Here is a 57498-nt window from a genome sequence, read left to right on the forward strand (position 1 = left end):
ACCAAACTGCAGAGCAGACAGTGGACGCTGCAGCACCATCAGCAACAGTGTCGGCACCGCAATTAGTGGCGCAAGAAGCTTAGCGCTGCTCCAGTCATTTTGATTAAGGGCGCCTGCTCCCCAAACAAAAATGCTGGTTAGCTTTTGTTCGTGCAGCATCAGTAACATGGTGTTCAACGAGCCGAAAAAAAGGCTCACCACCATACCGGCCAGAATCATATGTAAAGGCGCAAATCCGCGTTTTGCACTAAGCAGAAAAACCAGTGCCGTCGCCAAGCAGCCGCCCAAAAACGCAGGCACAAAACTCGGCATTGATAATCCGGCAGGCAGCAGCAATAAGCCAAGCACCATGCCCAATTCAGCGCCAGCGGCAACACCGAGAGTGGTGGGTGACGCGATGGGATTTCGCAGCACAAACTGCATCACGCAACCGGCTATGGCTAATGCAAAACCACTTAGCAGAGCAACAGTGAGTCTAGGTAAATAGGTCAGGTAGGTAATCAAATGTTGGTAATTACCTTGGTCGAAGTGCCATAAGGTGTCCCAAATTAGCGTGATACCTTGTGAGTATGGGGCGGTGATGTGCAAAAGGGTGCCAACAAGACACGCCATGGCTACCAACAACAAAGCGGTAGTGGGAAACTTAATTGGGTGTGAGCGAAGGAGGTTAGTGCTACTCATGGTTGTGCGGTTAATGGCTGGGCTGTCGTTAGTAGCTGAGTAATATGATCGCTAAATCGCTGCGCGGCAATCAAACCGCCGAATGTCCAGATAGGCGGAAGTTCATAGACGGACTCACTGCGCGTAAATTGCATCGCTTGCCATAGCGCCGAGCTTTGCAGAGATTGGCGCAACTGTGGTTGAACTGGGCCAAAAATAATCACACTGCTTTGCTGATGTTCAGCGAGTTTTTCCACTGCCGTGGTGGTAAATCCCCATAAATTGGTTGTCTCTTGCCAATCATTACTCAAGCCCATTGCTGAGGCAGTGGCGTCAGCTAACGAACCTTGACTGTGAATACGCAGTGTTTTGTCATTGATAAAGCGTGCAAAGAGCAAGTTTTTCTGTGCCTTATCATGAGCGCGAATTTTTTCACCGTTGGCGCCGAGCAAGGCATAGGTTTGCTTGATCACTTGCTCAGCTTGTGGGGTTTTATCGAGTAATACTGCCAAAGAGCGTGTCACTGACTCGGCAGCATTAAGTGGCTGCTTTTGTTCACTGTACAGGGTAAAAACCACCACTGGGGCAATGTTGCTGAGTTGTTGATACGCCGCCGCCATGTGTTTACTGATCAAAATAACATCGGGCTTTAGCTCGCTCAGCAGCTCTATATTAGGTTCACGTCGCGAACCCACGTTGATCACACTCGAATTGATCTTGGGTTCGACGACCCACTGATTATAGCCTTGTACGTCGGCTACGCCTTGAAGTTCGACACCTAAACTGAGTACCGTTTCGGTTAATGCCCAGTCGAGAGCAACGACTTTTTTCGGTGGACTATCAAATGAAGCAATGCCCATTTCATGTTCAATATCAAAAGCGTACGCCTTAAATGCCATGACTGAGACCAGTATGATAACAATGGTTTTCACAACAGATTCCTTCTACTTGTTGTTAAGGGATATAACTAATAGGTTGACCAGTATGTGGATGGGGAAAGAGCGCCAGTTCCATGCCGTAGATTTGCATTAAGGTATCGCGATTCATTAATTGGGCGGGTGAACCATTGGCAATGACGCGGCCTGAATGCAAGGCAACTAAGTAATCGCTGAACTTTGCCGCCATATTGACGTCATGCAGTACCATAATCACGGTCAGATTTAAGCTCAAATTCAGCTCGCGTATGAGACTCAGTAGTTCATGTTGGTGGGCCACATCAAGCGCGGAGGTTGGCTCATCGAGTAACAACGTTTTGCTTTGCTGAGCGAGCAACATCGCAACCCAAGCTCGCTGTCTTTCCCCTCCTGAAAGGGTCGCAACAAAGCGCTCGGCAAACGCACTTAAACCGACTTTAGCAATCGCGTCGTCAACAATGGCGTAGTCTTGCTTATCATAGCGGCCAAATGCCCCTTTCCACGGGTAACGGCCAAAACAGACTAATTCTCGCACGGTAACGCCATCAGTCAGCGGTGGATGCTGTGGTAAATAGGCGACTTGGTGAGCAAACTCAATATTGCTTAACGCGGCAACTGGTTGATGGTTATACAGAACGTGACCATTTGTCGGTGTGTTTTGCCGGCTCAGTAGCTTGATTAAGGTTGATTTACCACAACCATTGTGACCGAGCAGTGTCGTGACTTTACCCGGCTCAAAAGTCAGATTGGTGGCAGAGAGAATCGTTTTATTTTCAATGCTAAATGAGGCGTCGACCAGTCGAAACATAATGCAATAGACAGTTGAGTTATTGGTTACAAGTCGTTAATGTTACCACAATAGAATAGCAATGATAATTGTTTTCATTATCAATAATTGTGTTAATAAAACCATCAGCAATGATGGCCTTTTCAGCTTAATAGCGGCGACTCTCATTATGTCTCTTATAAAAAACCACTCCTTTCAGCTTGGCATTATTGGCTCGGCGGCAGCGTTAATGGGTATTGGACAAAACGGTCTGTTAGTCTCGTTACCTTTTTTGGTCGAGCAATCAGCGTTTGATCTTCCGACTTGGTCTATCCTCATCGCGTTAGGCAGTTTTATCTTCTTACCTTCGGCGCCATTTTGGGGCAGAGTGAGTGACCGACATGGTCCGAAACGTGTTGTCGTGCAGGCGCTGTGTGGTATGGCATTCAGTTTCGCATTGTTGGCGCTATTTGCGATGATGAGCCAAGGTGCTTCGGCATGGCTAGTCTGGTGTTTAGTTGGCCTAGTGGTCGCGCGTATCATTTATGGCGCAACGGTTTCGGGCATGGTGCCAGCCAGTCAACACTGGGCGATTTTACTCTGTGGTGAGCAACATCGCCTGCAAGCCATCACTTGCGTTAGCATTGGATTAAGCACTGGGCGTTTGGTTGGTCCGGTTCTCGCCATTGTCGCGCTTAAAGTCTCGCCGTTCGCCCCTTTGGTGGTCATGATTTTGCTACCCGTGATCGTTTTGTGCGCTGCGCTTTTCTTACCTTCCCCAACGCTGTTAAATCAACACTCTGGTGCGCCATCATCACTGCCCTGGTTACCAAGCAGAAAAATATGGCGTTTTTTATCGAGTGGGTTGTTGTTGTGTTGCGCAATCGCCTTGCTGCAATACAGCTTCTCACCTTTGATTGGGTCGTTGACCGCTTGGTCGACGAGTCAAATTAGTGATGCGATTGGTTTGTTACTCACTCTTAGCGCGGCTTGTACGTTCGCCACTCAAGTGGCCGTGATTAAGAAAAAGAAAATGAGTCCAGAGCAGATGTATCGTTTGGGATCTGCGCTATTTGTAAGCGGTTTAGCCCTGTTTCTTGTCCCTTACATTTGGCTATTTGCTGCGGCGATGATATTGACCGCGTGTGGTGCGGCTTTGTTGGTCCCGGCGTATACGTCTGCCGCGACCGCCCAACATGCCAATGCGCCCGGAGCCGTTGCGGGCTATATCTCGATGTCGCATACGCTAGGTTACGGATTTGCCTCACTGTTGGCTTTTACGGCGACACTTTCACCGAATTATCCAATTTATTTGTGTGTGTTATTTGCTGCGATGATCAGTTGGAGTGCCTTTTCATCTCCCGGTAAAACCACAACCAATATTCAAGTCACGCGTTAAACTTTATTTTCCGGATGCCTTGGGCAGTTGCGACACAGCGCCCGACCTTGGCATTTGTATACTAAACAACAGCTGGTTCTCACTAAGGTTAGGCTGTGGTTGTCTGCATTGTAGCTCAACGAGTTAATCAGTTTGGCTGGCAGACCGCATGCGTCAAGCCACCGCTGGCCTTGTTCAACAAGATATTGTTCAGAAAGGTGAGGATAGTAGTGGCTTAGTTTAACTAAGCAGCCAAGAATGCCGTCGGCAAACAGGTGGTTGGTAAAGCCGGGACGAATTCGAGTCCACTGACTCATTTCATCACGGAAATAGTCAAATAGCTCAACCAATTGCTTGCCAGCTTGTGTGATCAGCGTTTGCTCAGGGCCTTGTAGACGCGCTAGTGAAGTAAAATGAAACCCGCTCACAAAGTCCGTTTTTATGTTTTGCGTCATGCTTGATAGCGGCGGTAATCCTCGACAGGAGTATATGGCGACAAACGCCACATAGATCGGCTGCCAACACAATAAGGTCCAAGTGCGGGTTAACCAATAGGCTGATCCCGCTTCAGGATGGGCCGATTGCAAATTGTTATATAAGGTTTGAATACACGCTGAGCTCGGTTGGCCGAGGCCAATCAACGACGCTGTTTGCAACTCGTTTGGCTCGATTTGACCCTCTAGATAAGGAGTCACCCGTCGTGAATGTTCAAATAGCGTTTCAAAAAATGCGTGCTCTGTCATGGCGAGAAGCTCTTAACATCTATTCGTGCCAGCAGCTTAATAAAATATCAGTATTGTTGCAATTGGTTATCATTACCATTTTGACGGGGTAATAAAAAAGCGACCCCAAATAGGTCGCTTGATCAAACTAACCAGTGATTAGACCTCGTGACGCTCAGCATACTTTTCGAGCCCAAGAACTAAGCCTATCGCACACAACATACACACAATCGCTAAACCTAATTGTGAAGGCTGAGAGGTGATAGTTTCGAAATCAAATGGGGTTAAATTGTGTTCCACTAGAGGCACTTGTTCCCCTTTCGAGTTGATACGCCAACTGATGGTTTCTTTCCACGGCCAAATTTTCGGTAATGTGCCTAACATCAAGCCAGTTAGAAATACTAATGTCAGATCGCGAAAGCGTTTCAGTAACCAAGAGAGTACATGAGAAAAGCTCAGCAGGCCGATCACACAACCGCAGAGAAACAGTGCCAAAATGCTTATATCAAGCGACTTCACTGCGCCGAGCACAGGCGTATACATGCCGATTAGCAGTAAGATAAAACTGCCCGAGATACCGGGTAAAATCATGGCGCAAATAGCAATGCCTCCGGCTAATAGAACATTGAGACTGGTTGGTTCAAGTTGGAGCGGATTGAGAATCGTAATGCTATAAGCGAACGCGATACCCAGCAGCAGCATCACCGCGCGGTTAAAGCTTCTTTGTTCAATCTGCTTGAGCATGTGAAACACAGAGACAAGGATCAAACCAAAAAAGAATGACCACAACGGGATAGGGTGGGTCACGAGTAACCAAGAAATCAGCTTGGCCAGTGTCGCAATGCTGGTAAACACCCCACCAAAGAGCGCCAGTAAGAATCTACCGTTGATGTGATTGAATGCGGCTTTAAATCCTTCGCGCTTCCAGATGCCAATGACATTGGGGTTAATGCGACGAATACTTTCCAGCAAAGTATCATAAATACCGGTAATAAAGGCGATAGTACCGCCAGAAACACCAGGGACGACATCCGCCGCTCCCATGGCCATACCTTTAAGAAACGTAGAAAAATAGTTCATGATGACTGAGTCGTTAAAATAAGTGGGTTGAGTATATCGACTCTGAGTTTGAAAATGTATGAAAAATCAACGTTGATAAAACTGTTTATAAGAGTCTGGTTTAATATAATTTTGCGAAAATTTGCAAAATGCAATTTTCATATTGCATTTTGATACGGTTTTTTGACCTAATAATGCGGCACAAGACTAAGAAACCCTACTTTTTATAGTTGGCACGCAACCTGCATTAATTAGTTCGACCCTTCTTAAGCCGAGGGTCACCTAGCCAACTGACGTTGTTAGTGAATGTTATTTGTTCACACTATATATAAGCCAATCGCAATTTTGCGGCTGGCTATTTTTTTGTCTCTACAATGTAACGTCGTTGTAGCCTGAGTGTGTGAAAAACGCTAACGACACCTCTATTTCTCGACAATTTCGCGACTTTTTAATTCTATACTCGACATTTTGTCGTATTTTTATTAATAATGTCCGCTTTATTCTTCGCATCCTGCCTGATTGAGGGCGCGGAGCACCTGTTGAAACGAACATCTCAAGGTTGTTTGTATAAGGACACATTTCAATAGAAAAACCAGTTTATGAGCAATGCTCAGTGGAGCTTTTGAGCTCTCAACTCATTAAGGACGATGAGTGCGTAACTAATAAGAGGTTATATGAATCAGATAATTTCAGTGGGACCGCTAGAATCGTTCTTAATTGCTATCAGCGTGTTGTTCTTAGGTCACTTCGTTAACTCAAAACTCCCGATTCTTAAAAAGTTCAATATTCCTGAACCGATCGTCGGCGGCCTTATTGTCGCGTTTATTATCACTCTTGTGCACTTCAATGGCATCGATCTCGAGTTTTCATTACCACTGCAAAAAATCTTTATGTTGATGTTTTTTGCTACGGTCGGTTTGGCAGCCAACTATACCCAGTTGGTGAAGGGTGGCGCCAAGGTTTTTATCTTCTTAGCGATTGCTTCCTTCTATATCATTATTCAAAACGGAGTCGGGGTGACGCTTGCCACTGCTCTCGGGCTCGATCCTCTGATGGGATTGATTGCGGGATCGATTACGCTGTCAGGTGGCCATGGTACAGGCGCGGCTTGGGCACAAACGTTTAATGAGAGTTTTGGCTTATCGAATACGCTCGAAATTGCGATGGCATCGGCCACCTTTGGCTTGATCATTGGTGGTATCATCGGTAGCCCTGTCGCGCAAAAATTGATCAACAATAATGGTTTCGAGTCTGAATACGGCACCGGGGTTAATACTCACCAACGTTTTCCTGAGCTTGTCACATATAACGAGTATGAGGAAGATAAGGTCACCGCGAAAAAGGTGATCGAAATACTGTTCATTCTTCTACTCTGTGTTACCGGCGCTAAGTATCTTGAAATGTGGGTGAATGGCTTCGAGATCAGCTGGTTAATGATCCCAGATTTTGTTTATGCGCTGTTTATCGGTGTGTTTATCACCAATATTCTTGAAGTGACCAAGGTGCACAAAGTGGACGCTGAGACGGTTGATATTCTTGGTACTGTATCTCTTGCGTTATTTCTTGCGATGGCGCTGATGAGTTTGAAACTATGGAATATCTTCGATTTGGCGATTCCGTTCTTGGTCATTCTAGCCGTGCAATCAGTGGTGTTAGGCATATTTGCTTATTTCGTGACTTTTAAAGTGATGGGAGCAAATTATGATGCAGCGGTTATTGCCGGGGGCCATTGTGGTTTCGGTTTAGGAGCCACACCCACAGCGGTGATGAATATGGGCTCATTGGTCAATAAATTTGGCCCTTCTCCACAAGCCTTTATGGTGGTGCCGATTGTGGGGGCGTTCTTCATTGATATCGTTAACCTGATTATTCTTCAGGGGTATATCTCGTTTATCGGTTAACTCAAGCAAAACGCCCTACATTAGAGGGCGTTTGTTTTATCGATTCGATTATTTGCCAGTGAGGCTACCTGAGGGTAAGTTTGGTGCCGTTAAATTTAAGATGTCCTAACAAGACTTTGGCGTTGTTTTTGCCTAGATCGGTAAATGCGACGCCGTAGCGGGCATAATGCATCGAACGTTGTAAGTTACATACTTTGCCAAATAAAGGTTCGAACTGTGTGCCTTTTAATGTATTTAGCTGAACTTGCAACGCTATCTCCTCACCCACTTGGAACGGTCGGCTAAGTGGCGCTGTGATGAAACGACAGCCTCCTTTTGAGAGATCACGAATCTCACATTCAAGTCGATGACTCTCTGCTGTTACTTTTGCCGATAAGTTAATATCAAACCGAGGCTCTTTACGCAGTTGGGTGACTTGCATCGTCTGGGGAACCGACAGTGCGACCATCGCAATCGGAGCCCTTAGAACGTGTTGTAATTGGCTGCGAAAGTGGATCACAGCGCCTTCACCGCGAGGAGAAATGGCTCGTATAGTTGCCCAAAAACCTTCTTGGAAAAAGAACTCAAGATCGTCTTCGGAAATTTTTGGTAACTCGGCTAAAACAACATTTTGCGAGTGAGTGCCAATAAATGAGGTTTTGCAGCGGAATGTCGTGCCAACAGGCGTCGAAATACCAATCGTGAGCTCTCCACCATGCTCAACCATTGCCAGTGCATCTGTGCTGTTGAGAACCGAGACACTGCGTTCACTTTGCTGTTGATCGTTTTTTGCTACCGCTCGGGTATTCATCTAGCCTCCGTTGCTCCCATCATGTTATTGTTTTGTCGATGGGTAAATAAGTGTGTCCGCATGGGATTATAAAAAACACCTCGGAGCTCTCCAATTTTATGTTTGGATTCGTTATTGTTCAAACATCAATTTACCTAATAAGTTTGACCTATCTATCATTTCTGGGAGTCAATATGTCTCATATGGTAATTCTTGACCAAGAAAATCATCAATTTCGTGTTCACTTACAAGATGAGCATTATGCGACTGTGACTTTTGTCGAGAAAGACAACGTCTATATAATTACCGCCACTAAGGTCCCAGAAGCACTCCAAGGCCGTGGGTTTGGCAAGGTGATGATGGAAGCAATTTTGCCTGAAATCGAGCAACTTGGTATGAAAGTACAGCCTATTTGCAGTTATGTGGTGCACTATATGTCTCGTAACCCGCAGTGGTCACATCTACAAGTGTAAATGACATTGAAGCGATATCAGCCCATTATTGAAGCACTCGGATTTACCACGCTTCACTCTAGTCAGCGGTTACAGGTATTGTGGGGCGGCTACGGTGAGCTAGTTCGGCTTTATGTCGACAGCACCAGTATTGTAGTAAAACATGTCCAGCTGCCCCAGCAACATACTCACCCTCGAGGTTGGAATACTCAACGTTCTCACCAACGTAAACTGAAATCCTATCAAGTAGAGCTGAGCTGGTATAACCATCAGGCCGAGCACACAAACGCGCGAGTGCCGAAAAAACTGCTCGTTCAGACGGATGGGCAAGATTATCTACTCGTGATGGAAGACCTAAAGTCGGTGGGTTATAGCGAGGTGGTGAGCACTGCCAAACGACAACACATTACCGCTTGTTTGCGTTGGCTCGCTCAATTTCATGCACAATACATTGGTGATCAAGGTAAAGATTTATGGCCTGTAGGGTGTTATTGGCACCTTGCGACCCGGCCAGATGAATTTGATGCCCTGCAAGATATGCAGTTAAAGCAGCACGCACACACGATCGATCGTGTATTAACGCAAGCGCCATACCCAACCTTAGTTCATGGTGATGCTAAGCTGGCGAATTTCTGTTTTACGCCAGATGGAAACCAAGCGGCGGCGGTCGATTTTCAATATGTCGGGCGCGGATGTGCGATGAAAGATGTTGCGCTGTTTATCAGTAGTGCCGTTGATCCTGAGCTGTGCGCACAGATGGAAAGTGAGTTGCTCGACGAATATTTTGTGCATTTGCAACTTGCGCTCAGTGACACTCAGCCTCAACTCTGTGCACAAAGGGTTGAGCAGGCTTGGCGGCCATTATTTGCTATCGCTTGGGCCGATTTTCAACGCTTCGTTAAAGGGTGGAGTCCGGACCATTGGAAGATCAATGCTTACACCGAAGCACTCACTGCTCAAGCGCTAGAAACACTTAAGGCGTACCGCTAAGTACGCCTTATCGTAACGAAATAGGTTGACTAAGCACTAGGCCTGAATCCTCGCCATGTAATAGGTGTTAATCAATTGACCATCACGAAATGATCCCCACTTGGCTTCGCCTTCGATTTCAAAACCAAACTTTTTGTAGCAGGCTATCGCTTTTTCGTTGTCGCTGTTCACTTCGATTTGGACTCGTTTAATTTGCAGCCAGTTATCGGCCAAATCGAGCACGGTCTCAATCAGTTTACTGGCCACTCCTCGACCATGAAAGTCATCATGGACTCCCAAACCAAAGCTACCACAATGGGCGGTGCGAGGTCGTTGAGAATGTTCAAAGCCAATATTTCCCACTACTCGTCCATCTATCTCTGCAACATAGCTATAAACGCCTTGAGGCATGCTTTCCAGTCGTTTCGTCCACATGGCTACTGAAGGCTTCGGCAGTTGCAGAGTTTCTCGTTGTGCTTGCGGTTGTGAGTAGATATCACACAATGCTGCAGCATCACTAACTTGAGTCGGACGGACTATTATTTCCATATTATTGCCTTAACTTAACGACTGATTGAACATTGATACACCATAACGACATTCGATTTTTTGTTAAAGCACTGTTTTAGATAATTATTATGTGATGAATATTAGGCAGGCGATCATTGCCTATCCATCAATAGCTCATGAGTAAATAGCGCATCGGTAAAATGATTTGTGTGTTACGTCGCGGCGATTTACTCTAGTTATCTCACCAGATAAGGACATCGGTATGAATCATGCTGCGAGCTGGAAAACTCCGCAAAACTTTCTGTTAATTATTTCGATTGTGGTTCCGATAGCTTTTTCAAGTTGGATGGCCTTGTTGAATAACTTTGTGATCGAAAAAGCCAACTTTGATGGTTCTGATATTGGTTTGCTCCAGAGCGTACGCGAGATCCCTGGTTTTCTGGCTTTTAGCGCGGTGTTTTTGTTGTTGTTTATCCGTGAACAGCGATTTATGTTGCTGTCACTGGCGGCTTTGACACTCGGTACCGCAATCACCGGATTCTTTCCCAGTCTATTGGGCTTATTACTCACAACCTTGTTGATGTCGACCGGTTTTCATTACTTCGAAACGCTTAAACAGTCGCTTTCACTTCAATGGCTGTCAAAAGACGAAGCACCAGAAATGTTAGGTAAGATGATATCCGTGGGGGCGCTCGCATCGTTAGTGACCTACGCCGCGTTATGGTTTTGCCTTGAAGTACTCAGCTTAGAGTTTAAATGGGTCTATCTGATTTTTGGTGGCATTGGTTTGGTGCTCGTAAGTTGGATGATGCTCGCCTTTCCGCAGTTTCAAACTGATGTGCAGCAAAACAAAAAGCTCGTCCTACGCAAGCGTTATTGGCTCTACTATGCGCTGACATTTATGAGTGGTGCACGGCGCCAAATCTTCACCGTCTTCGCCGGTTTTTTGATGGTGGAGAAGTTTGGTTACTCGGCGGCGGACGTTACTGTGCTGTTCTTAATCAACTACCTATTCAATTTTCTGTTTGCCAAACGGATCGGGCGATTTATCGGTCAGGTCGGTGAGCGCAAAGCTTTGATGTTTGAATACACAGGTTTGATTATTGTGTTTGCAGGCTATGCGGTGGTAGAAACGGCGCAATGGGCCGCGCTACTCTATGTGATTGACCATCTGTTTTTTGCTCTCGCACTGGCAATAAAGACCTATTTCCAAAAAATAGCCGATCCGGCAGATATGGCCTCGACGGCTGGGGTGGCATTTACTATCAACCACATCGCTGCAGTATTTATTCCCGTGACTTTCGGGTTGATTTGGCTGGTATCGCCTGCGGCAGTGTTTTACATTGGCGCAGGGATGGCATTGATTTCATTTCTATTGTCACTCAACATTCCCAAGTTGCCACAACAAGGTAACGAAGTTCGCATTCTCAATTGGAGTTAATCTGACGTGAAAATCGCAATTATTGGCTTAGGTGACATTGCACAAAAGGCCTACCTTCCGGTGATAACTCAACTGCCAGGGGTCGAACTGATTTTATCGACTCGCAATGCCCAAACTTTGACGCAGTTAGCGGAGAAATATCGTATTGCCAATACTTGCCAAGATTATCGACAGGTTATTGATTTTAAACCGGATGCTGTGATGATCCATGCGGCAACCTCTGTGCATTATCAGGTCGCGAGTTTTTTCCTAGCCCATGGAATTGCGACCTTTGTTGATAAGCCGCTGGCTGATAGTGCACAACAAGTGGAACGCTTGTATGAGCTTGCTCAACTGCACCATCAACCTCTTTATGTCGGCTTTAATCGTCGTCATATCCCACTCTATAACCAATATATTCCTGAACTAGCGCAAGGCCAGATTGGGCAACTGACCTCTCTTCGTTGGGAAAAGCATCGTCATAATCTTGCTGGTGAGATTCGTACATTTGTTTTTGATGATTTCATTCATCCGCTCGATAGTATTAATTTAGACGCGCGCGCCAGTCTTGATCAAGCTTACGTCACGCATCAGTTCGACGCTGGCAAATTGGCACGCCTCGATATTCAATGGCAGTCTGGTCAGACGTTGCTTCATGCCTCGATGAATCGCCAGTTTGGTATTACCACTGAGCGTGTCAGTGCGACGTATAGCAATGCTGCGTATCAATTTGATTCTTTCCATCAGGGGGAAAGGTGGCAAGCGGGTGAACATTGCTCATTGGCACTGAAAGACTGGACGCCAATGCTGACTAGTAAAGGCTTTGAGCACATGATTCTTGATTGGTTAAAGGTGGTCGAGCGTGGCCAATTAGCGTCAGATGTTATTGCGCGTAATATCGCGACGCATCAACTAGCGGACCGTTTAGTTAAGCAACTTGAGGCGCAATCGGCGAGCTAAATGCTCTCGCTTAGCGCGTTTGGTCTATTGGCTAAATCGCTGTTGTAAATATTCGACAAAGGTTTTGATCTGTCCCGGAATGAACTTAGACTGGGCATATTGCGCGACAATATTGCCCTGATAGTTCCCACCCACATGCCAGTCTGGCAATATTTCAATCACTTGACCTGACTCGATATACGACTGAATAGCAAATTCGGGGAAAACCGATATGCCAGTATGACGAATCACGGCTTCACGGCGGATTTCGCTATGGTTAACGGTAAAAGAACCTTTGACATTGATTGAGACTTTTTTCAGGTTATTGGTGAAGTCCCATACTCGATCGCGTGGGTTCTCCCCCAAGCACAAACAGTTATGGCTGGCGATATCTTCTGGATGAATTGGCGTACCGTGTTGTTCGAGATATTCAGGGGTTGCGCACATAACCAAACGGCAATTGGCTAACGGTTTGGCAATCAATCCCTCGGTGGGTTTATCAGTGATATGGATAATAACATCGACTTCGTCACCAATGGGGTCAATGTAATGGTCAGCGACTTTTAATTGGAGGGCGACATGAGGGTAAAGCTCAATAAAGTCGAGCACCATTGGCATCAGGACTTGACGAGAGAGTGCTTTGGGCGCCGCGACCCTGAGCGCACCTGAGACCTCACTTTTATCAACTTGGGCGGCTGATACCGCAAGTTTTGCCGAATTCATCATATCGCTACATAAGGCGTAAACTTCTTGCCCTGTTGAGCTTAAACGCATCTTGCGTGTCGTCCGTTCAAGTAATTTTTCTTGCAAAGCATTTTCTAAGCGCGTCACTGAACGACTAACGGAAGAGGGTGAGACACCAAGCTTTTGCGCCGTTCTAGAAAAACTCCCCGATTCAACCACATTAACGAAGATCGCCATCTCAGACAGTAATGGAATAAGCTTATTTGTGTCCATGGTGCAAAAATCCTTTGCGAAATGGCTATATTGTTTCACTTAAGTTACTTATGGATACTAAATAAGTCAATGAATGACAAGATGAGTGGAAAGGACGTCGTGAAAAAAATAAGAAGTATCGAAGATATTCAAGCGATCTCACCTGCAGTGAACCATGTATTGACACTTTTTAGTGGGGGATTAGACAGCAGTTACCTACTTGAAGTACTAAAAGAGATCGATGCGAAGGTTACCGCGTTAGTGGTTGATCTCGGCGATGGCATTGATCGCGAAAACCTAGAACTGATCACCAACCATTATGGCGTCGATTTGCAGATCGTTGATGCACAGCAAGAATTTGTTGAGCACAGCATCGTTTCTGCGATTCAGGCCCAAGCGCTCTATTTGGGCGATTATCCGGTCAGTTCTTCATTATCTCGGCCAATTATCATCAGTAAAGCGATCGAAGTGGCGCAGCAACTCCAGTGCGATGCCATTATTCACACCGCTAATCAATCGCAAAACAGCCTTCGACGCCTTAATGGTGCGATTGAGGCAAGTGGCTATCAAGGTTACTACGGCTCACCATATGAGTATTCCGCATTGAGCCGAGAAGATAAAGCAAACGCGTTGTTTCACTCTGGCCTGGTGGGATTTAAATCTCGTTCGGTCAGTGGCGATGCGAATCTTTGGTGCCGCGAGTTTGAGTCAGGTGTTCTTGATGACCCTGAAGGTTTTACACTTTCTGAGTCGCTGTTCTCGTGGTCGCAGTGGCAGCCACAGCAGCAACTCGATAAACATCAAATTAAAATAGGATTTCGTAAGGGGTATCCGGTAACGATTAATGATTTGCCGATAAACCTTAGGGAAATGATTGCTTTCATTAACAACCACGTTGGCGCGTATGAAATAGGTCGTTACATCGGTTTCGACCATTTAGATGACGATGAGAAAGTATTAGAGGTGCGCGAAGCACCCGCTGCTCTTATCCTCATGAAAGCATATAAGTTGCTGGAAACAGCAACGTTACCCACAGATGTACTCAAAGCTAAAGCTATGCAAAACGAAATGTGGACTCAAGAGGCCGTAGAAGGTCGTTGGGGAAGCACTCTACAGTGTGCAAGCTATGCGTTCATCGCTCACACTGCCGAGTCTATCTCTGGCAGTGTTCTCTTCAAACTATCGCGCGGAAACGCGTTGGCGACCGCTATTGTCGCTGATAAGGCTAAGTACTTGCGTGATAGAGACCGCTGGGAAGTGGACACGGCTAAGTTACGCAGTCAGCGCACCTTAGTGATCCCTTCACCTGCTGTCGACCGCAGTTGCAACTCGGAGGTAACGTCGAATGGATATCGTTAAGAGGCCCAGAGAACGACACGCCTCGGTGATTGCTAACTTGCTCAATCAAAATAGCTATGTGTTTGTCAGTGGCAAACAGATGACCAGCATGCTCGCGACCAATGTTGATGAAGTGGTGCGGTTTAAAAGCTGTTGGCATAACCTTGAGCGTGACCAGTATATGGCCGATGGAGGCACTTATCGCTATCGACGTTACGGCCAGTTTAATAAGGGCAAACATAGCCAGCAGTTGGTGATGCTACCTCATCAAGCTTACGTTCAGCCCGCGGCGGTTAATCCACTAAATGGCGATGTGGAACGCCATTTTGAACCTTTGACTGACCGATTCATCATGTCACCAATTTTGGAAAAACTATTGCTGATGATGAGTGATGTTTACGATGGGGCGCAAGGACAAGCAACCAACTGGAATATCCGTTTACATCCATATCGAATTATTACTGATGGGCATAGTGTCGGCAAACCTACTCCAGAAGGGTTGCACCGCGATGGCGTTACTTATATTGCTTCATTGATGATTAACCGCACCAATATCATGGGTGGAGAAACGGTGATTACTGATGACAACAAAAACGTATTGGAGCGTCTGACCTTAGATAAGAGCTTCGATATTGTGATGGCCGATGACCTTGCCACTATGCATGAAGTGTCGCCGATCACGCCAGTTTGCTTAGATAAGTGCGCGTACAGGGATGTACTCGTGATCGCTTTTACAAAAATGGAGGAATAGGATGACAACGGCTGCGGGTCAATTAAAAAAAGGAAGTTTTAGGTTTCCGTTAACCGAATCACTATTGTTGTTAGTGGCGATATTCTGGGGTACCAGTTATGGTCTAACCAAAAGTGCACTGGTTTATACTAGCGTGCTGGTATTCATTTCGATTCGTTTCTCAATCACTTTTTTATGTATGCTACCTGTAGTGATTCGAGACTTTCGCCGAGGACTCAACAAAGACTGGAAGATTGCCATACCGACCGGCTTTATTCTATCGGCGATTTTTTTCTGCGAAGTGTTTGGGGTCTCGCAGACCTCTGCATCCAATGCGGCGTTTTTAATCAGCTTATCGGTTATCTTAACCGCTTTTGCCGAGTTGATTATTAACAAAAAGCGCGTCAGTAATACCTTGTGGTTACTGACCGTATGCAGTGTGGTTGGTGTTCTGCTGCTGACCAGTAATCAAAACATTGAATTATCTTTGAACAGCGGTGACTACTTTATTCTCGCCGCCGCCTTATTGCGCGCTTTAATGGTGACATTAACCAAGCGTTTTACTGAAGGGAAGGCGATCACCACGACCACACTGACCTCATTGCAATCTTTGGTGGTCGCGGTTGTTGCGATCAGCTGTGCTTTGATTTATTTGCCCGCGTCACAGATAGTGATTCCAACCAGTAGTGAGTTTTGGATGACGCTGGCCTATTTGGTGGTATTTTGCACACTGTTTGCGTTTTATGTTCAAAACTACGCCGTACGACGTACCTCACCCACGCGCGTGTCGTTGTTGATGGGCAGTGAACCACTGTTTGGCGCTTTGTTTGCCATGATCTGGTTACAAGAGTCGCTCGGTGTTATGCAGTTGATTGGTGGAGGACTGATTCTATTTAGTGTTGTTGTGACATCAACCAAAGAAAGCTAAGTGGTCAGCATTTTCAACCTCTCAAGGCTACTCAAGCTGGGCGTTCCATATTAGAGTAGCAAGCAGAGTAACCTAAGGCGGGTGATGGATACCCGCCTTTTTGCTGTGAGGATGAAAATGACCAAGCCGTTAAATCAATCAATTGTTCCCATGTACCCGACCTTGCAAGCGCTGGACGTCAACGCGCTGGAGCCAGGTGAGCATAAGTTTTGGTTTGCCGTTGCGACCGATGCGATAGGCCATCCACAAGCCTTGCCTGTTCGAGTGTTTAAAGGCGTAACACCTGGTAAGCGGATTGTAATTACGGCGGGTGTCCATGGTGATGAGCAAAACGGTATTCTCACCGCGCAGCAAGTTGCGCGTGAGCTCGAAGGACAAACCATAAGTGGTTGTATCACTATCGTGCCAGCGGTTAACTTATCGGGTATCGCGCGCCATAGTCGCGACTTTCACTCTGCAGCGCCTGATAGCTCTTCGTCTAACCTAAATCGTTTGTTTCCTGGTAACCCCAATGGTGATGATGCCAGTCGCTACGCGCATAGCTTATGGGAGAACTTACTCAAGCCTAATGCCGATTTGGCGATTGATCTTCACTCACAGACCAGTGGCAGTGCGTACCCGCTTTACGCGTTTGCTGATTATCGACTTGCAGATGCCTTGCGTATGGCGAGGCTAATTAACCCAGATGTCATTCTTAACGATCCTGGCGATCCGGGCATTTTGGAAACCGTCTACAACCGAGCAGAGATTCCATCGATCACGATTGAAGTCGGAGTAGGGCGCTACACTGACCTGACCATGGTCGAGCGTGCCACACAAGGGGTACTCAATGTATTGCGCGCGTATGAATTGCTTGAAGGTCAGGTCACTGAGAATAACAATGCTTGCATTGAAGGAAGCCAGATTACCAGCGTTCGGGCCCAGCAAGGGGGCTTTGTTCTGTGTCATGTTGCGTTGCTAGAGCGAGTTGAGCAGGGGCAGAAACTTGCAACGCAATACAATAGTTTTGGTGATGAAATCTATAGCTACTTTGCGCCATCCAATGGCACGGTTATCAGTCACAACGTCGAATCGGTGCGCGCTCCAGGCTCTTTAGTGGTTAGATTGATCGCGTAATGTCAGCTGACGGTCAGTTCTGTTGCTATGGTGTTACTCTTGCTTATTGACAACTTTGTTATGACATGGTTCTGACGAGGTACGCCTAAAATCGTTGTTTTTGAACATTGAATAAATAGTCGCAATGAAAACAAAAATAATGATTTTAAGTGCCTTAGCAGTGGCATTAACGGGTTGTAATGGCTCTGAGTCTGATCAACCTGCCATGACAAAAGTCTCTTTTAGCGTCTCTGACGCGCCGGTTGATAGCGCAAGTAATGTTGTTGTTGCATTCGATGCACTTGAATTGGTGCACGAAAATGGCACGCGCTACTATCTTGATGTCGTTGATAGTGAGCAAAATGAAGGCTATCAACAAGTTGATTTACTCGCCTTTCAAGGTTCTGACGCTAAGATGATTCTTTCTGACCAAGAAATTGCGGTTGGCAAGTATAAAGAGCTGATCATGCATACTCGTTCAGGCTTACCTCTGAGTTGGGTTAGTGATGTCAATAGTGGAGACTTTGAGCTGAAAGTGCCAAGCAACAAGTTGAAACTAGGAGGCTTTGAGACCAGTGAGCAAGCAGTGCAAGCTTTCACTATTGAGTTTGACTTAAGACGTGCGCTGGTTGAACGCAGTATTGGTTCAAATAAGGGCTATAACCTTAAGCCGCATGGGGTGACTATTGTTGATAACAGTGCCGCGGCTTCGCTAAAAGGTCAGGTTGACGTCGCACTATTTAGTGCTGGTGATTCTTGTGATGCTAATAGCGGAAACTTTGTCTACCTGTACCGCGGTCATGGTCACTCGAACGATAGTTTGATTGATAATGTTGATGTGGAATACAACGAGGTTCAGTTACCTGAGAACTACGTCGAGCCTTATGCGTCAACCGATGTCGATGACAATGGTCAATATGCGTTTAGCTATCTGCCTGCTGGCGACTATACAGCGGCATTCACCTGTAACGCGGTGGCTGATGACCCTGAGCAGTACAATCCTGAAATCATCATCGCCAATCCAGCCGATCAAGCCATCGAAGTGACTCTGCCAGCCACTCAAGAAGTGACTCTCGACTTTAAAGAGACGGTTTTGTAAGCTTTTTTATCTTAAAGTTAACTGTTTTAAGGCTGCATCTTGCAGCCTTTTTTACCGGTGAACTTAATAGGTCAATGAAGTAAAGTGCTGATAGTAAGACAAAACTATTTTTTGTTGTCGCTAACGCTATGGCTATCGAACCGTTACATCTCGCGCTTTTTTGGTCTATCCTGCTAAGAGTTGAGTTGGTTTAAGGTCAAAAAAGAATGATGCCTCAAGATGTCCAAGCGGAATTTCCCGCTAAATGCGAACAATGTGAATGTCACAAATCAAAAATGAGCGATTTTACCATGGCTTTTCAGCCGATTTGGGATTTAAAGCATGAGAAGTTATTTGGCTACGAGGCATTGGTTAGAGGGGTGAACAACGAGTCTGCTTATGATGTCCTTTCGCAAGTTAATGATGAGAATAAGTATTACTTTGATCAGCAATGTCGCGCTAAAGCGATCAAACTGGCTGCAGAGTTAGGCTTAGACTCAATTTTAAGTATTAACTTTTTGCCTAACGCCGTCTACGAACCCAAACGTTGCCTCGCGACGACTTTAAGGTTAGCTAAAAAGTACGATTTTCCTACTCAACGAATTATGTTTGAGTTTACTGAAGTCGAGAGAATGCGTGATACCGAGCATCTTAAAAACATTATTCAGTGTTACCGTGATTTAGGCTTTCTAACCGCAGTAGATGATTTTGGTGCGGGCTATTCCGGTCTGAGCTTATTGGCCGACTTTCAGCCCAACATTGCCAAACTAGACATGGCATTGATCCGTAATATCGATTCATCCAATAGCCGACAAGTGATCGTTAAAAACTGTGTTTCGATGTTCAAACAATTGGGTATTACCGTGTTAGCGGAAGGGATCGAAACAGTTGAAGAACTGGCGTTTTTAAAATCCCTTGATGTGGATTTAATTCAAGGCTATTTGGTGGCAAGACCTGGCTTTGAAACACTACCTCAACCCGATCTCGATAAACTGCTCTAGTCCAGATCCATTCAACCTTACTCATTTGATCGGTCGTCTCTCGTCACCAACGAGAGCTTAACGATACTCGCTCGATGAAGTTATTTGTTTTGCTTGGAAATTTATTGCACCGAGTCGATTTTTCATTCATATATAAGCTGACTCAACTATTCGCCATGCCAAGGACGCGTTATGAATGACTTTATTATTTCTCGATGGGATTTTTCATCGGGTACTGCACAACTTGAAGCCAATCAAGCACAGCGTATCACTGCAAAAAACTGGTACCACTGTCAGCGTGATCAACCGGGATTGCGCGAATGGCTCATGGAAAATCAAATCCCTGAGGGTATCGTTGATTCATTGTTGGCGGATGATACTCGCCCGCGCTTTGAAAGTTATGACGATGATAACTTTTTAATTATCTTGCGTGGTATTAACCTCAATCAGGGGTCAGAGCCTGACGATATGCTGAGTCTGCGTATACTCTGGTACAAGGGCGCACTGATTTCGACTCGTAAAGTGCCGTCGCGCGCGGTTTCAACGCTTATTAATCGATTGGAACAGGGCAAGGGGCCCAACAGCCTTGATGCGGTGTTAATGTCGATGATCAATGGTATTAACCGCCTTATTGCTGATTTTCTGACCCCGATAGAAGACAAGATCAACGAACTTGAAGGCGAGGAGCAGGCCAGCCTTAATACGCTCAATCAGCTCCACTTTCGTTTGCTTAAATTACGCCGTTACCTCAAGCCGCAGCGTTATGTGTTTGAAGATTTGATCAGTGCCGATCTCGTGATGTTAACCAATCAGAAAACCCAAGTGAAAAATGGTTTGGACCTGATTTTGCGTATAAATGAATCCATCGAGTTCTATATGGATCAGATCAATCACCAATTGGCGAACTTGGCTCAAAAGCAAAGTGAAATCATGAATCGAAATACCTACCTTTTTTCGATTATTGCTGGCATCTTCCTTCCCGCCAGTTTCTTTACTGGATTGCTTGGGGTTAATATCGGTGGGATGCCGGGTGTTGATAGCCCGATGGCATTTACCCTATTTTGTATTGCTTTAGTTATCGTCAGTGTAATTGAAGTGGTGATACTGAGAAAGTTGAGGTTTATTTAGTGGATGAGTTTTTCCCGCTGACTTTGGTAAGCAAGCAAGCGTTGTTAGCTTGCTTATTAATTGTCGGCTATCTGGTGCTGCGACGTATAGGGCAGCGTGGGATTACTAGGTTAGCCAGTAATAAGCGCGTATCGCTTGAAAGGACAAAGTTTGTCACTAAGGCCTTCAACTTGATGGCGTTTATTTTATTTGTTTCGTTTTTTACCATTATTCTTGACCTAGGCTTTGGCGATATTTCTCTATTTCTGTCGTCGATATTCGCTGTGCTCGGTGTGGCGCTGTTTGCCCAATGGTCTATTTTAAGTAACCTGACCGCCAGCATATTGATCTTTTTTGTCTTTCCTTATCGTATTGGCGATACGGTTAAGGTGGCCGAAAAGGATGAAGATATCAGTGGCGTGATCATCGATATCACCATGTTCCATGTGATTTTGCGTCATGCCAATGGCAACATCATTACATACCCGAATAGTCTGATTTTGCAAAAAGGCGTGACTAAAGTTGTGCCGAAAAACTTACCAAACTCGGCCGCCGAAGAGTAGCCACTTGGCTGGTTAAACTACTGAGTAAAGAGATCGTCATGAAATTGAGCTTTAATTTTGAAGATGCTGGGCAAATTTTTGTCGGCGCTTTTGCGCTGGCGGTACCGATCTCTTTTTCGGAAGAAGCGTGGCGACTGGGAGAGACGCTGCCAACCAGTAACTTATTAATGTTAATGACCTTGTCACTGACATTTTTGACTTTGTTTACTTATGAGAGTGTCTTTCAACGCGATATTCAACACCGCAAAGGCGTGTTTGTTCTGCGGATTGTCTCGGCTTATGTCATGGCGGCGTTTGTGGTGGCGTTGGTATTAGTGTGTATCGACAAACTTCCCTTGGTTGATGATCCCGTGACATCGTTAAAGCGAGTGATTGTCATCGCCATGCCCGCGTCTATGGGCGCGATAGTGGTTGATAGCTTCGATAAAGAGTAATCCTCTAGTCAAGGTTAATTCATCTCACCAAATTGTTTGCGATATTGCTGCGGCGATACTCCGACCAAACGGCGAAAGTGATGGCGAAGTGTCGTTGCGTTGTCAAAACCTGATATGGCGGCTAATTGCTCGATTGAGTGCGCTTGTTGTTCCAATAATCCTTTCGCCCTTTCTATGCGCTGCTGAATCAACCACTCTTTCGGCGAGAGGTTAAAGCTGGCGCGAAATTTACGATCAAAGGTGCGTCGTGACATATTGGCCTCCCGGGCCAATTCATCGACATTCATGTTTCTATCGAGATGACTATTTGCCCAATCTATCGCTTGAGCAAATTGGTTTGGCACGGCGAGTAATGGTGTATCAACAAATTGTGCTTGCCCCCCAAGGCGGTGCGATGACACAACCAGTCTTTTGGCGACCTGATTGGCAACATGATAACCAAAGTCTTGCCTGATCACGGCCAAACCAAGGTCAAGGGCGGCGGCGCTACCTGCCGAGCAGCCAATATTGCCATCAAACACGTACAACACATCAGGTTGGTAATCAACTTGCGGAAACTGTTGGCAAAAGCGTTGCTGATACATCCAGTGGGTAGTGGCTTTTCTACCGTTTAGTAACCCAAGCGTACCAAGCAAAAAAGAACCTGAACACAAAGTGAGCACTCGCTTACCCGAATCCACAAATTGCCTAACCTGCTGGCTAATTGCGGCTGGGGTCGGGTAGTCCCATGTCGGCCAACCTGGAATCACTAACGTGTCATACGCTTCAAGGCTAGAGATACTCGTTACGTTGAGCGAGATATTCCCTGTCGTGTTGATTGCACCTTGTTCTAGGCTAACGACGTCGGTTTGATACCAGGTGGTAAATTCCGGGCGTGGCAGCGCAAACAGTTCAATCGCGCACGACATTTCAAATAAGGTCAGGTGAGAGTGAGCGAGAATCGCAACGTTATGCATCTTAAGATCCTAAGATAAAGTGATGTTGGCTTAAAATTAACGATAACTGTCTTTTAAGCCAATGTCACCTCGTCTGATTTGCGTGCATGATAATGATTCATTACCACTCAGGGAGAGGAGCATTATTATGACAAGCGCAGTATCACGAATCACAGCAGCCCCCAGCCAGCAGGCGTTGGCGCACTTTGAATCATTATTGAAGTTTGAGACCGACTGCTGGGATGTGCACCACGCGTTAACCAACCACAGCCAAGACTTTATTCTGGTTGATGTCCGAGGCGCTGCGTTGTACGACGCTGGGCACATTCAGGGCGCTATCAATATTCCTCATGCGCGACTTAACCACAAGCAGCTCGAGTCTTACCCGAGTGACACGCTATTTGTTGTTTATTGTGCCGGGCCGCATTGTAACGCGACCGAGAAAGCGGCGATTCGCTTAGCTAAGTTAGGCCGTCCAGTTAAGAAGATGATCGGTGGTGTGACTGGGTGGCAAGATGAAGGATTTGTACTGATCTCGTAAGGGTATCAACAGCACTATGCGTCTTATACATAGCACTATTGTAAAAATGTCATTTGAGTCATCGAGTGCCAGTCTCTACACTTCGCGCTCTTTAAAAACCGCTGAGAGGATCCATCATGTTTTCTCAATCACTTTTCGCTCAGCTAAGCAGAATGACGCTATTGCTGGTTCTGTCATTAATTGTTGTGCATCACTCGCCAAGATTGCTGACGTTGTTAGCACAGCAAGCCATAGACAGTGGTTGTCACCAGACCACCCACAGTGAAGCCAATCATTCTCACCATCATCATTAGGGTAAAGCGATGAGTATTTTTCGATTTCCACCGATCGTTTGGCTCGGTATTGCCATTCTGATTGTCTGTCTTGGTATCAGACAATCATTTGGTATTTTTATGATGCCAATCTCGGACTATTTTCACACAGGACGTGAATTCTTTAGCTTCGCGATTGCGCTGCAAAACCTATTGTTTGGCGTTTTTCAACCCTTTGTTGGTATGGCGGCCGATCGTTTTGGGTCAAAGCGAATTATTATCCTTGGCGCCATCAGTTATGGTTTAGGTCTATATTTGACCTCACTTGCCATGGCGCCGAGTGTTCTTTATCTCACTCTGGGGGTTCTCGTTGGCCTTGGTTTGAGTGCAACCAGTTACGTTATTGTGCTCGGAGCGGTCGCTAAAGTCGTGCCTGCAGAGCATGCTGCTAAAGCATTTGGTCTTACCACGGCGGCGGGCTCGTTTGGTATGTTTGCCATGATCCCGGGCGCGCACACCTTGCTCAGTGAGTTTGGTTGGCAAGCGGCGCTGCAAGTGTTTGCGCTGTTGTGCACGACTATGATTGTGTTTGCGCTGTTTATGCGTACCAGTCAATCGTCTCACAATGCAACCATGCAAAGTCATGCAGAGCAGCAACAAACACTACGACAAGCGCTGACACAAGCGTTTGCCCACAAAGGTTACTGGTTAATTCACTTAGGTTTCTTTGTCTGCGGCTTTCACGTGATGTTTATAGCGACGCATTTGCCAAGCTATTTGGCTGATAAGCAGTTACCCGCCTCGACAGCAGCAATGGCGTTGGCGTACGTGGGCATTTTTAATATCTTTGGCTCGTATTTTTGGGGAGTAATGGGCGATAAATTTAATAAGCGCCATACGATGTCCGCGCTCTATTTGATGCGCACTTTGGTTATAGCAGCGTTTGTGACCCTGCCTGTGACAGAACATACTGCAGCGATATTTGGCGCCGCGATTGGGTTTTGTTGGTTAGGCACGGTGCCGCTAACGTCGGGCTTAGTACGTCAGATCTTCGGTGCGAAATATCTATCGACTTTATACGGCTTGGTGTTTTTTACCCACCAGGTGGGCAGTTTCTTAGGCGCTTGGGCGGGTGGCCGAATCTATGACTACTACGGTTCCTATGAGCCAATTTGGTGGTCAACTGTGGTGTTGGCGTTTGCCGCGGCCTTGATTCATTTACCGATCAATGACCAACCTGTGCGTCAATTAGAAACGGCGTAATTAACCTTGCTCAACTAAACTCTATACGCTTGTCGTTACGTATAAACTCAGCGAGGCAACCTAGGCCTCGCTGATTGTTTTACAGGAGAAAAAATGTTGCAGCAAACGATCGGGCTTTATTGGTTCAGTCATGACCTAAGAGTTGAAGACAACAATTTGCTAGCGCTCGCCGCAAAAGAAGTGGATGCGTTGATTTGCGTCTATTGCCCTGCTGCGATTAGCCCTTTTTTGGCGCAATTTTCACAGCAAACTCAGTTTGGCACTGAGAAACAACGATTTATTGATCAGTCATTACACGATCTTGCTTTCCAGCTATCTCAATTCGACCAACAGCTAATGATCTTAAACGAGGACCCTTTTGATGCTCTGCATGAGCTTGTCAGCTCCGCGAAGGTCACTCATCTCTATTGCAATCGACATAGTGGTTACAATGAGCAGCGTTGCGTACAAGCTTTGCAGCAAACTTTCCCGTTACTCAAAGTCAGGCAAGAAAATGTCAGCAGCCTATTCCACGCAGAGCAACTGCCTTTTGACCTCGACCAATTACCGAATACATTCACGCAGTTTCGCAAGCGCGTTGAGTCGCTTGAGTTACCTGCTTGTGCCAGCGTGAGTTCACTGCCGCAAGCGATTGAGCTTCCTTTTGCAAGCCTAGCTCCAGTTAAATACCCGACCAACGAGCAATGGTTGATTGGCGGGTCAACAGCGGGACTTGAGCATTGCCGAGATTATTTTGCAACTCACAATGCAAGTCAGTACAAACTAACTCGCAACGGTTTGGAGGGCAAAGATTACTCGACCAAATTCTCTGCTTGGCTTGCGCTCGGGTGTGTATCACCAAGGCAGATAATGCGTCAGCTCTTAAGTTATCAAGCTCAGCATGGCGCTAATGACTCGACCTATTGGATCTATTTTGAGCTGCTGTGGCGAGAGTTTTTTTATTGGTACGCGATAAAACAGGGGCAACGACTGTTTGTTCACTCGGGTTTAAAAACAGCGGCAGTAAGCAAGCATTTTAATCAGGCACGCTTTGACGCTTGGGTTCAAGGCCGAACTGGGTATGCCATTGTTGATGCCTGTATGCGCCAGCTTAGCCAAACCGGATATATGTCAAACCGTGGCCGCCAATTGGTCGCCAGCTGCTTTATTCATGAGCTCGGATTAGACTGGCGTTATGGTGCGGCTTACTTTGAAACTCAGTTGATTGATTACGATGTCGCGTCCAATTGGGGCAATTGGCAATATTTGGCGGGAGTCGGTGCCGATACTAATCCAAATCGTCAATTTAATCTCGAAAAACAAACCGCGATGTATGATCCACACGGGGTATTTATTGCCCGCTGGCTTGAGACCAACAATCATGGAGTGACACCATAGTGCAATTTAATACCATTCGACTGATTTTGGGCGATCAGCTTAATAGTAACCATTCATGGTTTGCTCAGGTCGATGATTCAGTGCTTTATCTTATTGCAGAGCTTGATCAAGAGGCGCACTACACTCGCCATCATATCCAGAAAATATGCGCTTTCTTTGCCGCGATGGAGACGTTTTCCTATCAGTTGCAAGAGCAAGGCCATCAGGTGCTGCATTTGACCTTAGATGAAACTAAGCCGTTCGACTCGCTCAGTGACTTGATTGGTCATTATGTCGCGACAACGGGCGCGAGTAAGTTTGAGTATCAAAGACCCGATGAATACCGCCTCTCTATACAGTTAGAGGCGCTCAAGCTAGAACAATGTGCATCACAACGTGTTGAAACGGAGCATTTCTTATTGCCTTACCCAGAGATTTGCGAGCATTTCAATAAAGGCAAACATGTGATGATGGAGCATTTTTATCGCAAGATGCGTAAGCGCTTTGATATTTTAATGGATCAGGGAAAGCCGGTGGGCGGAAAGTGGAATTATGATGCCAACAATCGAAATAAGCTCAAACCAACCGATATTGAGCAACTTCCTGAACCGCTGATGTTTTCTGTGCCTATCGACGCAATACTTGAGCGCATCGAACGCCACAAAATTAGTACCTTAGGCAAAATAGGACCGACGTTATTTTGGCCCGTTAACCGCAATCAAAGTTTGTCACTGTTGGCGCATTTTTGTCAGGTTTGCTTGCCTCTGTTTGGTCGTTTTCAAGATGCGATGACCACGCAGCATTCGGCGAAGTGGAGCTTATACCACAGTCGACTGTCATTCTCGCTCAACAGTAAAATGTTAAGCCCGCTTGAGGTGGTTGAGGCGGCGTTGTCGGCTTATGGAAAAAACCCTGACATTGATATCGCTCAGGTAGAAGGTTTTATCCGACAAATCATCGGTTGGCGTGAATATGTTCGTGGTGTCTATTGGATCAACATGCCAGAGTATGCGCATAAAAATCATCTTAAGGCACAAAACCACCTCCCTGACTACTTCTGGAATGGCAAAACCAAAATGGCCTGTCTGAGTCAAGCGATAGGTCAATCGTTGGATTATGCGTACGCGCATCATATACAGCGCTTAATGGTAACGGGGAATTTCTGTTTAATCAGCGAAATTGAACCGAGTCAGGTCGATGCTTGGTATCTAGGTATCTATATTGATGCGATTGAGTGGGTGGAAATGCCCAACACTCGTGGAATGGCGCTATTTGCCGATGGCGGTGTGGTCGGTACCAAGCCTTATGCGGCCAGTGGTGCGTATATCAATCGTATGAGTGACTACTGCAAGAGCTGTCATTATCAGATTAAGAGTAAAAGTGGTGAACGTTCTTGTCCGATGAACAGCTTGTATTGGCGATTTATGGTCAAACATCGTGATACGTTAGCCTCCAACCCTCGTATCGGTGTGATTTATCGTTCTTGGGATAACATGGACTCTGACGCACAACAAGCGGTGTTAGAGACGGCGCAAGGCTATCTGAATAACTTAAATCACTTATAGATAAATTGGTTATATGGTGGATAATCGCGGTTGATTAGATGTTCAATTGGACTATGATAGGTGTTCATTTTCCTTTGAATTAAAGGGTTTATATGCTCGCCGAGTGGATAACACCAGAGGCAATGATTGCCGCGTTGCTGATTTTTTTGGGCTCTTTTGTTCAAACCGCGATTGGTTTTGGTTTGGCCATTGTTGCCGCGCCGCTGTTGTTTTTGATCTCGCCGGACTATGTGCCTGCGCCTATCTGTTTAGTGGCGTTATTTATTTCAATACTTAACGCGTTGAAGCATCGTGATAGTGTTGAAATCGGTGGCTTGAAGATGGCATTGATTGGCCGAGTGCCAGGCTCGATAGCTGGTGGCGTGCTATTGGTGATGGTATCGACCGATTTACTTGCCCTATGGCTTGGATTTCTCGTGCTGCTTGCCGTGGTAGTGAGTTTATTGCCGTTTCGTATTGAGCCTACACCAACAAGAATGGGCATAGCTGGCTTTTTCTCGGGCTTTTTTGGTACCAGTTCGGCGATTGGAGGCCCACCAATGGCACTGTTGCTGCAACATCAAGAAGCCAACCAGCTGCGAGGTAATCTGTCGGCTTTTTTTGTTTTTAGTTCGATTATCTCGCTTATTATCCAAGTTCCTGCCGGTTTTCTGACCTTGCACCACTTATGGATCTCTGTACCACTCATCCCGGCTGCATGGCTTGGTTATAAGTTAGCGCGAGCAACGACACAAACCTTGCCCAAACAACAAATTCGTATCGGTGCTCTGTTGCTATGTTCAATCAGTGGCGGTACTGCGGTATGGCAAGGAATGAGCTAGGCGTTTGGCAATCGCCCCAATATCAATCGGTTTATAGTTAATTAGCGAGGAAAAACGCAGTGCTAAGAGTATTAGGTAATATTATTTGGTTCCTATGTGGCGGCATTATTATGGGGCTGATGTGGTGGTTTTTCGGGCTGTTGGCCTTTATTAGTATCATTGGTATTCCATGGGGACGTGCGTGTTTTGTGATGGGAAACTTTTCGTTTTTCCCATTCGGTCAAGAAGCGGTCAGTCGCAGCGAATTAACCAATGAATTAGATATAGGGACCAGTCCACTCGGAACGATTGGTAACATTATTTGGTTTTTACTCGCAGGAATTTGGCTTGCGATTGGTCATATTATGTCGGCGGTGGCGTGTTTTATCACCATTATCGGTATTCCTTTCGCGTTGCAGCACCTGAAACTTGCGCTGATTTCATTAGCACCAATTGGTAAAACGGTGGTGCCGAAAGAGCAAGCGGCGATGGCGCGTTACGGTAAACGTTAATCGATGCCACAGAGAAAAGGCCTATCGGGATAACCGATAGGCCTTTTTTGTTAGAGCTCTTCACCATAAATATCGAATGAGAAGTACTTGGCGGCGATTTTGTCGTAGGTTCCATTGGCGCGAATGGTCTTGATTGCCTGATTAAACTTTTCGGCCAGTTCTTGGTCTTTTTGACGCAGAGCCAGCGCGGTTCCCTCGCCAATATAGGCTTTGTCCGTTACCGCTTTGCCCACAAACTCAAAACCTTGGCCGATTGGCTTGTCTAAAAACGCCAGTGCTAGCTGATCGGAGTTACCAAAAGTGGCATCCAAACGTCCGTTTGCCATATCGATGAAGACTTCATCTTGGCCTGAGTAGCGTTTGATGGTGGCCACTGAGCCAAATTTGTCGCTGACATAACGATCGTGAATTGTCCCGCTTTGTACGCCGATCACTTTGTCTTTCAGCCCCGCGACACTGACTTCGATTGCGTTGTCTGCATTGGCGACAAAACGCGCAGGGGTTTGATAATATTTATCCGTAAAGAGAACGCGTTTTTTGCGCTCTTCAGTAATTCGCATCGATGCCATTATCACATCTGATTTACGGGCTAACAGGCTTGGAATTAGCGAGTCCCAACCTTGCGAAACCCAAGTACATTCCAATTTTGCTTGTTGGCACAAAGCATCGGCAATTTCGATATCGAAGCCGACTGGATTACCGCTTGAGTCCATATAGTTGAACGGTGGATAGGTAAAATCAGACGCTAAACGTACTTCTTTGGCCAGTAACGGGGTAGAGAATAGTGCAGCGGCGCAAGCGAAAGCGCTAAGCATTTTGTTCATGTTTAATTTCCTTATTATTTTCAATCGATATTGTCCGTTGATGAGGGTAGTTGCAAATGGTTTCCGCAACGTCTCGCATACTGTTTTTTGAGCCAATCGTGATTCTGACGCAATGTTTGAGGCTAGGCTCATGCGCTTGGTTGCGCGTCACTATGCCCTGCTCTAATAGGAATTCAAATAGGTCGACCTCGCACTGAGTTCGAATCAGAACAAAGTTGGTTGCCGATGGATAGATGGTTTCAATCCAGTCGAGGTGTTGAATCTGTTCGATGAACTGCTGTCTGGTGGCAACGAGTTCGTGGGTATGTTGGGTGACTTTATCTATTCCCTGAGGGCTTAATGCTTGTAATACGATCTCGGCGGAGCTGTCTGGCATTGGGTATGGCGGGATAAGCTTAGCAACAAAATCCATGACAGAGGACTGGGCGATGACAAAACCACATCGTACGGCCGCGAGGCCAAAGGCTTTTGATAAGGTACGAATGACGACGAGGTTGGGGTAATGTGCGACTAAGTCGACCACGCTTTGCTCAAGTTCAAACTCAATATAGGCTTCATCGACAACCACAAGGGCGCTGTTTTGTGTTTGCTCCAAGACAGAAATAATCTTATCTCGATTGAGCAATTGTCCGGTGGGATTGTTCGGCGAGCAAAGAAAAATGAGATTAGCTTGTTGTGCCGCTGCAACCACCTGATCAACATCAAGTTCAAAATCGGGAGCGAGCAGTGGGCAGTCAATCACATCGATAGCCAGCGATTCGGCGCAGAATTCATACATCGCATAAGTAGGGCTGCAAATGGCAATGGAGTCTTTACCTGGCTGACAAAAGGTTCGGACTAGTAAGTCAATAGCCTCATCGGCGCCACGCACTGCCAGCGTTGGTTGTTCACAATGGCAGTATGCTTGATAAGCTTTAGCGATCTCATAAGGTAAAAAATCGGGGTAGCGATGGAGTGGGGTTTGACGAGCTTGATACTGTATTGGCGTTTCAAGTTCATTGGCATTTAACCATAACCTTCCTGAGCCACCGATACGCCGCGCCGATTGGTATGGTATTAACTTTTTTATGTTCTCTGGAGCGAGTTTTTCAGCAAGTGACATCGTGTAAGTTATCCTATAGTGAATATTTAGTCGCACAAAAGTTGTTAAAGTAACTAAATTCCCTTTCTAGATAACAATCTAGTCAATAATTGTTTTCGGTTGAATCGAAATAAAGGCATACTAGCCATGCAAAAAAATCATGGATGATAAAAATGAACAGCCGACTCCCTTCAACAAAAAATTTGCAAGCCTTTCTCGCGACAGCTCAGTATCTCAATTTTACTCATGCCGCTGAGACGCTCAATATGACGCAAGGAGCGATCAGTCGTCAGATACAAGCATTAGAAAGTTTAATCGGCGTCGCCTTATTTTATCGACAGGCTCGTGGATTAGCGTTGACGCCGGAGGGCGCGAAGTTTGTACCGTTTGCTGAGGACATTATTCATCGTTTACAGACGGCCATCAGAGAAGTTGCAGACAGTGCTAACCGGATTAAGCTCAATGCACCAAGCTGTATTACGTCATGGCTGTTGACACGTATCGCCAACTTTCAACAAGCCTACCCTGATGTCAATGTGGAGTTAACGTCGACGACTAAACACCAAGCGGTGCCAAACTTTGACAGCTTCGACCTTATCATTACGTATGGTAAGCCGATACGCAGCAAAGCCGTTGAACAGCTGGTTCTATTTGACGAAGTGCTGGCGCCAGTATGCTCTCCCGAACTATGGCAAAGCATCGCTCTACATAGCGATCATGGTGAGCTTGATGAGTTAGCAACGTTAAAGCGCTGTACTTGGCTGCATGCCAATACAGAACAATCGGATTGGTCGTTGTGGTTAGCATCGTGTGGCTACAAAAACGTGCTCGGTAAGGGTAACCAAACCTTTGCAACCCTAGATCAAGCGATGAATGCTGCTCAACAAGGTTTTGGTCTCGCCATCGGTGATATCACGCTGGCCGCGCAAGACATACAATCAAAGCGATTAGTCCGTCCATTTGCCTTTAGTGTCCGATCTGGTCATAGTTATCATCTGCTAAACCCCAAGCATGAAGAGACGCCAAGAGTGAGCGAGTTGATCCACTGGTTGGTGAAAGAGAGTGATAAGGCACAAGCGTTGGGTTAATAAGCCTTAATACCAAAGGCTTTTAAACGCCCGGGCAGAATGTCATCGAGTTTGTCGATTTCATGAGGAAAAACCTCAATGAGATCAAAATTGTGTTGTGCGTATATCGCACGGACAGTCGCTTGTTCCTGTTGGCTCATTTCACCGTTATCTTTACCCCAATATTGCAAATAGACTTTGCCTGTCGGGAGATAAAAATCACTCAACACATCTGCTTCAATCGGTAGCTGCCTATCGTAAGCATGAATCACTCCGTTCATATACAACCAATTATCTATCTTGAGTTCACCTAGTGAGCGGACGTAGTGTCCATCGAGAGTACGGTGTTTGGCTTCAAACTTCTGCCTAAAGCTTGAAAGGGATTTGTCGGTCGCATGGGCCTGTGCATCTTGACCGGAAAACTCAATGACAGACTGTTTAAGGCGTTTGTTACGGATAATGGAGTCGTGCCAGACCACAAAGTGTTGACCGCTTTCTTTGTCTTGGCGCTGAGAACCGCCAACGGCCAATCCAGATGAAGTGATATGCCAGCCATTGTCTTTTTTGGCGATCCAACCGAGTTCTTGTAGTAACTGGTTAATCTTTTTAGCGTTTAACGTGAATCGCTGGCCGATTTGAGTCGCGCTGAACGTTTTGCCGCTGGTGGCGGTCAGATCGATCAATAAATTTTGTGGCCAGACAATAAACGGACCAAATTTTTTATGCTCTAAGTACTCGCCACCAAACTTGCGGCCAAGTTCGGTTAGCACCCAAGTCTCGTCAGCGCGGTTGATATAACCGGCGGTTTTAAGGTCGTGAAACAGCTGCTTTGCCTCAATATTGCGCAGTTTGGCTAGCGCAGAGGTTGAGATCTTGTCAGACATGCCTTTCTCCTAAGGGATTTTTCAATTGTTGGTGCTAAACCACAAAAATCATGTAGATAGTGCCAATTATTGGCAACGAGAGCCAGTGGTAATGGCTCAGCTTAGGCATGAAAAGTGACGCTGACCAAGGTATTTGGTCAGCGTTGTCAACGGTCATGTGTTTATGGGTGAGTTTTAGCGCCTTGGGTAAAGAAAATGGCCATTGAGGTGGGTGCAATTAAGACTTGCTTGTGATCAATACTCTGGTGCAGATCATGCGAGTCGGTGTTGCAGATCATGATCCAGTTGTCAGCGGTTTCTGGTAGGGTAAAACGCGCTGGAGCATTGGTTTGGTTGATGCAATAAAACAGCTCATTACCAGCCTCGCCAATGCCTAAGTGTAACGCGACTGAGCTAAGTTGGTTCCAATCATCATGCTCCATAAAGCTGCCATCGATCCGACGCCAATAGATACGATTGTGATTGCGCTGCTTGCCGCTGAACGCGCGAATAAAGGGCAACATATACTCTTGACGCGCCTTGACCAATTCCGCAAGCCAGGCTCTAAAGCGCAGTTTGTTGTCACTAAGTTGCCAATTTAGCCAACTGATCTCGTTGTCTTGGCAATAGGCATTGTTGTTGCCTTTTTGAGTGTGAGAAAGCACATCCGCGGTCAAAATATGAGGGATACCAAAGGCGAAGAGTAGACTCGCCATAAAGTTGCGCTTCTGCTTTTCGCGTTTTTCAACAATCAAAGGGTTTTCGCTATGGCCTTCGACGCCATAGTTATCTGAGCGATTATCGCCGTGGCCGTCACGGTTTTGCTCTCCGTTCGCTTCATTATGTTTATGCTTGTATGACACAAGGTCTTGCATGCAGAAGCCATCATGATAGGTAATGTAATTGACGGTCAGTTTGTATGGCCAGTTAGCTGCGCTGTAGAGATCGCGTGAGCCCATAATACGTGTAGCGAACTCTTTCAGGTAGCCGTGATCACCTCGCCAAAAACTGCGGGTAATATCGCGCAGGCGATCGTTGCATTCATTCCAACCCAGTGGGAAGTTACCTACTTGGTAGCCATTAGGACCAATATCCCAAGGTTCGGCAATCAATTTAACTTGCTTGAGGATCGGGTCTTGACCGACGGCTTTAAAGAACCCAGCATCTGGGCTGAAGTGCTCACCTTGACGGCCCAGTGTCGCCGCCAAGTCGAAACGAAAACCATCGATTTGATATTCGCTTACCCAATAACGTAGAGTGTCCATCACAAGGTTAAGCGCAGGTTGATACGTAACATCAACGGTGTTGCCACACCCTGTGTAGTTAGCGAAATGCTCTCCTTGCTTAATGTAGTAATGCTTGTCTAACGCTTTTAAATTGAACACAGGTCCATCAGCGCCGCCTTCAGCAGTATGGTTATAGACCACGTCCAAAATCACCTCAATGCCGTTGCGATGCAGCTCGCGAATCGCTGTCTTGAGTTCAAGTACGGCGTCTTTTTCAGCATAACGTGGGTCGGGAACCATAAATAAATAGGGATTGTAGCCCCAGTAGTTGACCTTATTCATCTTGAGTAAGTGTGGTTCGTGCATACAGGCAGCAATAGGCAGAAGTTGCAGGGTATTGATGTTCTGCTGTTTATAGAATGCCAACATGTCAGAGCTGATAAGCCCGAGGTAACAACCTTGATGACTAGGGCTAACACTTGGGTTGAGTTTAGTTAATCCTTTTACATGGGTTTCGAATAATACCATCTCGTCACGTGGGCGGTTTGGCGGCGTTACCCCTTGCCAATCGAAAGCATCGTCAACGACGACACACTTAGCAAGTTGGAAACTTTTATCGCTACTAAAAGGAACTTGATAATGCAGAGGTTTGTCTATCGCTTTAGCGTAAGGATCAGAAATAAAATGGGCTTTGTTTTTTACCTCGATAATATAACCGTAGCGTTGGCCCACTGTTATACCGGCAATGTGAGTAAATTTGATGCCCGCGTACTCACTGTCTAACGGGTAGGTTTTGAACTCGCCGCTTTTTTCAAACAGGGCGAGCTTAATATCTTCTGCGTCAGGAGCATAAATTGAAAAATTGCATCCTTGGCTATCGGTTGTCGCCCCTAAGGGGTATGGACGTGAACACTGCATCGTAATTACTTATTGTTTTTGTTTCTTAGTGAAATATTAGTAAATAGTTTTGTGTAGATCAGGTCAAGCTCCTTTATAAAAAAACTGTTGTAATTTAATTTCATTATTTGTGTTTTTTATCGATAAACAGTGAGCGATCTGACATTCTGTGGTGACAATCTTTTCCGAATCGATTCATCTCCTCCTTACTTTTGTGATTCAACCCTTAAAAACGCCGTAGGGTATGATTTCTACTCCTTTCTCATCCCCCTTAACTATTTCTCATCTGGAGGATTTTGTCTGTCTACTCCCCAGTTAATCTTGCAGCAGTTGAAACAAACAGGGACAAGGGCAAGAGCCTAGATCCCATCTTACCTCTCTTTTATTTTGAGTCTGTTTCTGCCTTTTACAGAGTTAAGCACTAAGAGAGTAAAAGAATAATAATCCCTAAATGGAGTTAATAATGAAAAAAGTAAGTGTAATTGCTGCTGCAGTGGTCGCAACTTTAGCTGCTGGTTCAGCTCTAGCAGAAGACAAAGTTAATCAAGGCTGGCAAGTTAATGGTTACGGCCATCTTCTATACAACGCAGGACAATCACTGGCATTAAATGAATCTTATCAGCACCGTCGCGACTACCGTGCCGCTGGCGCACCTTTTTCTGGCAACCCTAACCAGGTTGAATTCACTGTTTCTCGTGGCGATAATTATGATAATGGTTCTTGGTCTAAATATGTTCTAAAAACAGAATATGGAAATAATGAAGGTGGTAACGGTCGTGGTTTCTACGGCTCTTCATCTGGTAATGAAGGTCACCTTGAAACTGGTCAACTTGAATTTAAAGAAGCTTACGTAGAACTAGGTGACTTGTCTTTCTTTGCTGAAGGCACAAGCATTTGGGCTGGTAAACGTTACCTTAACCGCCAAGCAGGTATCATCACTAAGGAGTTCTGGAAGCAGTCTTCTGGTGTTGGTGCTGGTGTTCAGTACAATGACTTTGGCTTTGCCATTCTTTCAGCAGATTCGGGCGAAGGAAGCTGTTACATTGATAACGGTGACGGTACAGACGGCAATGAAAGCTGTAAGAACCAAGGTTTAGATGACCAACAACGCAGTACGACAATGACGTCTGTTGATCTTTACTATTACGGCGTTAAAGCACTGGGCGGTAGCTTTGATTTTGATCTGAAAATCATGAATCGTGCTAACGTAGATTCAGCAAATACTGCTGAAGATGGATTTGGTGTATCGGTTACTTATTCTCGCGACTACTACGGTTTTGACGGTTGGACAACGACTGCACTGACGTACGGTCAAGGTGTAGCAGCAAACCGAGGCGTCAACTTTGGTCAGTGGAGTGGTAACTGGCAAAAAGATGATGAGTCAATCTTCTTTACATCGTACGGTGTAGTTAATCTGAGTGAGAATGTCCAGCTAGGTACGGAAGTAACTTATTGGAACTTGTCTAACAGCGAAACAGATCAAGTTTGGGGCTCTAAAGATGGTCTTTCTCGTTTGATTATTGGTGCTACGCCATCTTACAAAGTTAACGAGAACTTCCGTTTAGAAGGTACAGTGACCTACGCAGTGGAAGGTTTGGGTGAAGATGGCACTTGGGGCCGTGATAAAGCGGATACGAACTTCTATTCTGCTACACTTGCCCCTGTATTTACTGTGAATGCTGACTACTGGGGTCGTCCACAGATTAAACCATACATTTCTTACATGTCTTCTAGTGATGACGGCTACAAATGGAGTAATGGTGGTGACAACTCTGAAACACGTTTCGGTGTTGAAGCTGAAATTTGGTTCTAAATCACAGAGTTCTTACTCGTTGAATATTGAAACAAGGCGGCCATCTGGTCGCCTTAGTTTGTTGAAAGTTTAAGGGAAAAATATGAGAAGTGTCTTAGTAGTTCTTTTATCATCTAGCTTAACCTTAGTAGGATGCTCTTCAAGCAGCGATATAGACTTTTCTCAAAGTTATTCGCCTGTTCTTGATGAGGTTTGTTGCTCTGCAACTCAAGACTATCCTTGGGTGTTTCTTGAGCAAAACCAAGCTTTGAATTTTGAAATAAATAGTTCTTCTCCTGTTGCTGAGTTTGTTTCGGGTCGCAGCTATTTTAGTGCTTTTGCATTTGACCGTCAGTCAGGTAACGTGGAACTCTTATTGAGAAGCAATATGGAGAATAAACATGTTGCTATACCTTCTGTAGAACTGTTGAATGAGAAACATCAGGTCGTCAGGACGTTAACACGTGATGATTTCGAGATTGTGTTTTCTGATGCTTTTGCTCGAAACAGATTTGAGCTAAAGACAGAAGTAGATACAGTAAAAACACCTTATATGGTGATTTATACTGATAATAGTGAGTTAGGCAACAAAGTAGTGGTACCTCATCCTGCGAAACTGCGAGCGCAAGAGTCAGGTGAACCAATGCCAATAGCTACGGATCCTACATACTTAGCTTCAAATAATGGTCATTTCTCTTTGAAAGTTAAGACGTTGACATTAAGTGGCTACAACCAAAAATCTCTTATTGAAACTAAGTCTGAAAGTGTGTCTAAGCAGGTAGATTCGGTACCAAAAGTCAACGCTTTACCAGGAACTCGAACTTACTATCACAACGCAATCCGCAGCGCTGTTGAGTTCAATGAGATCGACAAGGCATTAGCCTTACTTGAAGAGGCCAAAACACTTAATGTTGAGGGCGCTCAGCAAGTCTTTATTAAAGCCGTGAACAGTCGATAGTCACGACATCATTGAATTTATTAAGCCCTCGCATTGTCGAGGGCTTTTTGATTATTTGCTGCTAGTGCACATTTAGCTCGTCGATTTAAATAACCTATGCTGGGATCAAGACTGAAAAAATGCCTTTCTATCATTTAATTACTAGTGACTTCGATTAAAATAGCCGCTGTTTGATTAATCAGTCAGGGATGATGGCATGTATAGTGTGAAAGTCGGTGAGCAAGTGCTTCAACCAAGTAAAATTTTATGTGTTGGGCGAAACTACCTTGAGCATATTCAAGAGCTCAATAACGCCATTCCCGATCAGATGGTGGTTTTTTCTAAGCCGCCGACATCAATATCGACAACGTTGCACTCCTTCCATCAAGAGCCTCTTCACTATGAAGGAGAGATCTGTTTCGTGGTTGAAAAAGGGGCTCTTGCTGCGGTTGGCCTCGGTTTAGATTTGACTAAGCGCGAGCTTCAGTCGCGCCTCAAACAAAAAGGGCTTCCCTGGGAGCGGGCGAAAGCGTTTGATGGTTCTGCCGTGTTTAGCCGTTTTGTGCCGTTGAAAGGGATTGACGTTGATTCGCTTGAAATTGAGTTATTCATTAACTGTGTGCGGGTCCAGAAAGGTTCAGTCAAACAGATGATGTATTCACCTAGCACCATATTACAAGAGCTTGCAGGCTATACTACCTTGTGTGATGGGGACATTATTATGACGGGGACGCCTCAGGGCGTGGGGGAAGTTCACCCCGGCGATCTGTTTTTAGCGCGCCTAAAGTCGAATGACACCACCTTGATAGAAATAGAGTGGGTCGCGCAATAAAGCCCTTTACTTTAACCTTGGGGCAAGGATTAACCTCTTATTGATTGCTCAATAGGAGGTTTTTTATGGGATGTTGTAACCGGGCCCCCAAAGGAGGCACCAACAGCTTGGCTACGCTTATCAAAAGCACATTAGTGATTGGTTTAGTCTTGTTTATTATTGTCGCGTTGTTTGGTTAAAGCAGTTTCAGCGCTAAAAAGAGGACCATACTCACAATGGTAGTCAGTAGTACATTGTTAGTTTTCCAGGCCAATAGTGCTGCAATAATGGCAGCGACCAAGTAAGGGTTAGAGCTTGAAAGCGATAGCTCCTGTTCTGGCATAAATACGATCGGAGCCCAAATCGCGGTCAGCACAGCAGGGCTTGAATAAGTCAGCAGCCTGTGTGCTTGTGAGTTGAGCTTAAGTGGCAAACGTGGCTCTAGAAACAGATAACGACTTAGAAAAACCAACACAGTCATAGCAACAATAGAGAGCAAGATCATGCTTTTCCTCCACGCAGTGTCTCGGTGAGATAACCCGCTACCATACCTGCGACACTGGCGATCATTAGCCCTGATTCTATTTGTAGCGCATAACACCAAACCGAAAGTATCAGTGAAACTAACACTGCCACCAAGACTGGCGAAGATTTGATGTTAGGGACAACGATGGCGATAAAGGTTGCAGCCACAGCAAACTCTAAGCCAAGCTCATTGATGGCGGGTATGTGTGTGCCTGCGATAATGCCAGCCAAAGTGGCGAGATTCCAGCATAGATAGAAACTCAAACCTGCTCCCAGTGCGTACCAGCGATCAAACTGTTTCTCGGATTGTTGGCCACAAATCGCGAACAGCTCATCGGTGAGCAAAAAGCCCAACCCCAAGCGCCATTTAAGCGGGAGTGGTTTGATTTTCTCTCGCATTGAGACGCTATAGAGTAGATGACGAGACGTAATAAAAAATATTGCCAACAGCATAGTGGCAAGTGTTGCGCCTGCTTTGAACATCCCAGTGGCCACCAGTTGGGCTGAACCTGCGAACAAAATAGCAGAGAGCGCTTGGCTTTCTAAAACCGTTAAACCGGACTCAATGGCAAAAGAACCCGCTAGCAGTCCCCAAGGAATTACGGCAATACTTAATGGCACCATGGCGATAGCACCTTGGCAAAATAGTTTACTGCGGTTTAAGCGTGAATCGGTATTGATAGTCATTGTATCCATAGACGTTTGTGATTATTGATCGTGAGTAACGCTACTTAGCTATGCGATCAGTGCTAGCCATTGTCGGTCATTGTTTTATCTTTGTCGGAGATTCGGGATAGCTTACCGCTTGTGTGATTTTTTGTACAAAATTGCGTTTTTTAACGATTTCTATATTTGCGATTAATTTGGTTAATTACACTGAATTTTCCGGTAGTAGCTGTTGTGATTAAGATGGAAAGTGGCATTTTATTGGTATAAAATCTCGCACTTTATTGTCTAACTAAAATTATAAAATGATTGATATTACTGTGCTGCCGATATATCTAACGGCTGTTGTTGCACTGTTATTGCTACCAGGCCCAGATATGCTGCTTATTGCCAGCTCTAGTATGAGTTACGGCAAAAAGGTGGGAATTTTCGCAAGTTTAGGTAATGCCACCTCGGGAATCATCTTGACGTTGTTGGCCGCTTTGGGCGTTTCTGCTTTGATTGCGATGAGCCCAATTGCGCTCAAAGTTCTTCATTTCCTCGGTGGCGCGTATCTACTTAAAATGGGTTGGGATTGTGTTCGCGCGAGTGCGGCAGATGCCCCCGACTTAGGCGAAGGAAGTAAAGTCGCAACCACTTTTTACCAGCGCGCCTTAGTCAGTAATTTGTTAAATCCAAAAGCCTTAGTGTTTTTTGTGATGTTCTTACCCCAGTTTGTGTCGAGCAATATTAATGCAACCTCGGGCGAGCAAATGCTCGTGTTAGGGTTACTACTGAATGTGTTGGGTTTGCTGTTCAACCTTCTGCTGGTTGCTTTGGTTGGTACTATAGGTAAGCCTTTGCTAGAGAACGCAAATTTCCGTGCTTATCAACACAAATTTATGGGCTTGATATTTGTTGTGTTAGCGATGTGGATGTTAAGCTCATTGGCTAGCTAAGCATGAAGGTCAGCATCAGCTGGCCTTTTTTATATCAGAATTGACTCACGTGACCATATACTCGCGTGGCAATTTACTCATGTGACAAGGTAGTCGTTATGAATGTTCAGTTTGTCTTAAACCCTCCGAAGAATATTAAAGATGTCATTTACACTGGCCTTAAGTCTTTCAATATGAAGCATTTCCCTGACCAAGACGTCCATAGTCTTGCTTGCTATGTCGAAGATGAGCGTGGAGAATTTGTCGGTGGGTTAACGGGTGAGATATTTTCCAATACTTTATTTGTCGAGTTTTTGTGGATAGATGAATCACAGCGCAAATCCGGTGTGGGTTCGCTGTTGATGGCGCGCCTTGAAACGGAAGCGAAAGCATATGGAGTGACCGACTTGTACCTCGATACTTACACTTTTCAGGCCCCTGGCTTTTATGCCAAGTTGGGATTTAAAGAAGTGGGTCGTTACACTGGGTTCCCGACAGCTGGTGTTGATAAGATATTTCTACAAAAGAACATTGTCTAAAGTAAAGGCTCAAACTGGGTTTGAGCCTTTATTGTCTTCGTTAACCAACGCGTTATAACAGGCTGTGTTGATGCTCTGAGATGAGCATTCCCATTGATTCAGACGCCTTTTCTAATACTTGCTCAAAGCTATCTGATTGGGCAAATGCTTCAATAACTTCATAGTAACATTTGATTTTTGGCTCGGTGCCCGAAGGGCGAACAATGACCCGAGCGCCACCTGCTAGGTGGTAGATCAGAACGTCACTCGACGGCAAATCTATACTTTCAGTATCGCCATTGGCAAAGCGTTTGGTTAAAGACTTCAGATCTTCGGTGATTTCGATTGGTTTTCCGGCGATCATCGTTGGTGGTGCTTGGCGAAGCATGTCGCCAATCGGCGCTGCCTTTGGGTCAAGGGCGATACTGCGTTGCGCGTTGAGATACATCCCATGTTGACGATAGAGCGCCTCTAGCTGATCCCAAATGGTTTGCCCGTGGCTTTTTAACTCAGCCGTTAGTTGCGCAAATGCCACCAATGCCGATAAACCATCTTTATCCCACACCTTATTGCCAACGGTGTAGCCAAGGGCTTCTTCATAGGCAAACAGGAACGGTTGCTCATCGCTCTGCTTTTGCATCGCAACATTCGTCAGCCACTTAAAGCCCGTCAAGGTTTGGTAGTACTGAGCGCCATGCGCGGTCGCAATTTTACTCAGCAGACTCGAAGAAACGATCGTGTTACCGACTAATTGTTGATTCGATTCGGCTTGCGACAGTAGGTAGTGGCCAAACAATGAACCGACCTGATCCCCCGTCAGCATTTGGTAGTCGCCATCTGACTTTCTAACTGCGACAGCAAATCGGTCTGCGTCTGGGTCGTTAGCGCAAGCTATATCGGCATTATGTTGCTTGGCGAGTGCAATCACTTTATCCATTGCCCTCGCTTCCTCAGGGTTGGGGAAGTTGACCGTTGGAAAGTTGCCGTCAGGCTCACGCTGTTCTTTTACACTGTAAACCTTGCTAAATCCCGCGTCGTTTAACAGTGTTTCAGCCATGACCGCGCCAACGCCGTGCATCGCAGTGTATGCAATAGAAACATCCTCGGGTTGATTGTGATTGTTCAACAATGGATTTTCGTTGATTGCTTGGCGATAGGTTTGGTAATAGTCCTCTTTTAACCAGACTAACAGCGCTTGTTTTTGTGCCACATCAAGTGACATTAATGGGATGGCTTTCGTTGCGGCATTATCGATTTTTTCGGCAATCCCTGCATCATGAGGAGGAATGATTTGCGCGCCGTTTTCCCAGTAAACTTTAAATCCATTGTATTCAGGTGGATTGTGGCTGGCGGTCACAACTACCGCAGCGGCAGCGTTAAAATGCTTAACACCAAAGGCGACAATAGGTGTTGCTGCAACGGCGTGAGTGAGGTAAACCTTGATTCCGAGTGCCGTAAGTACACTGGCGGTATCATGAGCAAACTGTTTGGAGTCGTTACGACCATCATAACCAATCACGACACCGCGACTTGCGGCATTGTTGATCTGTTCAATCAAGTAGTGACCAAGACCAGTTGCGGTTTCTTGGATCACTAAGCGGTTCATTCGGTTCGGGCCACAACCGACTTTGCCACGCAGTCCGGCGGTACCAAATTCAAGCCGCTGGCTAAACCGCTCTTCTAACTCAGCAAATGCTTTTGCATCAATAAGGTGCTGAAGTTCTTCTCTTGTATGTGGGTCAGGATCTTTTTCTAACCAACGAGTTACGTTTTCCATCATCTTAATGTACCTGTTTATTTACTTAGGTTTATCCACCACTTAAGTCTATGTGATCTCACCAATTTCGCACGACTTTAATTGATATTGATTATCATTTAGTTGAGCGCAATCGCTAAAACCAATTGACCGCCACGGCCCTGTTATTTTGAGTAGGACTTTCTTGCACAATCTCGAAACGCCAACTAACGTTTATTAACATAAATATAACAATTTACACACTATTTGCGTTTTGACTGCATTTTCTAAAGTCGACGGGTCGCTTGGTACTTTTTTGTCTGCTGAGTAATTCGTTCGGGTAGTTGAACCTTAATCACACGAGATGGCTTCGGCAGAGGAGAGATCGTTTGAAACCATTACACAGTTCAGCCAAGGTGCTGGCGATACTAGCGCTGCTTGTTGTTGCCAACGCTAATGCTGAAGACAACGCTTACAACATGACACAGGGCGTTACAGAGATAAGCGGCCAAGTCTATGATTTGCACATGCTGATCTTTTACATCTGTTGTGCCATTGCACTGGTGGTGTTTGGTGTGATGTTCTACTCGATGTACCACCACCGTAAGTCCAAAGGGGCCGTTGCGGCCAACTTTCATGAAAGTACCAAAGTGGAAGTTATTTGGACGGTTATCCCAATTATCATTTTGATTCTGATGGCGATCCCTGCAACTCAAACCTTAGTTGCAATGGAAGATACCTCACGATCGGATCTGACGATCAAAATTACTGGTTCTCAGTGGAAGTGGCACTACAGTTATTTTGATGAGGATGTGGAATTCTTCAGCTTATTGGCGACCAGTCAAAAATCAATAGAAGGTATCGAAGAGAAAGGCGCCAATTACTTGCTTGAGGTTGATAATCCGCTGGTATTGCCGATAAACCGCAAAGTGCGTTTTCTCCTCACCTCTGATGATGTTATTCACTCATGGTGGGTGCCTGATTTTGCCGTCAAGAAAGATACCATACCTGGCTTTATCAACGAGGCGTGGACTCGTATTGATAAACCGGGTATTTACCGCGGTCAGTGTGCTGAGCTATGTGGTCGCGCTCATGGTTTCATGCCGGTGGTTGTTCAGGCGATGGAAGAAGACCAATACGATGCGTGGTTAGTGGCGAAAAAAGCGGAACTCGCTCAAGCGAAGCAAGAAGCCGCCGCATCATTGACAACGTCGCTCTCTATCGATGAGTTGATGTCGATTGGTGAACAGGTTTATCAAGACCGATGCGCCGTTTGTCACCAAGTCAGTGGGGCTGGTATTCCGGGGGCCTTTCCAGCGATCACTGGCAGTAAAGTGGCGACTGGAGCCGTCAATGAACATATTGATATCGTTGTTAATGGTCGTGCTGGTACTGCAATGCAGGCGTTTGCTAGTCAATTAACCGATAAAGAAATCGCTGCGGTCGTCACCTACCAGCGTAACGGGTTAGGAAATAACGTGGGGGATTCAGTTCAAGCCTCAGATGTAAACCAGTTTAAGGCGTCTAAGGAGGGACTATGAAAACGTCCAAACCTGATTCTGTTGTAGAAGATAAATCTAAGCTCGCTCCCGCAACCGATGCGGAGATCTCGCGGGCAAACAGTTCGGCTGCGGTTGAAGCCGACGATCACCATCATTCACCACAAGGCATCACTCGCTGGCTTTATTCCACCAATCACAAAGACATCGGCACACTCTACTTGTGGTTCAGTTTTATTATGTTCCTAACTGGTGGGGCAATGGCGATGGTCATTCGCGCCGAACTCTTTCAACCAGGGCTACAACTTGTTGAACCGCATTTTTTCAATCAGATGACGACCGTGCATGGTTTAATCATGGTCTTTGGTGCGGTCATGCCAGCGTTTACTGGCCTTGCGAACTGGATGATCCCGATGATGATTGGTGCGCCAGATATGGCGTTACCACGCATGAATAACCTCAGTTTCTGGATACTCCCTTTCGCTTTTGCCATTTTGCTCGCTTCACTATTTACCGAAGGTGGCGGCCCAGATTTTGGCTGGACTTTCTACGCACCACTGTCGACGACATACGGCCCCGATAGTACTGCGCTGTTTGTGTTCTCGGTACATATTATGGGCATCAGTTCGATCATGGGTGCAATCAACGTCATTGTCACTATCGTTAATATGCGTGCTCCGGGAATGACGTGGTTCAAAATGCCGCTGTTTGTCTGGACGTGGTTGATCACGGCATTCTTGCTTATTGCGGTAATGCCAGTGCTGGCAGGCGCCGTAACCATGGTACTGACAGATAAGTACTTTGGAACGTCATTCTTTGACGCGGCAGGGGGCGGTGACCCGGTAATGTTCCAGCACATTTTTTGGTTCTTCGGCCACCCTGAAGTCTACATTATGATCTTGCCATCGTTTGGCATCATCTCAGCAATTGTACCGGCCTTCAGCGGTAAGAGACTGTTTGGTTATCACTCGATGGTTTACGCGACGTGTAGTATCGCTTTGTTGTCGTTTTTGGTTTGGGCGCACCATATGTTCACAACAGGGATGCCGGTGTTTGCCGAGCTGTTTTTCATGTATTGCACCATGTTGATTGCGGTGCCGACGGGAGTCAAAGTGTTCAACTGGGTGGCAACCATGTGGCGCGGGGCGATGACGTTTGAAACGCCGATGTTGTTTGCGATTGCGTTTATCATCTTATTCACTATTGGCGGCTTTTCTGGCTTGATGCTGGCGATTGTTCCGGCTGATTTTCAATATCACGATACCTATTTTGTTGTGGCGCACTTCCACTATGTCTTGGTTTCGGGGGCAGTATTCTCGATTATGGCGGCGGCCTATTACTGGCTACCTAAGTGGACTGGACATATGTATGACCACAAACTGAGCTTATGGCACTTCTGGTGCTCGGTCATTTCCGTCAATGTTCTATTCTTTCCGATGCACTTTCTTGGTCTGGCGGGGATGCCACGTCGTATTCCTGACTACGCGATTCAATTTGCAGACGTTAATCAAATTGTTTCAATTGGCGGCTTTGCCTTCGGTTTATCGCAACTGATTTTCTTATGGTTAGTCATCAAGTGTATTCGCGGTGGTGAAAAGGCGCCCGCTAAACCTTGGGAACGTGCTGAAGGGCTAGAGTGGACAGTGCCAAGCCCGGCGCCTCATCATACTTTTGATACGCCACCCAAAATTGACTGAGGGTAACGAGATGAGCGAAGCCACCAACGCTAACCGAAAGCTAACGTTAAAGCTGCTCGCTGCAGTGGTAGCGATGTTTGGTTTTGGTTTCGCGCTTGTACCGCTCTACGACATCATGTGTGATGTGCTGGGCATCAATGGTAAAACCAACAGCGAATCTGTGTTGCAACCACAAGGTATGGTGCCCGATACCTCGCGCAGCATTCGGGTTGAGTTTATGGCCCATAATCATAATAACGTGCCTTGGTCTTTCGCACCCAAACAGATTGCGATGAACGTTCATCCTGGGCAAGTGATCCAAACCGCGTATTTGGCCGAAAATCTTTCGTCACGCGATATTGTCGGTCAGGCGGTACCTTCGGTCTCACCTGGGCTTGGCGCTACATATTTTAATAAAATTGAGTGTTTTTGTTTTAACCAACAACCCTTGTCTGCGGCGGCGAAAACAGAAATGCCTTTGATCTTCTATATTGAACCCGATATTCCTCAGTCGATACATACACTGACCTTGTCATACACCTTATACGATATCAGTGAGAGAACGGCTGCAAATGAGTTAGCGAAAGCATCACAACCAATAAAAAGTGACGCTGTGCAAGGAGCAACGCCATGAGTTCAAAACATCAACCCTATTTTGTACCAGCACAAAGCAGTTGGCCTATCGTTGGCGCGATTGCTCTATTTCTTATCGCGGTGGGCGCAGGCATTACGGTACAGAACATGGCGGAGGGCGGCGATGGCAGTGTGTTCGGTAAGTTGATTTTATTGTCGGGCTTTCTGTTTTTGCTGTACATGTTTGCTGGTTGGTTTAGCAACATCATCACCGAGTCGATGAGTGGTCAATACTCTGCGCAGCTATCGCGTTCTTTTCGACAGGGAATGAGTTGGTTTATCTTCTCTGAGATTATGTTCTTTGGCGCCTTCTTTGGGGCTTTATTTTATGCACGGATGATTTCAGTACCTTGGCTTGGCGGAGCGAGTAATAACGCCATGACTAACGAGGTGATCTGGCCAACCTTTGAAGCCATGTGGCCGCTGATTATTACGCCGGGTGGCGAAACAACCACGGCGATGCCATGGCAAGGTATCCCGTTAATTAACACCATCATCTTACTTACTTCATCGATAACGCTGCACTTGGCGCATACTAGCCTTGAGAAGAATAAACGTATGGCACTGATTGTGTGGTTAGAGGTGACAATCGTATTAGCGTGTTTCTTTTTGTATTACCAAGGCGTTGAATATGCTCATGCTTATCAAGACCTTGGATTGACGCTGCAATCGGGGGTGTACGGCAATACCTTCTTCTTGCTGACGGGATTTCACGGTATGCATGTGTTGTTAGGCACCACGTTCTTAATCATCCTGTTAGCACGCGTTGCCAAAGACCATTTTACGCCAAAGAATCATTTTGCTTTTCAAGCAGGGAGTTGGTACTGGCACTTTGTTGATGTGGTGTGGTTATGCCTATTCGTCTTTGTGTATGTACTTTGATTTAAACGAGGCCCTTTAGTAAGGGCGACCATGGGGTTCAATAAACCCGCTGAGTAAGGCCGCAATCAGCAATATGATCGCCAAGGCAGAGAGAAACACCCGACGGCCAAGGTAAAAGCTCATTGGTTTGTCATCAGGCTCGGCGTTGTCTTCATCATCGGTGCCTCTAACCATTTCAAACATGGCTCGGCCAAGGTTGATTAGGATGAAAAGCAGTAGCAAGAGCAGTACAAGTTTGAAGATGAATACCATGACGGATTCCTTATTCGGGCAGATTTTAACATTACGTTTTGCTGTGGTTTGCCTATTAACTGTGGTTGCCTTTTCTATATTGATCAAATTAGGTTTATGGCAACTGGCACGCGCTGAAGAAAAAAATGAAATAGAGCAAAGAGTTAGTCAGAGGGAAGAGCAAGATCCAGTTTTGTTAACGTCGCTGTCATCGGATCAACGCACGATACCAACGGGGCTGAAAGTGAAACTGAGCGCAACACCAGTAAAAGATCGTTATCTGCTGCTTGATAATCAACATTATGCCGGTCAGGTCGGTTATTTGGCCTTACAGCTTGTTGAGGCAAAAACAGGACAATGGGTATTAATTGAGCGAGGCTTTGTTGCCGCTCCTAACACAAGAGCGCAACTGCCAACGGTGGAATGGTTAACAGAGCCGATGGATATTATCGGTCGACTTTATCGTAAGTCGCTCAATCCGTTAAGCCAAGATCTGATGATGGAGCAGCGCCAGCCAAGTCGAATTCAAAACCTGAATTTTGCTCAGCTGGGAGCGCAGTGGCAGATAACACTGGAACCTTACGTGGTTCAACCCTTGGCTGCGAACTGGCCCTACCCACAACCTTGGCAACCCGTTTCAATGAACGCGGAGAAACATCTTGGTTACGCCGTGCAATGGTTTTCGATGGCGATAGCCTTGGTCGTGCTGAGTATTTTGCTGTTGATACGAACATTAAAACAAGGAGCGAAAGATGATTAATCCAGTATATCGCGGACGAGTAATTTTTTTGGCTCTTGTGCTGCTATTTGCGCTACCTGCGGTGATTGCGAAAACTATTCTTAGTCAGCATTGGTATCAATCGGGCGTGACCAACAAAGGTGTGCTTATTGAGCCTGCTGCATCGTTTAGTTCCTTAGCGTTAAGTAATCCTTATCAACACAAACAGTGGCAATTGGGCTATGTGATTCCAAATCAATGTGATGATTTTTGCCAACAACAGATTTTCCTACTTGGTCAAAGTCATATCGCGCTTGGCAAATATCAGCAACGGGTTCAGCCAGTATTATTGAAATCACCACACAGTGCGGCGCTCAATATCGAGCTCGATGATTATCCGGTGGTCGAGATTGATGACGGCTTTACCCAGCTTGTCGGTCAATTTGAGTATGTCATTGTTGACCCGTTAGGTCAGTTGGTGATGCGTTACCCTAAAGTTGATTCGTCATCAGAGTTGGTGTCACAAAGCAAAGGGTTGTTGGCAGATTTACGCAAACTGCTCAAGCTATCGCGCGTCGGTTAACAGCAAGGAGTGCTGAGATGAAGTTGATAACTCTAGTCAGATTCAGTTTGATACTCACTTTTATCGTGGTGATGTTAGGGGCTTATACGCGTCTTGCTGACGCTGGCTTAGGATGTCCGGATTGGCCGGGTTGTTATGGCCATCTGACAGTGCCCAATGAGACCCATGAAATTGCCTTAGCGCAGTCGCTGTTTCCGTCGTTAACGGTAGAAGAGGATAAAGCTTGGCTTGAGATGATTCATCGCTATTTTGCTGGAAGCTTAGGTTTAGTGGTGTTTGCCATTAGCGTTATTGCCATCAAAACCCGCCAGTTGCCGTTGTTACTTGCAGGCGCTATCAGTGTGGTGGTGGTTTTCCAAGCGCTACTTGGCATGTGGACCGTAACGATGAAACTGATGCCGATAGTGGTCATGGGACATTTGTTGGGTGGCTTTACTCTGTTTAGTTTGCTGGCTTTTTGTCACTGGCAGCTACGACAAAAAAGTACGCCTAAACAGCCTGTTAAAATGGTGTCGCCTTTGCGAGTGGTTGCCACTATCACGCTAGTTGTGGTGATTGCTCAGATAGCACTAGGAGGATGGACGTCCTCTAATTATGCCGCCTTAATGTGTACCCGTTTACCTATTTGTGAAGGTGACTGGACTGCTTATCTTGATTTTGCTACTGCGTTTGATTTGATTCAGCCTCCGCGAGACAGCTATGAATTCGGCACATTGGATTATGCAGCTCGGATGACCATCCATGTTACGCATAGAATAGGCGCGCTGGTGGTGACGTTGATGGTGTTACTGCTCAGTTATCGGTTGTGGGTGACTCAGCAAGCAAGTTTACGCTCTGTTGCCTTAAGCATGTTAGCCATGTTAGTGATACAGATAAGTTTAGGAATCGGCAATGTTTTGCTCAGCTTACCTCTGATTATCGCCGTCGCACACAATCTCGGCGCCGCGATGCTTTTACTGACAGTGCTCAAGGCTAATCAGCTTGTGTGGTCATTGGCAGAAGAAACGCAACCCCAATCATCTTTAATTACCGAGGAGAACGCTCATGAGTAAGACTATCTCGATTAGCTCTGCCAGTGACAATCCCCTATGGAGAAGCTATCTAACATTGATGAAGCCTAAGGTGGTGGCATTGATGTTACTCACAGCCTTGGTTGGCATGTGTTTGGCCGTTCCGGGGACATTACCTGTCCAGCAGACGATATTAGGTTTGATTGGTATTGGCCTGATGGCTGGATCTGCGGCAGCGTTTAATCATCTTATAGATCAAAGGATCGATGCCATCATGGCGCGAACCTATCAACGTCCTCTGCCGCAGGGCAAGCTACGCTCTAGCCATGTGTTTGCCTTTGCAAGTGCCATTGGTGTCGTGGGTTTTGTCATTCTTTACTTTGGCGTCAATGGCCTGACTGCGTGGCTGACGCTGGCTAGTTTGCTTGGCTATGCGGTGGTTTACACCATGTACTTGAAACGCGCAACGCCGCAAAATATTGTTATTGCTGGGATCGCGGGTGCAATGCCACCTCTTTTGGGTTGGACAGCCGTCAGCGGAGAGCTGCATGCCAATGCATGGCTACTGGTGATGATCATTTTTATTTGGACACCACCTCACTTTTGGGCGTTGGCAATCCATCGTAAAGATGACTATGCCAAAGCCGACATTCCTATGCTGCCAGTTACCCATGGCGTCGACTACACCAAAACTTCAATATTGCTCTATACCGTTTTACTCTCTTTAGTTTGTTTATTACCCGCACTGGTTGGAATGGCGGGCACGCTTTACTGGATTGGAGCGACAATTTTGAGTGTTGGTTTTATTGGTCATGCATGGAAGCTTAAGTTTAATGCCGAAGACAATTCTGCTATCGAGACGTTTAAATTTTCAATTTATCATTTGATGTTTTTGTTCTTGTTATTATTGCTCGATCATTACCTGCCGTAGTCACGATAAACGTCTAACCTATCTGGGTGTGAGGGCCTATTTACGTTTGATAGGGACTGATAATGAATCGTTCGATACCATTAAAAAAGGCAATGGGTGCTTCCATTGCCTTTTGTTTTTGTGGTGGTTCAATCCAGTAATTTATTTCTTGGCTTTGAAGCTGTATTTTTGTCCGGCAATAGACGCTTCATACATTAATCCACCTTTACCCATTGTCACAATAGCCATGCCATTATTGTAATTAATCGTGGCTTGTTTGCCTTTGTCGGCGGATGCCCCTGCACCTGCAGAACTGCCGGTTGTTCCTGCTTGAGCTTGCGCGCTAGCAGTGATGGCTATGGCCGAAGCTCCAGCCGAAAACTCAAAATTACCGCTGGTAAATTGGTTAAGAGCAGCTTGATTTTCGAAGAAAATGATTTGGCTATAAGCTTGACCACCTAACTGTAAGCCAATCGATATCTGCGACATTTTTGATTCACCAATCGACTTGCCATTGACAAAAACTTTGCCTTTGCCGTGTGCTCCGCCGATCCCAATGCCGCCTTTTCCTATGGTAGGGAACACAGCATAGGCGTGGGCTGAAGAGAACATTTTGGCTGTTTCTGGCGCAGATTTGAACTCGGCAATGGTTTGGCTATATTCATCAGCGAATGCTTGAGTCGAAGCAAGGGTCGTTAATAGGGCGAATACAGATAGTAATTTACGTAACATGGCAGTAATCCTCAAAGAACAGAACAAGTAGCTTATACAAGATGTTTGCGTATCAATGTTAATATTAGGTCAAGCTGTGGTGTGATGTGTCTATCGGTTGATCCTAATCATTTAATCGATTTATTAAAAAGAGGTTTGATTTGAACTTTAGCCTCACTTCAAGGAAGTTCTTTGCATTAAATTGGGTTAGGTGGTAGGGGACGTAATTTCTTATCTCAGCAACAATACAACAATGTGTAATTATAAGTTTACACATTGTGTAAAATGTAAAAATAGCAAAAATATTGTCTTTTATTGAAAATAGTGGTTGCAAGCTTGGTTTTTGATAGATAAGTTACAGAGACAGGACCAAGAAAGTGTGAGCATTTTTTCACCATTTTATTTAGGCGAAGCGCTCAGCAAAGAGAAATAGGAAGAAGTAAGCAATGTTCCAGACCGATGATGTACGAATTAATAAAGTAAAAGAATTATTACCACCAGTTGCGGTTTTAGAGAAGTTTCCGGCAACAGAATCAGCTGCTTCTACTACGTTTCGCTCGCGTGAAGCGATTGCAAATATCCTCAAAGATAAAGACGACCGCCTTTTGGTGATTATCGGCCCATGTTCGATTCATGACACTGAAGCGGCCCTTGAGTATGGTAAGCGTCTTAAAGTCTTGCGTGATGAACTGGGTGACCGCCTCGAAGTGGTTATGCGTGTGTACTTCGAAAAGCCACGTACCACGGTGGGCTGGAAAGGCCTGATAAACGACCCTTACTTGAATGACACATTTAAAATTAATGATGGTTTGCGTACAGGGCGTAAGTTACTGCTTGATCTGACCGATATGGGTATGCCGACGGCGAGTGAATTCCTTGATATGATCACACCGCAGTATGTGGCTGATTTGATAAGTTGGGGCGCTATCGGTGCTCGTACTACTGAGTCTCAAGTTCACCGTGAACTGGCTTCTGGTATCTCTTGCCCAGTTGGTTTTAAAAATGGTACGGATGGCAATATCAAGATAGCGTCTGATGCCATTCGTTCAGCGAGTGCATCGCACCACTTCTTGTCGGTGACGAAATTTGGTCATTCCGCCATCATAGAAACGGCAGGTAATCCTGATTGTCACCTTATTTTGCGTGGCGGTAAAGAGCCAAACTACAGTGCTGATCATGTTGGTGCGATTAAGCAACAGCTTGAATCGTCTGGTCTACCACAGAAAGTAATGATTGATTTTAGCCACGCTAACAGTTCGAAACAGTATCAACGTCAGATGGTGGTTGCAGAAGATGTCGCAAACCAAATATCGGGTGGTGAAGCCGCTATTTTCGGGGTGATGATTGAATCTCATCTTGTCGAAGGTCGTCAGGATCTTGTGGATGGTAAGGCGCCAACTTACGGCCAGTCTATTACTGATGCTTGTATCGGTTGGGACGATACTGAGAAAGTTTTACGACAATTGGCAGATGCTGTTGAAGCGCGCCGCAATAACAAATAACGATCAGCTCGTCTATTTTTCACAACAAAAAGCTCCTGCGGGAGCTTTTTTGTTGCAGCAGCTAAACACCTACTTATAATGGGCGAAAATAGAGTATGACGAGCCTGCCCATGAAACTCAATCTGACATTCGCTGCGTTACTGTTGTTTATGACCAGTTCAGGCTATGCGACTGAATATCAGACCGAGTTATTTCTTTACTCGCTGCAAGAGCCCACTCAGGAAGCGCCGCAGGCACTGTTAGAGGAGCCTCAAGTAGCGAGCCCTAAGCATCAAACAACAGTCAATTTAGATTATGACGAGCCGTGTGGCATTAAGTGTGGCGTGAGTAACACAGGTCTGTTTTTGCTGCATATGATTGCCGAGTCGAAAGCGGACCAAGAGTATCGAAACCGCTTAATTAACCCTAATTACGAACCTTAAGATAGGGGCTGAACCAACAGCAGCCCCTATGTCATTAGCGTCCTACATAGGCGATGACAACTTTGTCATCGCCTAGCTGTCTTGAAAATACATACGCGTCTTGGCCCTTGATTTGTTGGTGCGCTCCCCCTCCAATCGCTGGGTGAGCTTGCCTGAACTGGGCTACTTTTTGCCAATGCGCTAACAGTTGTTGTCTTTGCGCATCAAGTTGCCAAATCATGTCAGAGCGAGTCCCTTGGTGGAAGTCGTCCGCATAAGGGCCGAGTTCACGTCCCACTTCATCTCCGTAGTAAATCTGCACAGCACCTGGGCTAAGCAGGAGGGCATTGGCGGCATTTTTCTGCATATCAAAAGAGTTGAAACGATTGAAGAACAGCTCGGTATCATGAGAAGACATGTAGCTCACAGGCGTATAGTCGGGCGTTGATTGAATTGAATCGGCATAGTTTTGGTAAATATCCTGCATATAACTAAAACAGGCCGCACCTTTGTCGAGTTTCTTTTGCATGTCGAAGTTGATTAACGCGTCAAAACCTTGGTCGGCATACGGAGATCGATAGGCCGAGTGACCCCATACTTCTCCCATCATCCAGAATGGTTGACCTTGTGAGCTATTTTTACTGCGCCACTGTTCAAGGTTATCACTGGCCGCCTGCTTAAGTTTTAGCCATACATCACCCTCAACGTGTTTGACAGTATCAACTCGAAAACCATCAATTCCAAAGCGTTTTACCCAGTCTGCTTGCCATTCAATCAGATAGTCTGCGACGGTATAGTTACTGCGCGTTTTTACTCGGGTATCAGGATTGTCGAGTAACCATTGAGGTGGCGTTACGTGTTGATCAGACTCGGTCTGAAAGTCAGGCAGGCCAGCTAGGTTCATTGTCGTGTCGCTGCTACCTGGTTGCGGGTAGTTATGCAAACCGGCGCGAACCCAATCAGGTCCCCACCAGTTGACCCAATTTTCGCTTTGATAGTCAATGACCTTGTTAAAACTGTGCCAGTTTTCGCCTGGTTTTGGTGTCCACTGTGACCATTGCTGCGGCATTTCTTGTCTATTCACCACTTGCAGGTTATCCATCTGAAGATCGGCAAGTGTCGCGTAGCCAGCGTGGTTGAGCACCGCATCTAGGAGTATTTTTATCCCGCGCTTGTGCGCCTCTGTCACTAAAGTGCGTAAGTCTTGTTCATCGCCAAAGTTTTGGTCAATTTTGGTAAAGTCGCGCGTCCAGTAGCCATGGTAGGAATAAAACGGGAAGCTACCACTTTCACCACCGCCGACAAAACCATGAACCTGTTCAACGATCGGTGACAACCAAATAGCATCAGTGCCTAGGCTCTTGATGTAATCGAGTTTAGCGATCACACCTTTTAGATCGCCACCATGAAAGGTGCCCACTTGTTGTTGGTGATCTTTTTGTCTGCCATAGCTTAAATCATTGCTAGTATCGCCATTGTTGAAACGATCAACCATGACAAAGTAAATGTTGGCGTTGTGATAAGTGAATTCGGGCTTATTTTGACCTGAAATGACAGGTTCCAACAACACCAGACCACCACTCTCTTTTGCAGGCAATACCACAACTTGATCGTTATGCACCGTGACGACCTGACCGCTTAATGCATCTTTAAGCTGCTGTCCTTCGTTGAATGAGCCACCTAAATGAAGGGTCACTTCGCCACCCGAATAGGTTTCACATTGTACGTTAGGGATCGGGCGTACAAAGGTTTGTTTACTCTCTTTAGCTTCTCGCGCCACAGTAAGGGTATTGCTTTGCTGATCAAAAGCGAATGAGTAATCACCTTTAAAGCGAATGTTGACAGAAAATTGTGTCTCTTTACCGCAATTCAGTGCCAGAGGCCGACGAAATTTGACTTTTTGCTCGCTGATATCGTCACATTTCCCCTCAATGCCTGAAAGCGTTATTTGATACGTCGCTTTGCTCAGTGGCAAAACGATAGGTTTACCGCTCTGAAGAGGAAAGTCGCGGCTAGTGGTCGTGGTGGAAATGGTCAAGTTTGGGCTGGCCAACGCTGTGGCGCTACAAGCTGTTGCAAGCAGGGCTAGCGAAAAAGTCGAGATGTTCTTCACGTTACGTCCTTGATGTCGTTGTTTTTATACTCGCCTACCTTACCTAACTCGTTTTTTCACCACATCATTCTAGACTTCTACGCCTTAGAATCTGACGCATTTCACACTCTGCCAACGAAAGGATGAGAGAACAAAGAAAGGCGACTTGTAAGGCATAGCCACAGCAAAAATGAGGTTAATGAGTTCTCACTTTTGAGAATGTAACGCATATATTTTCTTAATATTTCGGGGTGGATCAGTTGCCAAGCCCTTATCTGCTTGGTTGATTAGTACATTAGCCTATTCTTAATAATATTATCATCATTATTAGGGGCTGCTTTTGTGAACAACGTCTGCTACTTTTGGCCGATAAAATAAAAATGAAACAAAATATTTCTATCCCTTGTCGTCGTGAATAGGGGAGCTTGCCGGGGAACACTTATGGACGTAGATGTAGTACGCCAAACCACTGTAGTCAAAGATGTTATTGGTGACGTTGTCGTTGTTACTCCTGAAGGGGGGGCACATCAGGCGGTCGTTGGGGAACGACTGAATGCGGGTAATATTGTCATTGTTGCTGCTCAATCGAACTTGTTGCTTGATGCCGTAGGAGCAGAAATAACGTTTGATGCCAATGCCGTTGCTGTCGAAGGCAATTATGGCTCTTGGGTAAGCTCACCAGTGGCAGGAGAAGTCAGCATTGATGTTTCGCAGTTGGGAAACAATGCTATCGGTCCCGACGAGTTAGCCGCCATTCAAGAAGCAATTTTAGCAGGGGCTGATCCGACCCAAATACTCGAGGCAACAGCTGCAGGCGCGGGTGGATCGGGCTCAGCAAACTCAGGCTTTGTGACCATTGATTACAATGGCGCGGAAAGTCTAGCCAGTACCTTCTTTGAAACGTCGGGCTTTGAGGTTAGTGTTGATCAAGACAATGATGATCAAACCAGACCGCTTGTGTTCGCCTCGGGTGGTGAAAATATTAGCGACTCACTCATTGAAGGTTCATTGTCTGCTGGCAGTTACCCTCAATCGGTCACTACCACTGTAACTATTTTCGCCGGCGATCTTCCACTCGATTCTAATTCATTCATTCCTGAACCAGTTTCTCTTGCGGCTTTGATCAGTGAGCTCAACACGGATATTACCTCGAACGGTCAAGCGGTTTCGTTTAGTTACAATGGCGTTGATAACGCCATTGTTGGTGCATTAAACGGCGAAGAAGTTGTGCGAATTGATATCGACGCCTCAAATCTGGGCAAAGATCTTAGCTTAGCGCTGACCACGACAATTTCTCAGCCGATTGATCATACACCGTCGGTCGGTGGCGGTTTGGTCTCTTTTAGTGGTGATCAGATCAATGTCTCGTTTGACATCATTGGCAGTGATCGCGGTGGTAACGCGATTCAAACGCCAATCGATGTTCAGGTAAGCATTGGTGATGGGGCCGATCCAGTTTTTTCTAACATCGACTCAGCCAACGTCTATGAGGCTGGCTTAGCTGATGGCTCTCAGGATGGAGCGACCAACACTGAATTTGTCGGTACGCTAACGGGCGCGTTAGGCAGTGATACCGTCACAGAGCTGCGTATTGATGTTGAGGCTTTCAATCGTTCACAGCAAACCTCAGCAGTTACTGCGCAAGGTCAAACGATCGTTTTAGAGCCTGTTGCAGGTGAACCCGGCGTTTATCTTGGTTACATCACCTTAGCTGGCGTTAGAGTTGATGTGCTGAAAGTGACTATTGGTAACGTCACGACCACAGACACAGAGTTTCGCTCTGGCTATAAGTTCGAGTTACTTGAGGAAATCGACCACGGTTCGCAAGGTATGGATTCTATTGCCATATCATTGCCTGTGTTTGCGATTGATGCAGATAACGACCAATCTACACGTTCCGATCTTGTCGTCAACGTTGGC

At 45.9% G+C, this 57498-nt stretch carries 58 protein-coding genes (2 of these 58 only partly in view); 39 read left to right on the forward strand and 19 right to left on the reverse strand.

Annotated features, from left to right (window positions below):
- The 3 genes from fhuB to BS19_RS04040 form a co-directional block, all read right to left on the reverse strand.
- Window positions 1-612, reverse strand: the 5' portion of a protein-coding gene (fhuB, locus tag BS19_RS04030; RefSeq protein WP_245609252.1) for a Fe(3+)-hydroxamate ABC transporter permease FhuB. 1314 nt of this gene lie to the left of the window's left edge; only the first 612 of its 1926 coding nucleotides appear in the window; the start codon lies at window positions 610-612; its stop codon lies off the left edge, out of view.
- A gap of 65 nt (window positions 613-677) precedes the next feature.
- Complete coding sequence (locus BS19_RS04035) at window positions 678-1592, reverse strand: iron-siderophore ABC transporter substrate-binding protein (protein WP_038173496.1); 915 nt, start codon at window positions 1590-1592, stop codon at window positions 678-680.
- Window positions 1593-1614: 22 nt separating this feature from the next.
- Complete coding sequence (locus BS19_RS04040) at window positions 1615-2382, reverse strand: ABC transporter ATP-binding protein (protein WP_038173497.1); 768 nt, start codon at window positions 2380-2382, stop codon at window positions 1615-1617.
- Window positions 2383-2530: 148 nt separating this feature from the next.
- Here BS19_RS04040 and BS19_RS04045 point away from each other — a divergent pair, with 148 nt between their 5' ends.
- On the forward strand, window positions 2531-3739 hold the full coding sequence (locus tag BS19_RS04045) for an MFS transporter (RefSeq protein WP_038173587.1): 1209 nt from the start codon (window positions 2531-2533) through the stop codon (window positions 3737-3739).
- Here BS19_RS04045 and BS19_RS04050 read toward each other — a convergent pair.
- On the reverse strand, window positions 3736-4461 hold the full coding sequence (locus BS19_RS04050; protein WP_038173498.1) for a siderophore ferric iron reductase: 726 nt from the start codon (window positions 4459-4461) through the stop codon (window positions 3736-3738). The two genes, BS19_RS04045 and BS19_RS04050, sit on opposite strands and share 4 nt — an antisense overlap.
- A 138-nt stretch (window positions 4462-4599) precedes the next feature.
- Complete coding sequence (locus BS19_RS04055; RefSeq protein ID WP_038173499.1) at window positions 4600-5520, reverse strand: polyprenyl-phosphate transporter; 921 nt, start codon at window positions 5518-5520, stop codon at window positions 4600-4602.
- 653 nt (window positions 5521-6173) lie between these two features.
- On the opposite strand from BS19_RS04055, the gene gltS reads away from it, so the two are divergent.
- Window positions 6174-7400 (forward strand): sodium/glutamate symporter, encoded by a 1227-nt coding sequence (gltS, locus tag BS19_RS04060; protein ID WP_038173501.1) that lies wholly within the window; start codon window positions 6174-6176, stop codon window positions 7398-7400.
- A 64-nt stretch (window positions 7401-7464) separates the two neighbouring features.
- Here the strand turns inward: gltS and BS19_RS04065 are convergent, their stop codons facing one another.
- Entirely contained in the window at window positions 7465-8190 is a 726-nt protein-coding gene (locus BS19_RS04065; protein ID WP_038173503.1) for a flagellar brake protein, read from the reverse strand.
- Window positions 8191-8363: 173 nt separating this feature from the next.
- Here BS19_RS04065 and BS19_RS04070 point away from each other — a divergent pair, with 173 nt between their 5' ends.
- On the forward strand, window positions 8364-8642 hold the full coding sequence (locus BS19_RS04070; protein WP_038173504.1) for a GNAT family N-acetyltransferase: 279 nt from the start codon (window positions 8364-8366) through the stop codon (window positions 8640-8642).
- On the forward strand, window positions 8643-9611 hold the full coding sequence (locus tag BS19_RS04075; protein ID WP_038173506.1) for a phosphotransferase: 969 nt from the start codon (window positions 8643-8645) through the stop codon (window positions 9609-9611).
- 36 nt (window positions 9612-9647) lie between these two features.
- On the opposite strand, the gene BS19_RS04080 is transcribed toward BS19_RS04075, so the two are convergent.
- A complete protein-coding gene (locus BS19_RS04080; protein WP_038173507.1) occupies window positions 9648-10139 on the reverse strand; it encodes a GNAT family N-acetyltransferase in 492 nt (163 codons plus the stop codon).
- A 223-nt stretch (window positions 10140-10362) separates the two neighbouring features.
- On the opposite strand from BS19_RS04080, the gene BS19_RS04085 reads away from it, so the two are divergent.
- Together BS19_RS04085 and BS19_RS04090 are read left to right on the forward strand one after the other, a co-directional pair.
- Window positions 10363-11541: an MFS transporter gene (locus tag BS19_RS04085; RefSeq protein ID WP_038173508.1), complete on the forward strand. Its 1179-nt coding sequence runs from the start codon at window positions 10363-10365 to the stop codon at window positions 11539-11541.
- 6 nt (window positions 11542-11547) lie between these two features.
- Window positions 11548-12480 (forward strand): Gfo/Idh/MocA family protein, encoded by a 933-nt coding sequence (locus BS19_RS04090; RefSeq protein WP_038173509.1) that lies wholly within the window; start codon window positions 11548-11550, stop codon window positions 12478-12480.
- Window positions 12481-12504: 24 nt separating this feature from the next.
- On the opposite strand, the gene BS19_RS04095 is transcribed toward BS19_RS04090, so the two are convergent.
- Entirely contained in the window at window positions 12505-13416 is a 912-nt protein-coding gene (locus tag BS19_RS04095) for a LysR family transcriptional regulator (protein WP_038173510.1), read from the reverse strand.
- Window positions 13417-13515: 99 nt separating this feature from the next.
- On the opposite strand from BS19_RS04095, the gene BS19_RS04100 reads away from it, so the two are divergent.
- From BS19_RS04100 to BS19_RS04140, 9 genes are all read left to right on the forward strand, one after another.
- A complete protein-coding gene (locus tag BS19_RS04100; RefSeq protein ID WP_038173588.1) occupies window positions 13516-14754 on the forward strand; it encodes an argininosuccinate synthase-related protein in 1239 nt (412 codons plus the stop codon).
- Complete coding sequence (locus BS19_RS04105) at window positions 14741-15484, forward strand: 2OG-Fe dioxygenase family protein (protein WP_038173511.1); 744 nt, start codon at window positions 14741-14743, stop codon at window positions 15482-15484. The genes BS19_RS04100 and BS19_RS04105 overlap by 14 nt, the downstream gene beginning before the upstream one ends.
- Window position 15485: 1 nt before the next feature.
- Window positions 15486-16391 (forward strand): DMT family transporter, encoded by a 906-nt coding sequence (locus BS19_RS04110; protein WP_038173512.1) that lies wholly within the window; start codon window positions 15486-15488, stop codon window positions 16389-16391.
- 117 nt (window positions 16392-16508) lie between these two features.
- Window positions 16509-17507, forward strand: coding sequence for a succinylglutamate desuccinylase/aspartoacylase family protein (locus BS19_RS04115; protein WP_038173589.1), 999 nt, complete (start codon window positions 16509-16511; stop codon window positions 17505-17507).
- A gap of 124 nt (window positions 17508-17631) precedes the next feature.
- On the forward strand, window positions 17632-18585 hold the full coding sequence (locus tag BS19_RS04120) for a DUF4382 domain-containing protein (RefSeq protein ID WP_038173514.1): 954 nt from the start codon (window positions 17632-17634) through the stop codon (window positions 18583-18585).
- Between the two features lie 209 nt (window positions 18586-18794).
- The gene (locus BS19_RS04125; protein ID WP_038173590.1) at window positions 18795-19565 is read left to right on the forward strand and encodes an EAL domain-containing protein; all 771 of its coding nucleotides are present in this window, start codon (window positions 18795-18797) and stop codon (window positions 19563-19565) included.
- 171 nt (window positions 19566-19736) lie between these two features.
- Window positions 19737-20672 carry a CorA family divalent cation transporter gene (locus tag BS19_RS04130; protein ID WP_038173515.1) on the forward strand — a complete coding sequence of 312 codons (936 nt, stop codon included), beginning with the start codon at window positions 19737-19739 and terminating at the stop codon, window positions 20670-20672.
- Window positions 20672-21214 carry a mechanosensitive ion channel family protein gene (locus BS19_RS04135; protein ID WP_038173516.1) on the forward strand — a complete coding sequence of 181 codons (543 nt, stop codon included), beginning with the start codon at window positions 20672-20674 and terminating at the stop codon, window positions 21212-21214. The genes BS19_RS04130 and BS19_RS04135 overlap by 1 nt, the downstream gene beginning before the upstream one ends.
- Window positions 21215-21252: 38 nt before the next feature.
- A complete protein-coding gene (locus BS19_RS04140) occupies window positions 21253-21648 on the forward strand; it encodes a DUF2391 family protein (RefSeq protein WP_038173517.1) in 396 nt (131 codons plus the stop codon).
- Window positions 21649-21662: 14 nt separating this feature from the next.
- Here the strand turns inward: BS19_RS04140 and BS19_RS04145 are convergent, their stop codons facing one another.
- Window positions 21663-22604, reverse strand: coding sequence for a helix-turn-helix domain-containing protein (locus BS19_RS04145; protein WP_038173518.1), 942 nt, complete (start codon window positions 22602-22604; stop codon window positions 21663-21665).
- Between the two features lie 127 nt (window positions 22605-22731).
- Between BS19_RS04145 and BS19_RS04150 the strand changes: the two genes are divergently transcribed.
- From BS19_RS04150 to BS19_RS04180, 7 genes are all read left to right on the forward strand, one after another.
- A complete protein-coding gene (locus BS19_RS04150; RefSeq protein ID WP_038173519.1) occupies window positions 22732-23124 on the forward strand; it encodes a rhodanese-like domain-containing protein in 393 nt (130 codons plus the stop codon).
- A gap of 116 nt (window positions 23125-23240) precedes the next feature.
- Entirely contained in the window at window positions 23241-23417 is a 177-nt protein-coding gene (locus BS19_RS20365; RefSeq protein WP_169739002.1) for a hypothetical protein, read from the forward strand.
- A 9-nt stretch (window positions 23418-23426) separates the two neighbouring features.
- Window positions 23427-24638 (forward strand): MFS transporter, encoded by a 1212-nt coding sequence (locus BS19_RS04160; RefSeq protein WP_038173521.1) that lies wholly within the window; start codon window positions 23427-23429, stop codon window positions 24636-24638.
- Between the two features lie 93 nt (window positions 24639-24731).
- Window positions 24732-26015 (forward strand): DASH family cryptochrome, encoded by a 1284-nt coding sequence (locus tag BS19_RS04165; protein ID WP_051686488.1) that lies wholly within the window; start codon window positions 24732-24734, stop codon window positions 26013-26015.
- On the forward strand, window positions 26015-27559 hold the full coding sequence (locus BS19_RS04170; protein WP_038173523.1) for a cryptochrome/photolyase family protein: 1545 nt from the start codon (window positions 26015-26017) through the stop codon (window positions 27557-27559). The genes BS19_RS04165 and BS19_RS04170 overlap by 1 nt, the downstream gene beginning before the upstream one ends.
- Before the next feature lie 92 nt (window positions 27560-27651).
- Window positions 27652-28380 carry a sulfite exporter TauE/SafE family protein gene (locus BS19_RS04175; protein WP_038173525.1) on the forward strand — a complete coding sequence of 243 codons (729 nt, stop codon included), beginning with the start codon at window positions 27652-27654 and terminating at the stop codon, window positions 28378-28380.
- 59 nt (window positions 28381-28439) lie between these two features.
- Window positions 28440-28871, forward strand: coding sequence for a YccF domain-containing protein (locus tag BS19_RS04180; RefSeq protein WP_038173526.1), 432 nt, complete (start codon window positions 28440-28442; stop codon window positions 28869-28871).
- A gap of 50 nt (window positions 28872-28921) precedes the next feature.
- On the opposite strand, the gene BS19_RS04185 is transcribed toward BS19_RS04180, so the two are convergent.
- Window positions 28922-29695 carry an ABC transporter substrate-binding protein gene (locus BS19_RS04185; RefSeq protein ID WP_038173527.1) on the reverse strand — a complete coding sequence of 258 codons (774 nt, stop codon included), beginning with the start codon at window positions 29693-29695 and terminating at the stop codon, window positions 28922-28924.
- Window positions 29679-30797, reverse strand: a complete 1119-nt coding sequence (gene hisC, locus BS19_RS04190; protein ID WP_038173528.1) for a histidinol-phosphate transaminase — start codon at window positions 30795-30797, stop codon at window positions 29679-29681. The genes BS19_RS04185 and hisC overlap by 17 nt, the downstream gene beginning before the upstream one ends.
- A gap of 152 nt (window positions 30798-30949) precedes the next feature.
- On the opposite strand from hisC, the gene BS19_RS04195 reads away from it, so the two are divergent.
- A complete protein-coding gene (locus BS19_RS04195) occupies window positions 30950-31864 on the forward strand; it encodes a LysR substrate-binding domain-containing protein (RefSeq protein ID WP_038173529.1) in 915 nt (304 codons plus the stop codon).
- Here BS19_RS04195 and BS19_RS04200 read toward each other — a convergent pair.
- Together BS19_RS04200 and glgX are read right to left on the reverse strand one after the other, a co-directional pair.
- Entirely contained in the window at window positions 31861-32727 is an 867-nt protein-coding gene (locus BS19_RS04200) for a hypothetical protein (RefSeq protein ID WP_038173530.1), read from the reverse strand. The genes BS19_RS04195 and BS19_RS04200 overlap by 4 nt on opposite strands.
- 161 nt (window positions 32728-32888) lie before the next feature.
- Window positions 32889-34850, reverse strand: coding sequence for a glycogen debranching protein GlgX (gene glgX / locus BS19_RS04205; protein WP_038173533.1), 1962 nt, complete (start codon window positions 34848-34850; stop codon window positions 32889-32891).
- Window positions 34851-35292: 442 nt separating this feature from the next.
- Between glgX and BS19_RS04210 the strand changes: the two genes are divergently transcribed.
- The 3 genes from BS19_RS04210 to BS19_RS04220 all read left to right on the forward strand — a co-directional run bounded on the left by BS19_RS04210 (window position 35293) and on the right by BS19_RS04220 (window position 38390).
- Window positions 35293-36642, forward strand: a complete 1350-nt coding sequence (locus BS19_RS04210) for a carbohydrate porin (RefSeq protein ID WP_051686489.1) — start codon at window positions 35293-35295, stop codon at window positions 36640-36642.
- An 82-nt stretch (window positions 36643-36724) separates the two neighbouring features.
- Window positions 36725-37579: a MalM family protein gene (locus BS19_RS04215; protein WP_038173537.1), complete on the forward strand. Its 855-nt coding sequence runs from the start codon at window positions 36725-36727 to the stop codon at window positions 37577-37579.
- A 196-nt stretch (window positions 37580-37775) separates the two neighbouring features.
- Window positions 37776-38390, forward strand: coding sequence for a fumarylacetoacetate hydrolase family protein (locus BS19_RS04220; RefSeq protein ID WP_038173538.1), 615 nt, complete (start codon window positions 37776-37778; stop codon window positions 38388-38390).
- Window positions 38391-38565: 175 nt separating this feature from the next.
- Here BS19_RS04220 and BS19_RS04225 read toward each other — a convergent pair whose 3' ends face one another.
- Complete coding sequence (locus BS19_RS04225; RefSeq protein ID WP_038173539.1) at window positions 38566-38874, reverse strand: AzlD domain-containing protein; 309 nt, start codon at window positions 38872-38874, stop codon at window positions 38566-38568.
- A complete protein-coding gene (locus BS19_RS04230; protein WP_038173540.1) occupies window positions 38871-39590 on the reverse strand; it encodes an AzlC family ABC transporter permease in 720 nt (239 codons plus the stop codon). The genes BS19_RS04225 and BS19_RS04230 overlap by 4 nt, the downstream gene beginning before the upstream one ends.
- A 275-nt stretch (window positions 39591-39865) precedes the next feature.
- On the opposite strand from BS19_RS04230, the gene BS19_RS04235 reads away from it, so the two are divergent.
- Both BS19_RS04235 and BS19_RS04240 read left to right on the forward strand, forming a co-directional pair.
- On the forward strand, window positions 39866-40498 hold the full coding sequence (locus tag BS19_RS04235; protein WP_038173541.1) for a LysE family translocator: 633 nt from the start codon (window positions 39866-39868) through the stop codon (window positions 40496-40498).
- Window positions 40499-40596: 98 nt separating this feature from the next.
- The gene (locus BS19_RS04240) at window positions 40597-41016 is read left to right on the forward strand and encodes a GNAT family N-acetyltransferase (RefSeq protein ID WP_038173542.1); all 420 of its coding nucleotides are present in this window, start codon (window positions 40597-40599) and stop codon (window positions 41014-41016) included.
- A gap of 52 nt (window positions 41017-41068) precedes the next feature.
- On the opposite strand, the gene BS19_RS04245 is transcribed toward BS19_RS04240, so the two are convergent.
- Window positions 41069-42775, reverse strand: coding sequence for a phospho-sugar mutase (locus tag BS19_RS04245; RefSeq protein WP_038173543.1), 1707 nt, complete (start codon window positions 42773-42775; stop codon window positions 41069-41071).
- 371 nt (window positions 42776-43146) lie between these two features.
- Here BS19_RS04245 and coxB point away from each other — a divergent pair, with 371 nt between their 5' ends.
- The 4 genes from coxB to BS19_RS04265 are packed head-to-tail and all read left to right on the forward strand — an operon-like array spanning window position 43147 to window position 47420.
- Window positions 43147-44271 carry a cytochrome c oxidase subunit II gene (gene coxB, locus BS19_RS04250; RefSeq protein ID WP_483855389.1) on the forward strand — a complete coding sequence of 375 codons (1125 nt, stop codon included), beginning with the start codon at window positions 43147-43149 and terminating at the stop codon, window positions 44269-44271.
- Window positions 44268-45926 carry a cytochrome c oxidase subunit I gene (gene ctaD / locus BS19_RS04255; protein ID WP_038173546.1) on the forward strand — a complete coding sequence of 553 codons (1659 nt, stop codon included), beginning with the start codon at window positions 44268-44270 and terminating at the stop codon, window positions 45924-45926. Before coxB ends, ctaD begins: the two co-directional genes overlap by 4 nt.
- 10 nt (window positions 45927-45936) lie before the next feature.
- Window positions 45937-46539: a cytochrome c oxidase assembly protein gene (locus tag BS19_RS04260; RefSeq protein WP_038173547.1), complete on the forward strand. Its 603-nt coding sequence runs from the start codon at window positions 45937-45939 to the stop codon at window positions 46537-46539.
- Window positions 46536-47420 (forward strand): cytochrome c oxidase subunit 3, encoded by an 885-nt coding sequence (locus tag BS19_RS04265; protein ID WP_038173549.1) that lies wholly within the window; start codon window positions 46536-46538, stop codon window positions 47418-47420. The genes BS19_RS04260 and BS19_RS04265 overlap by 4 nt, the downstream gene beginning before the upstream one ends.
- 15 nt (window positions 47421-47435) lie before the next feature.
- Here the strand turns inward: BS19_RS04265 and BS19_RS04270 are convergent, their stop codons facing one another.
- Window positions 47436-47672 (reverse strand): DUF2909 family protein, encoded by a 237-nt coding sequence (locus tag BS19_RS04270; protein ID WP_038173550.1) that lies wholly within the window; start codon window positions 47670-47672, stop codon window positions 47436-47438.
- Here BS19_RS04270 and BS19_RS04275 point away from each other — a divergent pair.
- From BS19_RS04275 to cyoE, 4 genes are read left to right on the forward strand one after another with little or no spacing between them, the layout of a single operon-like run.
- The gene (locus BS19_RS04275) at window positions 47671-48411 is read left to right on the forward strand and encodes an SURF1 family protein (RefSeq protein ID WP_038173593.1); all 741 of its coding nucleotides are present in this window, start codon (window positions 47671-47673) and stop codon (window positions 48409-48411) included. The genes BS19_RS04270 and BS19_RS04275 overlap by 2 nt on opposite strands.
- Window positions 48404-48952 (forward strand): hypothetical protein, encoded by a 549-nt coding sequence (locus BS19_RS04280; RefSeq protein WP_038173551.1) that lies wholly within the window; start codon window positions 48404-48406, stop codon window positions 48950-48952. Before BS19_RS04275 ends, BS19_RS04280 begins: the two co-directional genes overlap by 8 nt.
- Before the next feature lie 17 nt (window positions 48953-48969).
- Window positions 48970-50004 carry a COX15/CtaA family protein gene (locus BS19_RS04285; RefSeq protein ID WP_038173552.1) on the forward strand — a complete coding sequence of 345 codons (1035 nt, stop codon included), beginning with the start codon at window positions 48970-48972 and terminating at the stop codon, window positions 50002-50004.
- Entirely contained in the window at window positions 49997-50893 is an 897-nt protein-coding gene (gene cyoE / locus BS19_RS04290) for a heme o synthase (protein WP_038173553.1), read from the forward strand. The genes BS19_RS04285 and cyoE overlap by 8 nt, the downstream gene beginning before the upstream one ends.
- Window positions 50894-51034: 141 nt before the next feature.
- On the opposite strand, the gene BS19_RS04295 is transcribed toward cyoE, so the two are convergent.
- Entirely contained in the window at window positions 51035-51604 is a 570-nt protein-coding gene (locus BS19_RS04295; protein WP_051686490.1) for a YSC84-related protein, read from the reverse strand.
- A 425-nt stretch (window positions 51605-52029) separates the two neighbouring features.
- Between BS19_RS04295 and aroG the strand changes: the two genes are divergently transcribed.
- Window positions 52030-53085 (forward strand): 3-deoxy-7-phosphoheptulonate synthase AroG, encoded by a 1056-nt coding sequence (aroG, locus tag BS19_RS04300; RefSeq protein ID WP_038173555.1) that lies wholly within the window; start codon window positions 52030-52032, stop codon window positions 53083-53085.
- 110 nt (window positions 53086-53195) lie between these two features.
- A complete protein-coding gene (locus BS19_RS04305; protein WP_038173556.1) occupies window positions 53196-53507 on the forward strand; it encodes a hypothetical protein in 312 nt (103 codons plus the stop codon).
- Between the two features lie 34 nt (window positions 53508-53541).
- Here the strand turns inward: BS19_RS04305 and BS19_RS04310 are convergent, their stop codons facing one another.
- The gene (locus tag BS19_RS04310) at window positions 53542-55599 is read right to left on the reverse strand and encodes an alpha-amylase (protein WP_084185933.1); all 2058 of its coding nucleotides are present in this window, start codon (window positions 55597-55599) and stop codon (window positions 53542-53544) included.
- A 420-nt stretch (window positions 55600-56019) separates the two neighbouring features.
- Between BS19_RS04310 and BS19_RS04315 the strand changes: the two genes are divergently transcribed.
- On the forward strand, window positions 56020-57498 hold part of the coding region annotated (locus BS19_RS04315) for a retention module-containing protein (RefSeq protein ID WP_038173557.1) (this coding region is incomplete at its 3' end). 173 nt of the annotated region lie beyond the right edge of the window; 1479 of 1652 annotated nt are visible.

The sequence above is a fragment of the Vibrio pacinii DSM 19139 genome, from assembly GCF_000711795.1.
Classification (GTDB): Bacteria; Pseudomonadota; Gammaproteobacteria; order Enterobacterales; family Vibrionaceae; genus Vibrio; species Vibrio pacinii.

Coding starts and splice junctions, on each gene's coding strand:
- BS19_RS04040 (WP_038173497.1), bottom strand. CDS start 2,382: ATGTTTCGACTGGTCGACGCCTCATTTAGCATTGAAAATAAAACGATT.
- BS19_RS04045 (WP_038173587.1), top strand. CDS start 2,531: ATGTCTCTTATAAAAAACCACTCCTTTCAGCTTGGCATTATTGGCTCG.
- BS19_RS04050 (WP_038173498.1), bottom strand. CDS start 4,461: ATGACAGAGCACGCATTTTTTGAAACGCTATTTGAACATTCACGACGG.
- BS19_RS04055 (WP_038173499.1), bottom strand. CDS start 5,520: ATGAACTATTTTTCTACGTTTCTTAAAGGTATGGCCATGGGAGCGGCG.
- gltS (WP_038173501.1), top strand. CDS start 6,174: ATGAATCAGATAATTTCAGTGGGACCGCTAGAATCGTTCTTAATTGCT.
- BS19_RS04065 (WP_038173503.1), bottom strand. CDS start 8,190: ATGAATACCCGAGCGGTAGCAAAAAACGATCAACAGCAAAGTGAACGC.
- BS19_RS04070 (WP_038173504.1), top strand. CDS start 8,364: ATGTCTCATATGGTAATTCTTGACCAAGAAAATCATCAATTTCGTGTT.
- BS19_RS04075 (WP_038173506.1), top strand. CDS start 8,643: ATGACATTGAAGCGATATCAGCCCATTATTGAAGCACTCGGATTTACC.
- BS19_RS04080 (WP_038173507.1), bottom strand. CDS start 10,139: ATGGAAATAATAGTCCGTCCGACTCAAGTTAGTGATGCTGCAGCATTG.
- BS19_RS04085 (WP_038173508.1), top strand. CDS start 10,363: ATGAATCATGCTGCGAGCTGGAAAACTCCGCAAAACTTTCTGTTAATT.
- BS19_RS04095 (WP_038173510.1), bottom strand. CDS start 13,416: ATGGACACAAATAAGCTTATTCCATTACTGTCTGAGATGGCGATCTTC.
- BS19_RS04105 (WP_038173511.1), top strand. CDS start 14,741: ATGGATATCGTTAAGAGGCCCAGAGAACGACACGCCTCGGTGATTGCT.
- BS19_RS04110 (WP_038173512.1), top strand. CDS start 15,486: ATGACAACGGCTGCGGGTCAATTAAAAAAAGGAAGTTTTAGGTTTCCG.
- BS19_RS04115 (WP_038173589.1), top strand. CDS start 16,509: ATGACCAAGCCGTTAAATCAATCAATTGTTCCCATGTACCCGACCTTG.
- BS19_RS04120 (WP_038173514.1), top strand. CDS start 17,632: ATGAAAACAAAAATAATGATTTTAAGTGCCTTAGCAGTGGCATTAACG.
- BS19_RS04125 (WP_038173590.1), top strand. CDS start 18,795: ATGCCTCAAGATGTCCAAGCGGAATTTCCCGCTAAATGCGAACAATGT.
- BS19_RS04130 (WP_038173515.1), top strand. CDS start 19,737: ATGAATGACTTTATTATTTCTCGATGGGATTTTTCATCGGGTACTGCA.
- BS19_RS04140 (WP_038173517.1), top strand. CDS start 21,253: ATGAAATTGAGCTTTAATTTTGAAGATGCTGGGCAAATTTTTGTCGGC.
- BS19_RS04145 (WP_038173518.1), bottom strand. CDS start 22,604: ATGCATAACGTTGCGATTCTCGCTCACTCTCACCTGACCTTATTTGAA.
- BS19_RS04150 (WP_038173519.1), top strand. CDS start 22,732: ATGACAAGCGCAGTATCACGAATCACAGCAGCCCCCAGCCAGCAGGCG.
- BS19_RS20365 (WP_169739002.1), top strand. CDS start 23,241: ATGTTTTCTCAATCACTTTTCGCTCAGCTAAGCAGAATGACGCTATTG.
- BS19_RS04160 (WP_038173521.1), top strand. CDS start 23,427: ATGAGTATTTTTCGATTTCCACCGATCGTTTGGCTCGGTATTGCCATT.
- BS19_RS04165 (WP_051686488.1), top strand. CDS start 24,732: ATGTTGCAGCAAACGATCGGGCTTTATTGGTTCAGTCATGACCTAAGA.
- BS19_RS04175 (WP_038173525.1), top strand. CDS start 27,652: ATGCTCGCCGAGTGGATAACACCAGAGGCAATGATTGCCGCGTTGCTG.
- BS19_RS04185 (WP_038173527.1), bottom strand. CDS start 29,695: ATGAACAAAATGCTTAGCGCTTTCGCTTGCGCCGCTGCACTATTCTCT.
- hisC (WP_038173528.1), bottom strand. CDS start 30,797: ATGTCACTTGCTGAAAAACTCGCTCCAGAGAACATAAAAAAGTTAATA.
- BS19_RS04195 (WP_038173529.1), top strand. CDS start 30,950: ATGAACAGCCGACTCCCTTCAACAAAAAATTTGCAAGCCTTTCTCGCG.
- BS19_RS04200 (WP_038173530.1), bottom strand. CDS start 32,727: ATGTCTGACAAGATCTCAACCTCTGCGCTAGCCAAACTGCGCAATATT.
- glgX (WP_038173533.1), bottom strand. CDS start 34,850: ATGCAGTGTTCACGTCCATACCCCTTAGGGGCGACAACCGATAGCCAA.
- BS19_RS04210 (WP_051686489.1), top strand. CDS start 35,293: ATGAAAAAAGTAAGTGTAATTGCTGCTGCAGTGGTCGCAACTTTAGCT.
- BS19_RS04215 (WP_038173537.1), top strand. CDS start 36,725: ATGAGAAGTGTCTTAGTAGTTCTTTTATCATCTAGCTTAACCTTAGTA.
- BS19_RS04220 (WP_038173538.1), top strand. CDS start 37,776: ATGTATAGTGTGAAAGTCGGTGAGCAAGTGCTTCAACCAAGTAAAATT.
- BS19_RS04225 (WP_038173539.1), bottom strand. CDS start 38,874: ATGATCTTGCTCTCTATTGTTGCTATGACTGTGTTGGTTTTTCTAAGT.
- BS19_RS04230 (WP_038173540.1), bottom strand. CDS start 39,590: ATGGATACAATGACTATCAATACCGATTCACGCTTAAACCGCAGTAAA.
- BS19_RS04235 (WP_038173541.1), top strand. CDS start 39,866: ATGATTGATATTACTGTGCTGCCGATATATCTAACGGCTGTTGTTGCA.
- BS19_RS04240 (WP_038173542.1), top strand. CDS start 40,597: ATGAATGTTCAGTTTGTCTTAAACCCTCCGAAGAATATTAAAGATGTC.
- BS19_RS04245 (WP_038173543.1), bottom strand. CDS start 42,775: ATGATGGAAAACGTAACTCGTTGGTTAGAAAAAGATCCTGACCCACAT.
- ctaD (WP_038173546.1), top strand. CDS start 44,268: ATGAAAACGTCCAAACCTGATTCTGTTGTAGAAGATAAATCTAAGCTC.
- BS19_RS04260 (WP_038173547.1), top strand. CDS start 45,937: ATGAGCGAAGCCACCAACGCTAACCGAAAGCTAACGTTAAAGCTGCTC.
- BS19_RS04265 (WP_038173549.1), top strand. CDS start 46,536: ATGAGTTCAAAACATCAACCCTATTTTGTACCAGCACAAAGCAGTTGG.
- BS19_RS04275 (WP_038173593.1), top strand. CDS start 47,671: ATGACGGATTCCTTATTCGGGCAGATTTTAACATTACGTTTTGCTGTG.
- BS19_RS04270 (WP_038173550.1), bottom strand. CDS start 47,672: ATGGTATTCATCTTCAAACTTGTACTGCTCTTGCTACTGCTTTTCATC.
- BS19_RS04280 (WP_038173551.1), top strand. CDS start 48,404: ATGATTAATCCAGTATATCGCGGACGAGTAATTTTTTTGGCTCTTGTG.
- BS19_RS04285 (WP_038173552.1), top strand. CDS start 48,970: ATGAAGTTGATAACTCTAGTCAGATTCAGTTTGATACTCACTTTTATC.
- cyoE (WP_038173553.1), top strand. CDS start 49,997: ATGAGTAAGACTATCTCGATTAGCTCTGCCAGTGACAATCCCCTATGG.
- BS19_RS04295 (WP_051686490.1), bottom strand. CDS start 51,604: ATGTTACGTAAATTACTATCTGTATTCGCCCTATTAACGACCCTTGCT.
- aroG (WP_038173555.1), top strand. CDS start 52,030: ATGTTCCAGACCGATGATGTACGAATTAATAAAGTAAAAGAATTATTA.
- BS19_RS04305 (WP_038173556.1), top strand. CDS start 53,196: ATGAAACTCAATCTGACATTCGCTGCGTTACTGTTGTTTATGACCAGT.